We start from the raw sequence: 56,251 nt of genomic DNA, 5'->3' as shown, positions 1-56,251 counted from the left end.
CCGCATCCTCAACGCCGACGGCTCCCCGCGTACGGCCCAGCCGGCCGGTCCGGAGCGCAGCGGGATCGTCGACTGCGGGCTGTACGTCGACGGCGAGCGCCGCCCCGGGCACCCCCAGTACGCCGAGGCCCTGGCCGCCGCCCGGCAGGAGCAGGACGGCTTCGTCTGGCTCGGCCTGCACGAGCCGGATCTGGCCGAGATGACCGAGATCGCCGCCACGTTCGGCCTGCACGAGCTGGCCGTGGAGGACGCGGTCAAGGCCCAGCAGCGTCCGAAGCTGGAGCACTTCGGCGAGATCGTCTTCCTGGTGCTGCGCACCGCCCGCTACTGCGAGCACGCCGAGCTGACCGAGAACTCCGAGGTGGTGGAGACCGGCCAGGTGATGCTCTTCATCGGGCCGCACTTCGTGATCAGCGTCCGGCACGGTGACGCCTGCCGGCTGGCGCCGGTGCGCGCCGACCTGGAGGCGAAGCGGGACCTGCTGCGGCAGGGCCCCTGGGCGGTGGCGTACGCGATCACCGACCGCGTGGTGGACCTCTACCTGGAGGTGGCCGACCGGCTGGAGGACGACCTCGACGTGCTGGAGGCGGACGTCTTCGACCGGCAGAGCAGCGGCCGGATCCAGCGGATCTACCAGATGAAGCGGGAGCTGGTCGAGTTCAAGCGGGCGGTGGCGCCGTTGCAGCGCCCGCTGATGACGCTCACCTCGCAGGTCAACCGCGCGGTGCCGCAGGAGGTGCGGCGCTACTTCCGCGACGTGCAGGACCACCTCAGCCGCACGGTCGAGCAGGTGAACTCCTACGACGACCTGCTCAACTCGATCCTCCAGGCCCGGCTGGCCCAGGTCACCGTCGACCAGAACAACGACATGCGCAAGATCGCCGCCTGGGCCGCGATCGGTGCGGTGTGGACGGCGATCGCCGGCATCTACGGCATGAACTTCGACAACATGCCCGAGCTGAAGTGGACGTACGGCTATCCCGGCGTCTGGGCGCTGATGCTCGCGGCGTCCTTCACGCTCTACCGTCTGTTCCGCCGCAACGGCTGGCTGTAACCGCCGCGCCACTGCGGGCCGCCGCGGACCCGCCGCCCGGTACACGCGGAAGCGCCGGCCACGCGGGGTGTCCCGCGTGCCGGCGCTGATCCGACGGTACGAGGTCAGCGGCGACCGCTGGCCTTCGCGGCGTTCTTGCCGGCCTGCACAGCCTTGGTGATGTCGTCGGCCGGGCGGCCGGAGACGTCCCGGGCGCCCTCGGCGACGGAGGGGACCTGGTCGTTCGGGTGGATCACCGGCTGGCTGCCGGAGGTGGCGGTCGACGCGCTGCTGCCCTTGGCCACCGCCGAGGAACCGGCGCCGGTCGGACCGGCCTGCGTCACCTTCGCGCTCGCGTCCGGGGTCTCCACCACGATCGTGTCCACGTCCTCCCGCATCGGCTCCAGCTTGTCGCGACCGGTCGCGCCGAGCGTGCCCGTCGCGCCGAGCGTGCCCGTCGCGCCGAGCGTGCCGGTCGGGTCGTACTCGGCCCACTCCTGCTGCTCGCGGCGGCGGCGCATGGCCATCGCACCGGCCAGACCGGCGACGGTGCCGGCCACCAGCAGGCCCGCGGTCATGCCCCGCGACCTGCGCTGCTTCTTCTTTCCGGCCTTCATGTTCTTCGCCTTCTTCGTCATCGCGGACTGCTTCGCGGCCATCACCTTGCGGCCGCTCGACGCCTTGCCGGCGGCCTCGACCCGGGCGTTGCGCACGGCCAGCAGCACCGGCGCGACCGCCGCGGCGGTCGACGCGAACCCACTGGAGGCGCGGTCCCGGACCAGGACCGCGGTCGGCGCGACGGCGACCCGGGCTGCCTGGACCCGCGGGCCGACAGTGGCGCCGGCACCCTTCGCCGCGTGCGTGGCGGCCTGCCTCAGGTGACCGATGCCCTGGTTCAGCTCGACCTTGGCGAGCTGGCCCTGGGTCTTTCGCCGCCCGATTCCAAACACGGTCCCACCTCCTGGGAGTTGTTCCTTCGTCATCCTCCACCTTCGAATGCCTCCGCATGGCCAGATCGGGCACATGGGAGGATCCGCAAGGAACTGAACTACGAGTGAGGAGTACCCGTGGCCGAGGCTGTCTACGCCACCTTGCACACCAACGCCGGCCCGATCCGGCTGGAGCTCTTCCCGAACCACGCGCCGAAGACCGTCCGCAACTTCGTGGAGCTGGCCGAGGGCACCCGGGAGTACATCGATCCGCGTACCGGTCAGCCGGGCAGCGGGCCGTACTACGACGGCACCGTCTCGCACCGCGTGATCAGCGGTTTCATGATTCAGATGGGCGACCCGACCGGCACCGGCCGCGGTGGCCCGGGCTACAAGTTCGCCGACGAGTTCCACCCGGAGCTGCGCTTCGACCGGCCGTACCTGCTGGCGATGGCGAACGCCGGGCCGGGCACCAACGGTTCCCAGTTCTTCATCACGGTGTCGCCCACGCCACACCTGAACAACCGGCACACCATCTTCGGTCAGGTGGCCGACGAGCAGTCGGTGAAGGTGGTCGACTCGATCGCCAACACCCCGACCGGTCCGAGCGACCGGCCGATCCAGGACGTGGTGATCGAGCGGGTCGAGATCGAGCACAAGCAGTCCTGAGCGGTACGCGGGTACCTTTGCTCGCATGACTGAGCGCTCCGGCCAGCCAGGCGACGCCACCGGGGGTCCGGTGCCGACCACCCCGGTCTGCTACCGGCACCCCGGCCGGGAGACCTACATCCGGTGCAGTCGATGCGATCGGCCGATCTGCACCGAGTGCATGCGGGACGCCTCCGTCGGGCACCAGTGCCCGGAGTGCGTCGCCGAGGGCCGCCGCAGCGTGCGGCCGGCGCGTACCGCCTTCGGTGGCGGTGCCGCCGGCCGCCAGGGCAACGTCACCAAGGCGCTGATCGCGCTGAACGTGGTGATGATGCTGCTGTCCGTCCTCTCGGCGCGCAGCGGGACCGCCGTGGCCGGTGGCGGCCTGGGCGGCCTGATGGGCAGCGGGACGCCGCTCACCGAGTGGGGGGCGGTGCTCGGCCTGGCGCGCTTCCCCGACGGGCATGTCGGCGGGGTGGCCGACGGCGAGTGGTACCGGCTCGTCACCGCCATGTTCCTGCACTACGGCGTGCTGCACCTGCTGCTGAACATGTGGGCGCTCTGGGTGCTCGGCCGGACGCTGGAGGCGGTGCTCGGGCCGCTGCGCTTCCTGGCGCTCTACCTGCTCGCCGGGCTGGGCGGCAACGTGGCGGCCTACGTCTTCACCGAGCCGAACAGGTTCACGGCCGGCGCCTCCACCGCCGTCTTCGGCCTGTTCGCCGCCGTCTTCGTGATCATGCGGCGGCTCGGCCGGGACACGTCGGCGATCGTGCCGATCCTGGTGATCAACCTGATCTTCACGTTCACCGTGCCGAGCATCTCGGTGGCCGGTCACCTCGGCGGGCTGGTCGTGGGCGCCCTGGTGGCACTGGTCCTGGCGTACGCCCCACGGTCGCGGCGGACCGTGTTCCAGGTGGCGGGCTGCGCGATCGTGCTGGTCGCGTTGATCGGCCTGACGCTCGTCCGGACCGCCGCCCTGCTCGGCTGAGCCGAGCGGTCTCAGCGCGCGGGGCGGGCCTCGGTCAGCGCCGCGGCCACCTCGTCCAGCGGGGCGTCCAGGTCGCGGCGGCCGAACAGGTGCAGCGACTCCCCGGCGTCGATCTCCAGCGTCTCCGCGGTGATCCCGCGTCGGGCGCGCCGGTCCAGGCGGATCGCCTCCACCGCGTCCCACGGCAGGCGGCGCCGCCCGGCGAACCCCCGCAGCACGGTGAGCCCCTCCGGGTCGACGGCGAGGCGGACCGGTGCGACCACGTCGCGCAGCGCCCAGCCGAGCAGGCCGGCGGCGGCCAGCCCGGCGAGCGCCGGACGGACCGGGTCGCCGGCGGCGAAGACCAGCCCCAGGGCGACGAGCGCGAGCGCGCCGACCGCCTTGATCACCGGCACTTCGCGCGGCACCCGCCACTGCCGGACCGGCGGCGACTGTGGATCCATCCGCCCAGCATGCCAGCCGCACCTGCCGCACGCCGGGGGAGGACGACCGGTCCGGTCAGCACGTAGGATCGGGGCAAGCGAGGTTACCGGGGAGTAGACATGAGTGACGCGGTCATCGTCGGCGCGGTACGGACCCCGGTCGGGCGGCGCAAGGGCAGCCTCGCCGGAGTGCACCCGGTCGACCTCTCGGCGCACGTGCTGCGCGCGCTCGCCGAGCGCACCGGCATCGACCCGGGCCAGGTCGACGACGTGGTGTGGGGCTGCGTGTCGCAGGTCGGCGAGCAGTCCTGGAACGTGGCCCGCAACGCCGTGCTCGCCGCCGGCTGGCCGGAGTCGGTCCCGGGCACCACGCTCGACCGCCAGTGCGGGTCGAGCCAGCAGGCGCTGCACTTCGCCGCCGCGACGGTCCTCTCCGGCCAGGCCGACCTGGTCGTGGCCGGTGGCGTCGAGTCGATGACCCGGGTGCCGATGGGCTCCAGCGTCGCCGGCGGCATGCCGTTCAGCGCGGCGATCCTGGAGCGCTACCGCGGCGTCGAGGGCGTCGCTGCGGACTCGCCACTGCCGTTCAACCAGGGCGTCGGGGCCGAGCTGATCGCGCAGCGGTGGCGCTTCTCGCGTACCCAGCTCGACGAGTTCGCGCTGGCCAGCCACGAGAAGGCGGCCGCCGCGCAGGACGCGGGCGCGTTCGAGGCCGAGCTGGCGCCGGTGGCGCTCGCCGACGGCGGCAAGTTCTCCGCCGACGAGGGCATCCGCCGCGACACCTCGCTGGCCAAGCTCGGCGAGCTGGCCACCCCGTTCCGCGCCGACGGCGTGGTCACCGCCGGGTCCGCGTCGCAGATCTCCGACGGCGCCGCCGCGCTCGCGGTCACCACAGCCGAGTGGGCCAGCCGGCACGGCCTGCGCCCGCTGGCCCGGGTGCACACCGCAGTGGTCGCCGCCGACGACCCGGTCACCATGCTCACCGCGCCGATCCCGGCCACCGCGAAGGCGCTGCGCCGCGCGGGGCTGGGCATCGAGGAGATCGGGGTGTACGAGGTGAACGAGGCGTTCGCCCCGGTGCCGCTGGCGTGGCTGGCCGAGACCGAGGCGGACCCGGAGCGGCTCAACCCCCGGGGCGGGGCGATCGCGCTCGGTCACCCGCTCGGCGGGTCCGGCGCGCGGATCATGACCACGATGCTCCAGCACATGCGGGACAACGGCATCCGCTACGGCCTCCAGACCATGTGCGAGGGTGGTGGCATGGCCAACGCCACGATCGTCGAGCTGCTCTGATCCGACCGGCGGCCGGTGTCGCACCGCTGGTGCGACTTGCACGTGTGGAAGTTCCAGAAATCGGGCGTGACCCATATCACCCCTGGTCATCGGCTCGTTGGACCGGGCATGGACGTGTTCTCGCGAACGTTCCTTCCGGCCGCCGCCGAGACCGGCCTGGCGACCCAGACCGTCACCCGGCACATGCCGGTGTTCCGCCGGTGCGTCGGCTCCGGCGACGCGACCATCCTGCTCACCCGGTGCAGCCGCCCGGACGACCCGGTGGGCGGCGACTACCTGATGCTCCTCACCCACCGGCGGCTGGTGGTCACCCGGCAGACCCGGGTGCTGCACCGGCTGCGCCTGCACCTCAACACCGAACTGCGCGAGCTGAGCAACGTGACGTGGAGCCCCGATCCCCGCGCGCACCGCGTGGAGCTGGCGGCCACGGCGATCGACGGGGTACGCGAGCGGTTCGTCCTGCGTACCCACCACCCGAAGCAGGTGTGGCAGCTCGACGCGCTGCTCAACCACGCCTTCCGGACCCGCCTGCGTACGCCGGCCGAGCGGGTGGTGGCGACCATCGGCGAGTCGCCGGCGGCCGTCCGCCCGACGGTGCTGAGGCCCGCCCCGGCGCGCTGACGTCCTCTTACCTGATCCGAACATTTCCTGACCGGCTCGGCGGTCACCGGTCGGTCATCATGAGCCGGTGACCGCAGCCGCCCCGCCCGGGCTCGTCCTCGTGGTGGAGGACGAGCCGGCCATCGCCGACCTGGTCCGGCTCTACCTGACCCGGGACGGGTTCGGCGTACACCTGGAACGGGACGGCGAGGCCGGGCTGGCCGCCGCGCGGCGCCTGCGCCCGGTGGCCTGCGTGCTCGACATCGCGCTGCCCGGTCTGGCCGGCACCGAGATCTGCCGCCGGCTGCGCGCGGCCGGCGACTGGACTCCGGTCATCTTCCTCACCGCCCGCGACGACGAGGTGGACCGCGTCGTCGGCCTGGAACTGGGCGCTGACGACTACGTCACCAAGCCGTTCAGCCCGCGCGAGCTGCTCGCCCGGCTGCGGGCGGTGCTGCGCCGCACCGCAGGCACGCCCGCCGAGCAGCCCCGCACGCTCGGTGCCGTCACGCTCGACCCGGCCCGCCGGACGGTGACCGCCGGCGGCACGCCGGTGCAGCTCACCTCCACCGAGTTCGACCTGCTCGCCCATCTGATGGCCCGGCCCGGCCGGGTGTTCACCCGGGAGGAGCTGCTGGCGGGCGTGTGGGGGTACGCGGCGCACGCCGGCACCCGGACCGTCGACGTGCACGTGGCGCAGGTGCGGGCCAAACTCGGCCCGGACAGCGTGATCCGCACCCATCGGGGCGTCGGGTACGCCGCCGATGCCTGAGCAACCGACAGTGCCGATCCCGCGTACCGGTCCGGCTCGACCCGGCCGGCGGCCCGGGCGGACGCTCACCGCCCGCGCCGTGCTGGCCACCTGCGCGGTGGCGCTGGTGTCGGTGCTCGTCACCGCGCTGGTCGCGGTGCCTCTGGCGGTACGCGGCGCGGAGCGCCGGGACCAGGAGGCACTCGCCGCCCAGGCCCGGCTCGCCGCCGACGTGCTCCGGGTGCGGCCGGTACGCCAGCGTGACGGCGCCGGGGACCGGCTCATCCGGCAACTGCGCCAGCAGCGGATCGACGTGTACGTGATCCGGGACGGCCGGGCCGACCGGCCGGGTCTGCCCCGGCCGCTGGTGACGCGAGTGGCCGGCGGCGAGAACGTCTCCGGCCGGCGACTGGTCGAGGGGGAACGCCGGCTGGTCGAGGCGCGGTCGCTGCCCGGTGGCGACGGGGTGGTGCTGACCCGGGCCCGTAGCGCCGCGCCCTGGCGGCAGGTGCTGCGCGGACTGTGGCTGCCGCTGCTCGCCGGACTCGCCGCCGGGGCGGCCGCCGGACTGCTGCTCGCCCGCCGGCTGGCCCGGCCGATCCGTACCGCCGCCACCGCCGCCGCCCGGCTGCGTGCCGGGGACCGGGCGGTCCGGGTGCCGGTCGAGCCGCCCGACGAGGTGGCCGACCTGGCACACGCGCTCAACGGCCTGGCCGCCGCGCTCGCCACGAGCGAGGGACGGCAGCGCGAGTTCCTGCTCTCCGTCTCGCACGAGTTACGGACCCCGCTCACCGCGATCCGCGGCTACGCCGAGGCGCTCGCGGACGGTGTGATCGAGGCCGACGCGGTGCCGGCGACCGGCCGGACCGTGCTCGCCGAGGCCGAACACCTGGACCGGCTGGTCCGCGACCTGCTGGCACTGGCCCGGTTGGAGGCGGTCGACTTTCCCCTGGAACCGGTGCCGGTCGACCTGACCGGGCTGGCCGCCGACGCGGAGCGCAGCTGGTCCGGCCGGTGCGCGGCGCTCGGGGTGCCGTTCCGGCTGGAGACGCCGGGGGAGCCGGTGCCGGCGTACACCGATCCGGGCCGCATCCGGCAGGTTCTGGACGGGCTGCTGGAGAACGCGCTGCGGGTCGTACCGCCGGGGGCGCCGGTGGTGCTCGCGGTCCGGGCCGACGGCCCGGCGGGCGGCGGGGTGCTGGAGGTCCGGGACGGCGGACCCGGCTTCACCGACGACGACCTGCGGGTGGCGTTCGAGCGGGGCGCGCTGAACGAGCGGTACCGCGGGGTGCGCAAGGTGGGCAGCGGGCTGGGCCTGGCGCTCGCCGCCGGGCTGGTCCGCCGGCTCGGCGGGGACATCGCCGCCGGCCACGCGCCGGAGGGCGGAGCGGCCTTCACCGTCCGGGTGCCCCCGGATCCTTACGCGGCTCGAACATCGGCTTGACCGTCCCCTCGCGTCGGTGCGGAACGCTCGGATCGTCACCGCGAGGAGAGGACCACAGATGAGACGTCAGCGAATCGTCACCGGCGCCACCGCACTGCTCGCCGCCGCGGCGCTCGTGCTCGCCGGGTGCGGCGCGACCCGGTCCGGCGCGGCGCCGGACGACGGGGTCGAGGTGAGCGCCGCCCTGGGTGCGGACGGCCAGGCGCTCGCGGCGCTCGGCGTCGACGCCGGGGAACTGGACGTGGATCCGGTCGCCGCGCCGGCGCCCTCCGATACGCCGCAGGCCGGGCCGGACGGCAAGGGCGAGCGGGCGAAGGAGGGACACAAGCGGCACCGCGCCAGGGTGCTGCTGCGGCGCAACACGCTGCACGGCGAGGCAGTGGTGAAGACCAGGGACGGCGGTACGAAGACCGTCGCGGTCCAGCGCGGCGAGGTGACCGCGATCGACGAGAGGTCGATGACTGTGAAGTCCACCGACGGTTTCACGGTGACGTGGACGTTCGGTGAGAAACTGCGGGTGGTCGAGCGGCGGACCACGATCCGATCGACCGACATCAAGATCGGTACGACGGTCGGGGTGGCCGGCGCGAAGGACGGCGACCGCAGCGTGGCCCGGCTCGTGGTGGTACCACTTCGCCAGGAATAGGGTGCCTGGGCTGTCGTGACCTGAGCAATGTGCCAGGCTACGCTATGCCCCGACCTGCCATCGCCTCCGTGGAGATTCCGTGAAGCTCTCGATCCTCATGCCGGTCTACAACGAGGAAGAACGAATCGCGGATGCCCTCAAGCAGGCATTGGCGGTCGACTACCCGTGCGAGATCGAGCTCGTCGTCGTGGACGACGGCAGCCGGGACGGCACCGGCGAGATCCTCGGCCGCGTGGACGACGCCCGCCTGCGGGTGATCACCCACCAGCGCAACGCCGGTAAGGGCGCGGCCATCAAGACGGCTGTCGACAGCGCCGAGGGCGAGTACATGGTCATCCTCGACGCCGACCTGGAGTACGACCCGCAGGACATCCCGCGCCTGCTGGAGCCGGTGCTCGACGGCCGGGCGACTGTCGTCTACGGCAACCGGACCTTCGGCAGCCACAGCTCGTACAGCTTCTGGTACGTGATGGGCAACAAGGGCGTCACGCTCGCCGCGAACGTGCTCTACAACTCCTACATCGGCGACCTGGAGACCTGCTTCAAGCTGATGCCGCTGGAGCTGTACCGCTCGCTCGAGGTCCGCTCCCGTGGCTTCGGCATGGAGGCCGAGGTCACCGGCAAGCTGCTGCGCCGCCGCATCCGCCCCTACGAGGTGCCGATCAGCTACCGCGCGCGGGGCCGCGAGGAGGGCAAGAAGATCACCTGGAAGGACGGCGTCGAGGCGATCTGGATCCTGGCCCGCGAGCGCGCCCGCCGCCGCCCGGCCAATCCCGCCGCCGCGCACTGAGCCCGTACCGACGGAACCCCGCGATCCCGGCACCAGCCGAGGTCCCGGGGTTCCGTCGTGTCCGGGACGCTCAGGTGAGGAACGCGTCGACCGAGCGGCGCAGCCCGGTGGCGTCCAGGCCGTGCCAGCGTTCGTGGTCCTCGGCGCTGCCGTAGCGGCGCAGGTCCCTGCGGCCCACCCCGAGCGCCAGCAGCCGGTGCGGCCGGTCGGCCAGCGCCTCCGACACCACCCGCGCCGAGGTGCCCGCCAGGTACGGCTCGACCAGGATCACCTCGGTCGTGGCGAGCGCCCGCAGCCCGGCCGTGTCGAACGGTCGCGGCCGGTGGGTGTAGGCCACTGTGACCGGCCGGTCGGCCGTCGCCGCCACCGCCGCGTCCAGCACCGGGCCGACCGCGACCAGCAGCGGCGCGCCCGGCCCGGCGTCCCGGACCACATGCAGGTCACCTGCCCGCGGGTACGCGGCGGTGTTGCTCCGGATCGACAACCGCAGGTACGCCGAGTCCTGCCCGCACACGACGTCGCGCAGCAGCGGCCGGACCTCGTCCGGGTGCCCCGGCACGTGCACGGTCCAGCCGTCCAGTGTGTCCAGCAGCGCCACGTCCGCCGGCCCGAGGTGGGTGCGTCCCGCCGACGCGCGGTCGTACGAGCCGCCGATGCCGACGAGCACCGCGCCGACGTCCTGGTGGTCGAGGTCCAGCTTGATCTGCTCGTACGCCCGCTCGACCAGGAACGGGGCGTAGCTGTGCACGATCGGCCGCTGCCCGGTCAGCGCCAGCCCTCCGGCCACCCCGATCATCAACTGTTCCCGGATGCCCACGTTGATCACCCGGTCCGGGTACCGGGCGGCGGCCGGCTCGAACGCGGCGGCGGAGATGTCGGCGAGCACGACTGTCGTACGCGGATCGGCGAGCACCTCCTCGGTGCTTGTCACGAACGCGTCCCGCATGGTGCTGGTCATGCTCACTCCCCGTCCGTGACGACCGCGACGACGACGTGCGGCCGGTGATCGTCGTGCCCGGTGAGGGCGCCGTGCAGGGCGTCGTGGTCGCGCCCGTCGACCGTGGCGGCGCTCCACCCGTTCACCGTGAACCGGCTCGCCGCACCACCCGGCCAGCCGTACGTGGCCGAGCGGTTGTCCAGCACGATCGCTGTCAGGTTGCCCAGCCCGGTCGCGCCCGCGTACGCGATCGCCTCGTGGTTGGAGCCCTCGTCCAGTTCGGCGTCGCCGAGCAGCACGTACACCCGGGGTCCGGTGCGGCCCTGGGCCCGCAGCCCGAGCGCGGTGCCCACGCCCAGCCCGAGCCCGTGGCCCAGCGAACCGGAACCGATCTCGACCCCCGGCACCAGCGTCCGGTCCGGGTGGTCGCCGAGCCGGCTCGCCGGGCCGCCCTGGTCGTCCAGCCACTCGGCGGGCAGGAAGCCGCGGGCGGCGAGCAGCGCGTAGTACCCGGCGACCGCGTGGCCCTTGGAGAGCAGGAAGCGGTCCCGGTCCGGGTCGGCCACGGTGGCCGGGGTGATCCGGAGCACCCGGTCGTAGAGCACCTGGAGCACGTCGAGCGTCGAGTACACGTTGGCGCCGAACTCGCGGCCGGCGCGCACCCGGTCCAGAAGCGCGCCCAAGTCGGTGGCGGTGGTCGTCGTCATACCGCTAGCCTCCGACTTGAAGCGAACTTCAACTCAAGGCCGTGTGATGCACGAAGCAACACTGACCATCGGGCAACTCGCCGACCGCAGTGGCGTCGCGCCCTCGGCGCTGCGGTACTACGAGCGGCTCGGCCTGATCCACGCCGTCCGCACCGGCGGTAACCAGCGCCGCTACGCGCGCACCGAGCTGCGCCGGGTGGCCTTCATCCGGATCTCCCAGCAGGTGGGTGTCTCGTTGGAGGAGATCCGGGCGGCGCTCGACTCGCTGCCGTCGGGGCGTACCCCCACGCCCGACGACTGGGCCGCGCTGTCCCGCGCTTGGCGGGACCGGTTGGACGAACGCATCCGGCTGCTCGGCAAGCTCCGCGACGACCTGGACGGCTGCATCGGCTGCGGCTGCCTGTCGTTGCAGCGCTGCACGCTCTACAACCCCGGCGACTCGCTCGCCGCCGAGGGGCCCGGCCCGCGCCTCATGCTCCCGCGCCCCGGCCAGGGCTGACCCTCACCGAACCAGCAGCACCTTGCCCAGGTGGTCGTTCGTCTCCACCAGGCGGTGCGCGGCGGCGGCGTCGGCCATGTCCACCCGGGCGTGCACCACCGGCCGAATCCGGCCCGCCTCCACCAGGGGCCACACCTGCTCGCGTACGCCCCGGACGATCGCCGCCTTCTCCTCGACCGGGCGGGACCGCAGCGCTGTCGCGTGCACCGCCGCGCGCTTCGTCAGCAGCATCCCCAGGTCGAGTTCGCCCTTGCGCCCGCCCTGCATGCCGATCACCACGAGCCGCCCGCCGGTCGCCAGGGCGGCCACGTTCCGGGGCAGGTAGGACGCGCCCATGATGTCGAGGATCACGTCCGCGCCCCGGCCGTCGGTGACCCGGCGTACCTCGTCGACGAAGTCCTGCTCGCGGTAGTCGACCGTGTGCGCGGCGCCCAGCTCCCGCAGCCGCTCGTGCTTGGCCGACCGCGCCGTCACCACCACTGTCGCGCCGAGCGCCACGCCGAGCTGGATCGCGAACGTGCCGATCCCGCTGCCGCCGCCGTGCACCAGCAGCGTGTCCCCCTCGACCAGCCGGGCCAGGTCCACCACGTTCGACCAGACCGTGCTGGCCACCTCTGGCAGCGCCGCCGCGTCGACCAGGTCCACCCCGGCCGGCACCGGCAGCAACTGCCCGGCCGGAACGGCGACCTGCTCGGCGTAGCCGCCGCCGGCCAGCAGCGCGCAGACCTCCTGGCCCACCGACCAGCCGGTCACGCCGGGACCGAGCGCACGCACCGTCCCCGAACACTCCAGACCGGGGTACGCGGACGCGCCCGGCGGCGGCGGGTAGTGCCCCTGCCGCTGCAACAGGTCGGCCCGGTTCACCGCGCTCGCGCGCACCTCGACGATCACCTCACCGGGGCCGGGCTCCGGGTCCGGCACGTGGGTCCAGACGAGCGCCTCGGGTCCGCCGGGTTCCGTGATCGTGATCGCGCGCATGACTCAGTCTTACCCGATCTGCCCGTCGGTCCACGCGCGGGCGAGGATCTCCGTCACCGTCTCCTCCGGCGTCTGGTCGGAGGTGTCCAGCCAGAGCCCGATCCGGGGCGTGTCGGCCCGGAACCCGGCGTCCAGGTCCGCGACCGGCCAGTCGCCGTACCCGTTCTTCGACCGGTCCCGTTCGCGGACGGCGACCACCTCCGGTCGGGGCGCGAGCACCACCACGGCGAACGGCCGGTGCCGGATGCGGCCGATCATGGCCGGCAGGTCCGCGCCGAGCACCACGTCCTGGAGTACGACCGTGAAGCCCGCGGACGCGTACCGGTCGGCGGTCGAGGCGGCCAGGTCGTAGCGGAGCCGGAGCTGCCGCAGTGCCTCGTCGGTCGGCTCGGCCGTCATGTCGGCCCGACCGTTCACGATCACGCGGCGGAACACGTCGCCGCGCAGGTGCACCGACCGGGGCAGCCGCCGGGCCAGCCCTTCGGCCACTGTGGACTTGCCGGCGGCCATGATTCCGCTGATCAGCACCACTGCCGGGCTCTCCCACACGCACACATTCTCGCAGGGGAGGTGGGACGGCGGCTTGCCCGGTACGGGGTTCGTGGCAGACTGGTCCCCGGTCGCGCACCCCTCGGGGGCGTGCCGGGAGGGTTCGCCTAGTGGCCGATGGCGCTGGTCTTGAAAACCGGTAAGGCAGCGATGTCTTCGTGGGTTCGAATCCCACACCCTCCGCCACTCTCACTCACCCCCGCCCGGTCGTAGGCTGCGTGACGCCGCGACGACGGGAGGCCGGGGTGGCAGAGACGACGACGGCGGCCGCGGCGATGGCCGAGCTGGCCGCGCTCGACGATCCGAAGATCCGCGCGGTCAACGAACGGCACGGCGACGACCACGGGGTCAACCTGGGCAAGCTGCGGGCGATCGCGAAGCGCCTGAAGACGCAGCAGGACCTCGCGCGCGAGCTGTGGGCGACCGGCGACAGCGCGGCCCGGCTGCTGGCGCTGCTGATCTGCCGGCCGAAGGCGTACGGGCGGGACGAGCTGGACGCGATGCTGCGCGAGGCGCGTACGCCGAAGGTGCACGACTGGCTCGTCAACTACGTGGTGAAGAAGAGCCCGCACGCCGAGTCGCTGCGCCTGGCCTGGTCGGCCGATCCCGATCCGGTGGTGGCGAGCGCCGGCTGGGCGCTCACCACCGAGCGGGTGGCGCGGAACCCGGACGGGCTGGACCTGGCCGGCCTGCTCGACGTGGTCGAGGCGGAGATGGCGGACGCGCCGGAGCGCCTCCAGTGGGCGATGAACCACTGCCTGGCGCAGATCGGGATCGAGCACGCCGCGTACCGGGAGCGTGCGATCGGGATCGGCGAGCGGCTCGGGGTGCTCAAGGACTATCCGACGCCGCCGGGCTGCACGTCCCCGTACGCGCCGGTCTGGATCAACGAGATGGTGCGCCGGCAGCACGGTGGCGCGGACAACGGGGTATGAAGGGGCGCAGGACATTCGCGTACCCGGAAGGACCGTTTCGATGACCCTGGAACGACCGATCGCGCCGGACCCGTACGAGCTGCTGCCGACGGTGCCGTCGTTCGACCTGACCAGCGACGACGTGCACAACGGCGAGCCGATGGACGCGCGGTACGCGCACGGCAGCACCGGCGGGGAGAACGTCTCCCCGCAGCTGTCCTGGTCGGGCTTCCCGGCCGAGACCAAGAGCTTCGTGGTCACCTGCTTCGACCCGGACGCCCCGACCGGCAGCGGCTTCTGGCACTGGGTGCTGGTGAACCTGCCCGCGTCCGTCACCGAGCTGCCCACCGGCGTGCGTGAGGCCGACCTGGACGGCGCGTTCAGCGTCCGCAACGACTACGGCGACACCGGCTACGGGGGCGCGGCGCCGCCGGCCGGGGACCGCCCGCACCGGTACGTGTTCGCGGTGCACGCGGTGGACGTGGACCGCCTCGACATTCCCGCCGGGGCCAGCCCGGCCTTCGTCGGCTTCAACCTGGCGTTCCACACGCTGGCGCGGGCGGTCATCCGCCCGACGTACCAGATCAAGGAGTGACCGGCGGCCGGGGGCCGTCGCGGCCCCCGGCCCTCAGGCCGGTACGCGGGCGACGGCGAAGACGGACTGGCCGAACGGCGGCCGGACGCGCTGCTCGGCGGCCTTGGTGACGGGCAGGACGAGGGTGTCGTACACCTTCACCATCGGGCCCTCCTTCGGCATCAGCCGGAAGACCTTGGTGGCCATGAAGTAGCCGATCAGGCCGAGCGCGTTGGCGTAGTGGATCCGCTCGACCGTGAGGCCCGCCTCGGTCATCGCCGCGGCGAGCGTCTTCTTCGTGTAGCGGCGGACGTGACCGGTGGCGATGTCGGCAGGGCTCATGGCGAACTGGAACGCCGGCACGATGATGACCACGGCGCCGCCGGGGCGGACCAGGTCCCGCATGCTGCGCAGCGCGCCCACGTGGTCGTCGATGTGCTCCAGCACGTTGTAGGAGACGGCGGCGCTGTAGTCGCCGCGCTCGTGGTGCGGGAGGAGCATCTGCCGGACCTCGACGCCCGGGTGGTCGGACAGCCGCTCCTTGAGCTGGACCAGCCGGTCCGGGTCGGCCTCGGTGGCGGTGATCCGGGGTACGTGCGCGGCCCAGGCCGAGGCGTAGTCGCCCAGGCCACTGCCGATCTCGATCGGGTTGTCACCGAGGTAGGGCACCGCCAGCTCGACGAACCACTGCCGGTGGTTGACAGCCGTCGCCAGGCCTTCGAGCACCTCGGACTGGACGCGCTGATCCCCAGTGATTTCTGCCATGCGTCGATTCCTCACGATATGACTGACCCGCGCCTGGACCGTCAGAGTCAACCATCTGGATGGCTGATGGGGAAATCAGGGGACGGAGAGGGGCCGAATTGTGATCCGGAGGGGTGCCTGTTCGGCGGTCGGCGAACTCGGCACATAGTACGTGATTCCCCGGAACATTGCACGTGCCCGTCATACCCTGACTACGCTCTGAAATGTCATGACTACTCCGGAAAGCAGCGCGAGTACGACGAAATCGGGGCAGGGTAGGCGGATCGACGCGCTCGCCGTGCTCAGCTTCGTGCTGCTCGCGTTCTGGGTGACCGTCCGGTTGTGGGTCGATCCACGCAATGGTGTCCGCGACAATCGTACCGATCAGGCGCAGTTCGAATGGATGATGGCGCACGGTGCGCGAGTCGTCACCGATTTCGCCTATCCGTTCACCTCGGACCGGATGAATGTGCCGGACGTCGTCAATTTGATGGCGAATACGTCCGTATTATCCGTATCCATACCCCTGGCCCCGATAACGCTCTGGGCTGGTCCCCGCTGGTCATTCCTGATTTTCCTCACGCTCGGGCTCGCTGCGACCGGAGTGTCCTGGTATTTCCTGCTCTCCCGGGTGGCCGTCGGAGCCCGTGGCCCGGCGTGGCTCGGCGCGGCCTTCTGCGCGTTCGCGCCGGCGATGATCTCGCACGCCAACTCGCACCCCAACATCGTCAGCCAGTACGTGGTGCCGCTGATCATCTGGCGGACGCTGCGCCTGGCCGAACCCGGCCGGTGGCTGCGCAACGGCGTCCTGCTCGGCCTCGTGATCGTCTGGCAGGCGTTCCTCAACCTGGAGATCCTGCTGATGACCGCCATCGGGCTCGGCGTGGTGGTGCTCGCGCTGGCGTTGGGGCGGCCCGCCCTGCGGTCGGCGGCACGCCCGTTCGCCGCCGGGCTCGGGGTGGCCGCGGTGGTAGCCGGGGTGCTGCTCGCGTACCCGCTCTGGGTCCAGTTCTTCGGCCCGGGCGCGTACAGCGGGCTCTCCACGCTGATCCGGGGCTACTCCACCGACCTCGCCGCGTACGTGGCCTGGTCGCGGGAGTCGGTCGCGGGCGACGCCCGGGGCAGCGAACCGCTCGTCAAGAACGCCACCGAGGAGAACGCGTTCTTCGGCTGGCCGCTGGTGATCCTGGTGGTCGCCCTGGTCTGGTGGCTGCGCCGCAACGCCGTGGTGCTCGGGCTCGCAGCGGTCGGGCTCGTGTTCGCCCTCTTCTCGCTCGGCCGGGAGATCCGCTACGACGGGCGGGACACCGGCATTCCCGGCCCCTGGGCCGCGCTGGAGAACCTGCCGGTCCTGCACTCGGTGGTGCCCACCCGCTGGTCGCTCGCGCTCACCCCGATCATCGGCGTGCTGCTCGCGCTCGGCGCCGACCGGGCCCGGCGGCTCGCCGTACGGCATCCGGACGCGCGCGACCAGATCAGGTTCGCCACGGTCACCGTGCTCGCGATGGCGCTGCTGCCGATCCTGCCCACTCCGCTGCCCGCGAAGCGCCTCGAACCGACCCCGGTGTTCGTCACCTCCGGCGCCTGGCGTCCCTACGTCGCCGACGGGCGGAGCATCGTCACGCTGCCGCTGCCCGACACCACGTACGCGGTCCCGCTGCGCTGGTCCGCCGAGACCCGGCTGGACATGCCGCTGGCCCGCGGCTACTTCCTCTATCCGGACACCCGCCCCGGCGGGGACCGGATCGCGCTGTTCACCGCGCCGCCGCGTCCCACGAGCACGTTCTTCGAGACGGTACGGCGCACCGACGCGGTGCCGCCGATCACGCCGCAGGACCGGGTGGCCGCCGTGGACGACCTGCGCTACTGGCGGGCCGGGGCGGTGATCCTCGACCCCCGGCTGCCGCAGGCCGAGGCGCTGCGCCGGGCGATGACGGAGCTGAGCGGGATCACGCCGAGGCGTACCGGCGGGGTGTGGTTGTGGGACGTCCGGCCGCTGGCCGGCTGAGCGGTCAGCCCTGGCGGACGCAGCAGCCCTGGCACACCTTGGGCCGGGGCAGCGTGAACGCCAGACAGCAGGTACGCCGCTGCACGGTCGGCTCGCCGGCCGGGCCGGGCACCAGCTCGACCAGGTCGCTCAGGTCCAGCGCGTCGAGCACCGTGCCGACGGCCGCCGTGGCCGAGCCGGGCAGCGCGTCCGAGGCGCGCAGGATGCCGTGCGCGATGCCGGAGGCAACCGAGCCGAGCAGCGTACGGGTGCCGATCCGGACCTCGCCCTGGATGGCGCCGATCAGCGGCGCGAAGTGGGCGTCGAGCAGGGAGGCGCGCAGAGCGCCGAGCAGCGCCGCCTCGTCCGGCACCACCGCCACTCCCGGAGCGCCGGCGAGTGCCAGCGGGTCGCCGGGCAGCACGGCCACCGGGGTCGAGGCGCGCAGTCCCAGCGTGAGTAGCTGGTGGTGGTCCTCGAAGTGCACGAGGACGTGGGCCGGGTCGAGCAGCGGCACCCGGCGGGCGGACGCCCAGCCGAGCACCGCGGGCAGCGCAGTCCAGTAGCTGTAGGACTTCCAGGCCAGCGCGGCGCAGGCGTGCGGGGTGCCGCCCCAGCGGCGGCCCGCGGCGGTCAGGAACTCGGCCAGCAGCGTGCCGTCGATCAGCCGGGTGGCAGGGGACCAGCGGTCCAGTTCGTCGTGGACCAGCAGGCCGGGTGCGAGCCCGGGCAGGTCGTCGGTGCCGAACATGGCGCGCAGGGTCGCGGTCACCGGGGCGAGCGGGGTGGCGGCGTCGCGCCCCGGCATCACCGCAGTCACCTGGCCGTCCCCTGTCCTGTCGCCCTGCGGTCGGCGCCTGCCGTCGACCCAAGCTAAGGCTAGCCTAACCACTCTCCCGGCGGGAGGGGAAGAGGTGCCGCGGCATTGCGGGGAGGCCCCCGTCACTGGCGCGTCGTCGCGTACTACCCGGCCCTGGAGACGGAAAACGCCGCCGGAGAACCGGCGGCGGACGGCGTAAGGATCGACGTACGCCGCTGAAAAGTCAAGGTGAGTGTCGAATACGAGGCAGTTTCCGTACACGTTCGGCCACCCAACGTGAAAATGGTCTTCCCGCGTACGAGGAAGCTGATGACGACCTCACCGATCGAGCGTGCCGCGGACTCGTTCGCGGCGGAACTCGCACGGCACCGGACCGGCCGAGGGCTGTCCAAGAAGCAGCTGGCGACACTGATGGGCTTCGACCCGTCCTACGTCAGCCACGTCGAAGGGCGCCGGCACCGGCCCACCGAGGACTTCGCCCGCCGGGCCGAGGCCGTCCTGGAGGCCAGCGGCGCGATCTGGCAGCGCTTCCGGGAGTACGACGAACTGCGGCACGGCCGGACCGGCACCGCCCACCGCGACCCGCCCGTACCCGGTCAGTGGCTTCCTCCCGGCACCGGCCTCGTGGTGGAACGGGAGGTGGCCACGCTCACCCACACCGGTGACGGCTACCACTGCGCGATCCGGCGGGAGCTGTACAACGCGGGCACCGAACCGGTCACCCGCTACCTGGTCCGGGTCGCCGTCGACCGCTTCCCCAACGACCCGGGCCGCTCCAACCGGCACCACCGGGAACACCCGCTCACCTTCGCCGAGCTGCAACTCACCGCGTACCGGGACGACGGCAACGGACACGAGCCGATGCACTGGCGGGCCAAGCACGACCGGGACGCGTTCAAGGAGATCTGGCTGCTGTTCGAGAACGACGAGGGACGCTTCCCGCTCTACCCCGGCGACCGGGTCATCATCGAGTACGCGTACCGCGTCGGCCGGGACAAGTGGGGCCCCTGGTTCCAGCGGGCCGTACGCCTGCCCACCCGGCACCTGGCGGTGCGGCTCGACCTGCCCGCGGACCTCGACCCCAAGGTGTGGGGCGCGGAGACCTCGCTGTCGGCGGAGGAGGGGCCGCTGCGTACCCCGATCCAGCGTTCGGTGGACGGCGGCCGGGTGGTCTTCGACTGGGGGACCGACGACCCGCCGCTGAACGCCCGATACCGAATGCAGTGGCGGTTCCGCAGCCCCGAGCCGGACGCCGAACCGGACAGCGCGCCCAACGGCGACGCCCGGGTGCGGGCCGGCGACCGGATGCGGGCCGTGGGAATCGTGCAGCGCGGCGACGACCTGCTGCGGCAGCGGGCCCGCCAGTTCGACCTGCCGGCCGACGAACAGCACGCCCGGCAGGTGATCGACCGGCTCGCCGGGATGCTGGTCCGCCTGGACGAGCTGCACCCGTTCAGCAAGGGCGTCGGCCTCGCCGCGCCCCAGCTCGGCATCGGCTGGTCCGCCGCGCTGGTGCGCCCGGCCGACCGGGCCGCCGACCCGGTGGTGCTGCTCAACCCCCGGGTGGTGGACGCCGCCGCCGAGACCGACGAGCAGTACGAGGGGTGCCTCTCCTTCTTCGACCACCGCGGCCTGGTGCCCCGGCCGCTGCGCATCGACGTGGAACACGCCCTCTGGGACGGCAGCCGGGTGATCACGTCCTACGAGTACGCGATGGCGCGGCTGGTCGCGCACGAGATCGACCACCTGGAGGGGCGGCTCTACGTCGACCGGATGGCACCCGGCGTGCCGCTGGTGCCAGTGGAGGAGTACCGCGAGACCGGCACCCCGTGGCGTTACTGAGAAACGGGGGGCCGGGTCGCGTGCCCCAGGGGGCGGGGGCACGCGACCCGGCTCGGGGGGAGCAAGGTCAGAGGTTGCCGAACGTGTCGTACCGGATGTGGTCCGGCGGGACGTCGTCGGCGGCGAGCGCCCGCAGGGTGGCCCGGACCATCGCGGCCGAGCCGGAGACGTAGCAGTCGTGCGTGGTCCACGGGCCGTACCGGGTGACCACCTCGGAGACGTCACCGAGTTCGCCGCCGAAGTCCGGGTCCTCGCTGCACGCCGGCGTCACCGACAACCACGGGTGGGAGGCCACCAGCTCCTCCAGGCCGGGCAGCCCGTACAGCTCGTCCGGGCGGCGCGCGCCGTAGAAGACGTGCACCCAGCGGGTCCGGTTGACCCGGGTCAGCTCCTCCACCAGCGCCTTGATCGGCGCCAGGCCGACCCCGCCGGCCACGCAGAGGACGTCCCGGGTGGACTCCGGGTCCAACGTCATCGACCCCATCGGCGCGGCCACCCGCAGCAGGTCACCCGGCTTGGTACGGCGCACCAGCGCGCCGGACACCCAGCCCGCCGCGCCGGGCGGCGTGCGGACGTGGAACTCCAGCACGTTCTCCTCGTTCGGCGCGTTCGCCACCGAGTACGTCCGCCACACCCGCGGGTGGTAGCGCGGCACCTCCACGCTCACGTACTGCCCGGCCCGCCAGGGCAGCGGATCCTGGAGCGCACGTACGGTCAGCACCGCCGTGTCCGGGCCGTGCCGCTCGTGCGTCAGCACCTCGGCGTGCCAGAACGGGGGGTTCTCGTCCGCCTCCGCGCCGGCCAGCATCCGCTCGCTGATGCCGGCGTACGCCTCCCGCCACGCCTGGTCGTACTCCAGGTTCCAGCCGTCCCCGGCGGTGCTGCGCAGCGCGTCGAGCAGCGCGACGCCCATCGTCGCGTAGTGCTCGGCCGCCACGTGGTACTTGCGGTGGTCCCGGCCCAGCGCCCGCAGGTACTCGTCGAAGCTCTCCGGGTCGCCCACCGTCTGGGTGGCGGTGACGATCGCCTCCAGGATGCGGTCACCCTGGCCGTTCATCTGCACCGGGAAGAGCTTGCGCAGCTCCGGGTCGAGGAGGAACAGCCGGGCGTAGAAGTGACCGCTGAGCCGCTCCCGGTTCTCCTCGACCAGGGCCCAGCTCTCCTTCAGCAGCCGCGCGAAGTTCTCCACAGGGGCACGCTCCTTCTCCGTACGGGCGGATCGGCCCCCATAGAATGTCCACGGAGCGTGTACGCCGGTCGCACAGACTGTGCGACCGTCCGGCCCGGTCGCCGAAGTGCTTTCATGGTCCGGTGACGGTTGACGAGCTGGCCCGCCCGGTCTCCCGCCGGATGCTGGGCACCGAGACGCTGCTCGTGCTCGGTCTGTCCCTCGGCCAGTCGGCCGTGTACGCACTCGTCTCGCTGATCGCCAAGCTGACCGCGACCGGTGGACTGTCCAAGCAGACCGCCGCCCTGAACACCTCCGCGTCGGCCCGGCCGTACCTCGACCTCACGTACCAGCTGCTCGGGATCGTCTTCGCGCTGCTGCCGGTGCTGCTCGCCGTACACCTGCTGGCGCGCGACCCCGGCGACCCGGCACGGACGCTCGGCGTCGACTTCCGCCGGCCCGCCTCCGACCTGGCCCGGGGCGCGGGCCTGACCGCGCTCATCGGCCTGCCCGGGCTGGCGCTGTTCTGGGCGGCGGCGCAGCTCGGCATCAACGCCACGCTGGTCCCGGCCGCGCTGCCGGACCTCTGGTGGACGGTGCCGGTGCTGATCCTCGCCGCCGTGCAGAACGCCGTGCTGGAGGAGGTGATCGTGGTCGGCTACCTGATCACCCGGCTCCGGCAGCTCAACTGGCGGATCGGCGCGGTGCTCGCCACGAGCGCGCTGCTGCGCGGCTCCTACCACCTCTACCAGGGCTTCGGCGCGTTCGTCGGCAACGCCGTCATGGGCGTCATCTTCGGGCTGTTCTACCTGCGTACCCGCCGGGTCGCCCCGCTGATCGTCGCGCACACGCTGCTCGACATCTTCGCGTTCGTCGGCTACGCGATGCTGCCGAAGTCCTGGTTCGACTGGCTCTAGGTCGTCGCCACCTCACCGTCCTGCCGCCGGTCAGGCGCGGCGTGGCCGGTATCGGGCGACCGCCCGCGCGGCCACCCGCTCCGCAGTCGCCGTACCGCCGGTCGCGGCCGCCAGCGCCGCCGCCCCCGGCAGCAACCGCGCCGCCAACCGCAGCCCGAGCCAGCCGCCCGCCTGCGCGGCCACCGGCGTGGCCAGCCGCCAGGCCGCCTCCGCCACCCGACCCCACGGACCCTCCGCCGGAGCATCAGCCGCCCGAGCCGCCGCCAGCGCCGCCCGCGCGGTGCCGTCGTCCGGGTGCACCAACGTGAGCACCAGCAGCTCGGCCGCCCGATCCGGGTGCGCCGGATCCCGCCCGTACGCCGCCGCCAGATGCAGCACCAGGTTCGCCTGCGTCCAGAGCACCGCCGCCAGCTCCGCGACGGGCGCGAACAGCCCGGCACCCGCCGCCAGCGCCCCACCCGTACCGGCCATCCGGACGAACCGCCGCGTCGCCAGCCGGGCCACCCCGTCGGCGTCCGCCTCCGGGTAGGCCCGCCGGACCTGCTCCACCCAGTCCCGGGCGCGCGGCCCGAGCACGTCGACCGCCGCCAGGGCCAGCAGCTCCGGCGCGAACCCGGGGTGGTCGCGCAGCTGCGGCCCCACCGCCCGCCAGCCCTTTTCCGGGGTACGCGCCACGTGCTGGACGTCGACGGTGGCTGGCGGGGTCTCGGTCTCGTCGTGCGGCTGCTCTTCTTCCGGCCGGTCCAGGGCGGGCGGTTCGATCTTCCGGCTCTCGTCGGCTGCGGATTGGTCGACGGACAGGGCTTGACCGCCGGCTGCGGGTTCGGCGGCTGACGCCGCTGGCTGCGGTGCCGGAGTGGCTATGGTGGCCGTGGCCGCCGCGGAGGACTCCGTAGTCGTGGGCGTCTTGGCGCTCTTGGTGGTCCGGGCTCCTCTCGCTGGCGTGGGGCCGGGCTTCTCCGCGGTGACCGCGTCGGTCCCGCCGGGCTCCTGCCCGGACGCGGCGGCTTCCGGCTCGGCCGGTGCCTCGGGTGCCACCTGCTTCGGAAGGGTCGCCTTCCGGGCGGCCTTCCTGACTGCGGGAGAGGCCTTCTTCGGGGCGACCTTCTTCGCGGCGGGTGCACGGCGGGTCCGCTTCGGCGTCTCGTCCCCGCCCGGAGGTTCGGCGGGCACCGACTCCTCGGCCGGACGGCGTGATTGCGCGGCCGGCTTGTCCGGAGGCGTACTCGTGCCGGCCTCGGCGGGCACGGGGTCGGGCTGTGCAGCGGGAGGCGTACCCGGATCGTTTGTCGGAGGCTCGGCGGCCGGACGGGGACGCGGCGTCGGCGCTGCGGCGTCGGTCGGTGTCGGCGGCTGGAAGACGACTGTGGGCGGCGACCGGCGCGGACGCCGGGATGCCGGCGTGTCGCTCGTCGCGTTCTCCGCGGCGGGATCCGGTGTCGGTGGGTTGAACGTCGGTCGTGGGGAGCGGCTCCGCCGGGCCTTGGCTGCGGGCTCGCGACGGGGCGGATCGCTCGGCGGCTGCTCCTGCATATCGATGGAGCGTAGCCGTGGACGTGATCTGGCACACGACGGAAACGCGGTCACGGGGGCCGGTCCCGGTATCCGCTTTGCCCCGGGCGGGTGCGGGCCTGTATCCTCGGGCGCGGTGACCTCGGGGTCACCAGGGAGACTTCGCCTAGTCTGGTCTATGGCGCCGCACTGCTAATGCGGTTGGGGTCTTAAAGCCCCTCCCGGGTTCGAATCCCGGAGTCTCCGCGCGAAAGCCGGTTGTGTAGACTGGCCGAGCACCAGGCGCCCGTAGCTCAACGGATAGAGCATCTGACTACGGATCAGAAGGTTAGGGGTTCGAGTCCCTTCGGGCGCACCAAAGATCAAGGCCGTGACCTGCGGAAACAAGGGTCACGGCCTTTTTCTTTCCCATTTTCGACTCCGAGTCGTCGTCCATCCCGATCTGGATGCCGCTCGCGACGATCCTGCCGTGCGGCGGCCGGCGGCGGCCTCAGGTGAGCAGGCGACGACGGTAACCCTCGGCAACCGCCGACGCTCGATCACGTACCCCGAGTTTGTCGTAGATGTGCTGGAGATGGGTCTTGATGCTTGCTTCGCCGATGAACAACGCCTTGGCGGCGTCGCGATTCGAGTTGCCGTTCGCGACCAGTTGCAGCACCTGCTTCTCCCGATCGGTCAGTGTGCCGGCGCTGGGCCGCCGTATCTGCCCCATGAGGTGCTGCGTCACCGACGGCGCGAGCACCGACTCGCCGCGCGCGGCCGCCCGGACCGCCCGCATCAGCTCGTCCGGCAGAGCGTCCTTCAGGAGGTAGCCGATCGCGCCCGCCTCGATCGCCGGCAGGACGTCGCTTTCGCTGTCGAAAGTCGTCAGGACCAACACCCGGACGTCCGGGGTCCGCTCACGGAGGGTAGCGGTCGCGGCGACACCGTCCAGCACGGGCATCCGCAGGTCCATGAGCACGACATCGGGCACCAGCGCCGTCGCCCGCTCGATGCCCTCGGCACCGTCGCCGGCCTCGCCGACCACGACGATGTCCTCGGCGTACGCGAAGGTGTCACGCAGGCCACCCCGCACGATCGGATGGTCGTCGACGATCAACAGCCGGATCATCGGTCGGTCTCCTCCTTCGTTGCGGCACCCGCGGGGGTGATCGCCGGAACGCGCGCACTGACGGACGTCCCTTCACCCGGTGCGCTCTGCACCTCCACGTGGCCGCCGACGCCCCTGATGCGCTGCCGCATGCTGGTCAGGCCGAATCCGGTGCCGGTCGCTGTCGTGAACCCGCGTCCGTCGTCACGCACGTCGAGCAGCACCTCGGTGCCCGTGTAGGACAACGTGACACCGACGCGGGAGGCCGCGGCGTGCTTCGCCACGTTGGTCAGGGATTCCTGCGCGACGCGGAAGAGTGACACCTCGATGGCAGGGCTCAGCGGCTCGATGTCGCCGGTGACCTCCAGATGTGCTCGCGTCCCCTCGTCCCGTGACCAGCGCTCGGTGAGTGTGCGGAGCGCGTCGGGCAGGTGAGCCCGGGCGAGATCCTGTGGAGCGAGCGCCCGCACGGAACGCCGGGCCTCGGTGAGGCTGCTGCGCGCGAGCTGGAGCGCGCGGGTGACGTGCTCCTGCGTCTCGCCCCGCACACTTGCGGACCGCTGGGCGGCCTGCAGTTGAGTGATGATGCCGGTGAGGCCCTGCGCCAGGGTGTCGTGGATCTCACCGGCCAGTCGCTGCCGTTCGTCCTGGGCGCCGGACTCCCGGGCCTGGACGACCAGTTGGGCGTGGAGCCCGGCGTTCTCGTGCAGCGCCGCCTCGAGTCGCTCGACGAGTCTCTCCCGCTTGCGTTCCTCCGGCTCGCTGCGCGCGGTGAGCAGGATGCCCGCCCCGATCGCCGCGGTCTGCACGGCGACGATCAGGATGAACTGCGCGAGAGCCTCCGGGGCGGGGTCCGCCCACACTCCCATCGCCGACCCGTTGAGGGCAACGGAGGTGGCCAGGACTCCGAGCACCCCCACCGGCCATGGCTTGAGCAGGTAGGCGTGGAAGAAGCCCGCGATGGTGAAGACGAGGAAGATGTCGGAGTACGTCATGAGGGTGACGCACAGAGCGAGCAGTCCGACGACGTAGACGGCCATCGGCATCCGCCGCAGCCTTCTCCTCCTGATGGGCCGTGTGTGCCCGAACAGCACCCACAGCACCGCGACCATGACCAGCGCGAGCACGGATGCCCCCTCCGGCCAGAAACGTTCACCGGAGGTCGGCAGCACCCACGCGAAGTAGATCGCCGTCGAGATCGTCAACAGCAGCCACGGTGTGAACAGATGCAGCAGGTCCCAGACCCGCAGCTGCTCCTCTTTCCAGGCCAGCCGGGAGCGATTGGCGATCTCTGCCTCTTCCGCGACGGCGGAGGGATGCGTAGGGGAGCCGGCCCCGGCAACTCGGGTCATCGTCACCTATTCCCAGCGGAAGAGCTTCGCGGCGACCGAGCTCAGGATCACTGCGATGCCCGCCATTATGGCAATCTGCAGCCAGAAGGGCTGCCCACCCGCGGTGGCGGTGATCTCGCCCGCTTCGGCGGACCATGCCGCGGTGAGAGCCTGCAGACCGGGCGGGACGAACTGGCCGGCCTCGCGCAGCAGGTCGGGCATGAGGGTCCGGGGCAGGAAGGCCCCGCCGAAGAACATCAGCGCCACGAACAGCAGGGTGCCGATCTGGTTCGCGGCACTGCTCGTGCGGACCACCGCCGCGGAGATCATGCCGAGCCCGAGCAGAGCCGCATACCCGACGAGGAAGGCGACCGCGAGCTCCACGGGCCGCGCGGGCGGCGCGATGTCCAGCACCGCCCACCCGGCGAAGATCATGAGTGCCGCGGAGACGACCACCGAGGCGAACGCGACGATCATCTGCGCGAGCAGGATGGTGCGTGGATGCGCGGGCGTGGTCGACACCCTGCGCAGGATGCCGCGCTCCCGATACGTCGTGATCACCGCCGGGACGTGCTGCACGGCGATCATCACCATCGCGAACACCAGTGCGGTCGGCGCCCAGATGTCGATGGGCCGGAGCCCGCCGGTCTCCGGCGACGACTCCCGCAGCGCCGGGACGGCACCCAGCCCGAGCAGCAACCCGGTCGGGAACAGCACCCCGAAGAGGACGGTGGCGGAGTCACGCAGCAGGAGTTTCGCTTCAATTTTGATCATGTTCGTGAGAGCAGGCACGAGTCAGCCCTCCTTCCGGAACGGTCCTGGAGATTGCGGGGCGCGACCGGTGAAGGCCACGAACGCGTCGTCGAGGTTGCGCCGGTCGAGGCGCAGATCCTCCGCCACGACCTGCGCCCGGGCCAGAGCCCCTGCGACGCTGCTCAGCAGCTGCCCACTGCCGGTGACCAGCCAACGGTCATCGGTGATCGCGACATCGGTCACGTCGCGAAGCTCGGTCAGGACCCTCTTGTCGAGCGGCTGCCGCACCCGGAACCGCACCTGCTGCACCGTGCTCGCCTGCGCTATCAGTCCGGCCGGCGTGTCCACTGCGGCAACCCGGCCACCATGAATCACGGCGACCCGGTCGCTGAGGCGCTCCGCCTCGTCCATGAAGTGCGTGACGAGAAGGATCGTGACGCCCGTGTCCCGAACCCGCTCGATGAGGCTCCAGGTGTCGCGCCTGGCCTGCGGGTCCAGTCCCGTCGTGAGCTCGTCGAGAATCGCGACCTTCGGGTTGCCGACCAGCGCCAGCGCGATCGAAAGCCGCTGCTTCTGCCCGCCCGAGAGCGCCTTGTACCGCGTGTGGCGCTTCTCGGTGAGACCCAGGAGCTCCATGAGCTCGCGCCAATCGGCGGGTTTGCGGTAGAAGGAGCTGTAGAGCTCGAGCGCTTCGGCGACCTTGATCGCGTCGGGGAAGCTGCTCTCCTGCAGCTGCACGCCGAGTCGTTCACGTACCTGCGCCCGGTCCTTGATCGGGTCGAGACCCAGCACGGAGATCGTTCCCGAGTCAGGTGTTCGCAAACCGGCGATGCACTCGACGGTTGTCGTCTTGCCGGCGCCGTTGGATCCGATGATGCCGAAGATCTCCCCCTCTTCAACGGTGAAGGAGACGTCGTTGACGGCAACCTGCTGGCCGTAGCGCTTGTGCAGATGTCGTACCTCTAGCGCGGTCATGCCGCGAAGTTACGGCCGCACCGCACCCCGCCACGTCGACCGTCGCGTCGAAGCTCGGGTTGATTCCCGCCTCCACCGATTGGTGGATCTACGGACCTTCGTCGGGTGATCCCACCGCGGTGTGAGGGTCCGGGTGCGTGTCCTGCTACCGGCTCGGCGCCCGGGCTTCGGTGGGTGTCGGTGCGTCGAGTGGCAGGTCGCGCAGCCGGCGGATCGGTGTCGAGAGATAGATGATCGGGGACAGCACGGTAAGCGCACCGAAGATCAACAAGGTGGTGCGGGCCCCGAGCGGTCCGGCTAGCACGCCGGCGAGAAGGCTGCCGAGCGGGATGGCACCCCAGGAGACGAACTTGACCGTGGCGATCACGCGGGACAGGAGTTCCGGCGGGCTGGCGAGCATCCGGTAGGTGCGGGTGGTCACGCTGAGCACCACCGAGGAGACGGCGAGAATGATGGTGCCGGCGGCGAAGGCGAGGTAGCCGGCGGCGCCGGTGCCGAGCGGAATGATGAGCGCGCCGGGCACGCTGGCGAATGCCGCGATGATCAGACCCCGGGCGGTGCCGAACCGGTCGGTGAACCGGGTGGTCAGCGCGGCGCCGAGGAGAGCGCCGAGGCCGTCGGCGGCGAGCAGCAGGCCGACCATGACCGGCGGCGCGCCCAGCTCGCGGACCAGGTAGTAGGGGAAGAGGGCCAGCATCGCCCCGCTGACGAAGTTCGTGGCGGTGGCGTCCCACATGGCCGGGCCGATGATCGGGTGCCGGAGCACGAAGTGCCAGCCCTCGCGGATCATCCGGACCATCGGTGGCCGGTCGGCCGGGCGCTGCACCCGCCGGGCGGGAAGGGTGCGCAGCAGCACCGCGGACATCAGGTAGCTGAGGGCGTCCACGAACAGCGTCGGCACCGCGCCCAGCACCTGGACCGCGAGCCCGCCCAGGGACGGCCCGCCGAGCTGGGTGGCGGCATGCGTGCCGGAGTTGAGGCTGTTGCGCGCCTGCAACTGCGCGGCCGGCACGATCTCCGGCAGGAAGGTCTGGTTCGCCACGTCGAACAGCACGTTTGCGAAGCTCACGGCCAGGGCGACCGCGACCAGTTGGGCCACCGTCAGGACGTCGAACCACCAGGCCAGAGGGATGGAGACGACCGCGAGGGCGCGGACCAGGTCCAGGGTGACCTGCATGCCGCGCAGCGGCGTCCGCTGCACCACCACGCCCGCCGGGAGGCTGATCAACAGGTACGCGAGGTAGCTGGCCGCCGTGATCAGGCCCATCTCGAAGGCCGAGGCGTCCAGCACGGTCAGCGCGGTCAGGGGCAGGGCCACCCCGCCGACGGCCGAGCCGAGGTGACTGGTCGTGCCGGCGAGCCACCAGCGCCAGAACGTAGTCAGTTCCATAGTGGAACGCACTATACTGATGATCATGAAAAGAGTCGACCTCGCCGACGCCGATTGCGGCATCGCACAATCCCTCGGCGTGCTGACCGACTGGTGGACCTTTCTGCTCGTCCGCGACATCGCCGGCGGGGTGACCCGCTTCGATCGCCTGCAACAAGGGCTCGGGATGAGCCGCCGCGCACTGACCGAGCGCCTCGCCGCCCTCGTCGAGCACGGCGTGCTGCGCCGGCAGCGCTACACCGACCGCCCGCCGCGCTACGACTACCTGCTCACCGCAAAGGGCGAGGGCCTGCTGCCGGTGCTGATCGCGCTCCAGGAGTGGGGCGACCGGTACCTGCTCGGCGACGGTTCGCTCACCGCCACCGCGACGGCCGCGTCGGCGGAGGCGCGCCGGGTCCACGCCCTCGTCGGGCGCCGGCTGCCCGAACTGACTCTGGTACGCCACGATGGCGTTCCCGTGCCACCGACCACACCCGACGCCTGGACGGTGCTCTACTGCTTCCCAGGCGCGTTCGCGCCCGGCACCCCCGACCCGCCGCCGCACTGGGCGGACATCCCGGGCGCTCTCGGCTGCACCCTCGAATCCACCACCTACGCCGCTCGGGCTACCGACTTTGCCGCCGCAGGCGCCCGCATCCGCGGGGTCAGCACCCAGCCACCGGATCAACTCGCCGCCTTCGCCGCGTACGCCGGGCTGCCGTTTCCGCTGCTGTCCGACGCCGACGGGCGGCTCGCCGCGGCGCTGCTGCTGCCCACCTTCCGCGCCGCGGGCACCGACCGGCTCAAGCGCACCACCCTGCTGCTCGACCCGACCAGCACGGTACGCGCCGTCCAGTTTCCGGTGACCGATCCCGTCGGCTCGGTCGGCGAGATGCTGCACCTGATCCGGGAGCGCTGATCGAGAGGTCCCAGCGGGCAATCGTCTACACCGACTTCACCGACGAGCTGGGCGTGCCCGCGGTCGTCGCGCTGGACGACATCAAGATCGGCACGGACTTCGAGTGGTTCCGCGCCAAGGTCGCGAGCGACCAGCCGATCCTTTCCGGAAAATTTCCGGAAAATCGTTGACGTGTTCGAAACGCCGCTGCAATACTCCGAACGCGTCGACATCAACTCTGGTCGATTGAATCCATGCGTCGTCAGGTGTCACCAGTCCCAAGGAGGACCTGCGCATGTATGCCAGCATCGGCGGCTCCCGCCGCCCGTCCGCCCCCCGAACATCGCGTCTCACCCGGTTGGCCGTGCTTGCCTCCACCGTGGCGCTCAGTGCCGCCGGTCTCGCGGTCGCCGCCACTCCGTCCAGCGCCGCCACCTGCAACGGGTACGTCGGCCTCACCTTCGACGACGGGCCGACCGGCAGCACCAGCGCACTGCTGTCCGTGCTGCGCGCGAACGGCGTACGGGCGACCATGTTCAACGTCGGGCAGAACGTGCAGAGCAACCAGTCCGCCGCGCGGGCCCAGGTCGACGCGGGCATGTGGGTGGCCAACCACAGTTGGAACCACGCGCACATGACCTCGATGAACCAGAGCCAGATGCAGTCGGACCTCTCCCAGACCAACTCGGCGATCCAGTCGGCGACCGGCGTCCGGCCGCAGTTGTTCCGCCCGCCCTACGGGGAGACCAACTCGACCCTCCAGTCGGTCGCGTCGTCGCTCGGCCTGCGCCAGGTGATCTGGGACGTCGACTCCCAGGACTGGAACGGCGCCAGCGTCAGCCAGATCGTCTCCAATGCCGGCCGTCTCCAGGACGGCCAGGTGATCCTGATGCACGACGGCATCCAGAACACCCGGGACGCGATTCCGCAGATCATGGCCAACCTGAGCAGCCGCAACCTCTGTCCGGGCATGATCTCACCGAGCACCGGCCGAGCGGTGGCCCCGGACGGCACTGCGCCGCCGACCACTCCGCCGCCGACCGGCACGCCGACCACTCCGCCGCCGACCACTCCGCCTCCCACCGGCGGGTGCACGGCGACGGCGACGATCCCCAACGTCTGGGGTGACCGGTACAACACCTCGGTGACGGTTCAGGGAGCCAGCAACTGGACCGTGGTCGTGGCTCTGACCCCGCCGCAGCGGGTCTCCACCACCTGGAACGGCTCCCCCAGTTGGGACAGCACCGGTTACGTGATGACGATGCGGTCCAACGGCAGCGGCAACACCTTCGGCTTCACCACGATGATGAACGGCAACAGCAGCGCCAGACCTCAGATCCGTTCCTGCACCACGGGCTGATCCCGGTGGCCCACCCAGGCCACCGAAAACGGCTCAGGTGGGTGTGGTCGACCAGGTGTCCCTACGGTTCAGCTCAACTGACCCTGGACCGTAGGGGCACCCCGGCCGAGGCTGATCGACTGCCTCTCTGCTCGACCGGGTTTCCGGAGCAAGAAGGTGCTCACTGCGCGATCGCGGTCGCCTCCAGTTCCACCAGCACATCGGGCTCGAACAGGTGGTCGACCCCGATCAGCGACGCCGGCGGAAGCGGCCACGGCAGGCCGAGTTCCTCGGCGACCGACTCGATGCCGGTCATGAACGGCCCGATCTTCTCGGGCGCCCAGTCGGTGACGTAGAAGGTCAACCGGACCACGTCCTCGAACGAGGCGTCGGCGCCGGCGAGCGCCCGGCCGGTGTTGCGCAGTACCTGCGCGACCTGCCCGGCCAGGTCCCCGGGCGCGACAGGCGAGCCGTCGCCCAACCGCGCGACCTGGCCACTGATGTGGATGTGGCGCGATCCGGTGGCGACTGCCACGTGGTGGTACGGCGTGTTCGGCTGAAGACCGTCAGGGCTGAAGCGGGTGACAGACATCGTTTCTCCTCCGCAGGACAACTTAGGTTTACTATTGATACCTAGTTGACGAAGGACACTTCAAGGAGACCTGGTTTCATGAGCGATACCGCGAGCCCCGGTGCCGTCGAGCTGCGCATCGACGCGCCGCATCGAGAGCTGCTCGATCAGGTGCTGGACAAGTGGTCGCTGAGCGTCCTGAACGAGCTGTGCGAGCGCCCGTGCCGCTTCAACGAGCTGCGCCGCGCGATCCCGGCGGTCACGCAGAAGTCGCTCACGGCGACCCTGCGACGGCTCGAACGCAACGGCATCGTCGAACGCCACGTCGTGGCGACCCGCCCGGTTGCGGTGGAGTATCGGATCACCCCGCTGGGCAAGACCCTGCGTGCTCCGGTCGACGTCCTGCTCGAATGGGCCGAGGCGCACATGGGGCAGATCGAGCGCGCCCGCAGGGCGTTCGACGACGAGCTGGAGTGACAACCGGGGCGGCACCACGGTCCGCCCCGGAGTCGCGTGTCACTCGCAGACCGTGCCGTCGTTGTCCCGGTCGATGTACCAGTAGTACTCCGGATCCTTGCCCTGCCGGTACGGGCCGTACCCGTTGGCGTTCGCCTCCTTGCAGGTGCCGAAGCGCGGGTCGTTGCCGCCGCCCGAACTGCCGCCACCGCCTGTGCTGCCGCCTCCGGTGCTCCCGCCGCCGGAGCTGCCGTTGCCGCCACCCGGCTCACATGCCTCGCCGTCGAGGTCACGATCCAGCCCGGTCCGGTACCCCGGCTCGCCGCGCCGCAGCGGCGCCTTGCCGGCTGCGCGTACGGCATCGCAGTTCTTGTAGTAGACGGCGGGCGCCGTGGTCTTGCGCGGCTTCGGCTTCGACGCGGGCTTCGCGGTGGTCGGCGCGGCCGTGGTCGGTGAGGGCGACGGCTCGGGCGACACGGTGCTGACCTCGGGCGAGGGGGCCGCGGTGGTGGGCGCCGCCACGGTCGGCACCTCCTGGGCCACCGCCTTCTCCGGTGATCCGCTCGGCTCGGAAGTGGAGCATCCGGTCATGGCGATGCCCAGCAGCGCGCCGCTGCAGGCAAGGCCGAGGAAAGCCCTGATCGCAGCCGACCGGCGGCTCCACCACGACGGCCGTGGCGGTGCCGCGAGCGGGATACCGGGCTTGTCGGACAGCGGCGCCAGTACGCGCCGCGGACTCTGGGGAGGGAGTTCGGTCACAGCGGGCAGTGTGGAGCGACGCGTCCGGCCCACAGTGTCGCTGAGCCGACAGACCGGCCCTTACCGGCGTGACAAGCGACGAAACGGCTGGCAGCGGCCGGAGCATCGGCATCGATGGCGCGGATGATCGGACTCGGCCCCTCGCCGAACGGCCGACGGCGAGAGGCGCAGTGGATCAGGCGTACGGCCGGGCTGTGAGCCGTCCCGCCGCCGCGAGCCGCTCGACGGCGGCCCGGTGGGGAACCGCGTGACTGGTACGACCGCCCACGCCGGTCGTGGTGACGGCGGTGAACAGCGAATTGAGCAGCGCCTCCTCCACGGCGTCCAGCACGCCGGCGAACACCGGATCGATCGCGGCGTCCGGAATCGGCGGCTGATCCGACGTGGTGAACGCGATCGCGTAGTCCCCACTGGTGTTGCTGAAGGACGCACCCACCCGGGCCATGGCGAACACCGCCCGGCGGGCGAGCCGCCGGAGCTGTCGCGCGTCCAGCGGTACGTCGGTCGCCACCACGATCATGCACGAGTTGCCGGGCGGTTCGGCCCGGTCGGCGGCCGGGACCAGCTCGTCCACCGGTAGCGGTACGCCGAGCGCGGTGAGGACGCCGCCGAAGTTGGACTGGACCAGCGCGCCGACCGTCTGCGTGCGGCCGACGGCTCGGACCGTGCGGGACGAGGTGCCGATGCCCGCCTTGTAGCCCAGGGCTGTGGTGCCGGCGCCGGCCCCGACGCAGCCCTCGGCGGGGAGTCCGCCGGTCGCTCCCGCGAGGGCGGCCAGCACATGAGTCTCGGTGATCGGGCGGCGGCGGATGTCCGACAGGTGCCCGTCGTTGGTCTCACCGACCAGGGGGTTGAACGACAGCCCGTCCGGCCGGCGCTCCATCAGGTGCCCGAGCAGCGCGTCCGCCGCCCGGAACACCGACAGCGTGGCGGTCAGCACGACCGGGGATTCGAGTACGCCGAGCTCGTCCACCTGGGTCGACCCGACGAGCTTCCCGTGGCCGTTGCCGGCGTACACCGCGGCGGGCAGCGTCCCCCGCCCGGTGCCGAGCTGTTCCGGCACGATCGCGGTGACGCCGGTGTGCAGGTCGGCGCCGTCGTCGACGGTGGTGTGGCCCACCAGGACGCCGGGGACGTCGGTCATCGCGTTGTGCCGGCCGGTGGGCAGTGACCCGACGACGATCCCCAGGTCGCGGGCGCGCCGGCCGGGCTGGTTCAGGACGTCGCCGCCCGGATCGCCTGCACGATGCCGGTCGGGGAGTAGTCGTCAGGCACGCCCTCGACCAGGATGATGTCGCCCTCGATGTGCCGTGAGCGCAGCGGCGCGATCTCCTGGTAGGCGGGCGAGTCCCACCAGGCCCGCGCTTCGTCGATGCCCGGGAAGCCGAGCATCACGACGGCCCCGGGCCAGGTGCCCTCCTTCACCTCGTGCGGCGTCGCGTGCACGAGGAAGCGGCCGCCGTGCGGCGCGAGGGTGGCCGGGAGGCGTTCGATGTACTCGGCGATGTCCGGGTGCGGGGCGGCGTCCTGGAGATGGGCGATGGCGTACGCGGTCATGGTGTCCTTCCGGCCGGTCGGGCTCCGAGCGCCGATCTTGTCACGGCCGTCGGCATTCCTGCTGGCCCGGACGTCCGGCCGGTTGATCGCCGGCCGCGACGGCCACGAGCGCGGCGTGCGAACGGTGGGTGGCGTCGTCGAGGCGCGTCAGGCGCTCGACCTCGGCGAACCCGGCCTGCCGCAGCCGCGCGGAGAACTCGTCCACCGGCCAGCGGTACGCGGTGGCGACCTTGTGGTCGAAGGCGCCGATCTCGTCGCCGACGAAGATGCCGACCACGAGCGGTCCACCGGCGACGATCGCGCGCCGGAAGCCCGCGAGCACACGGTCGAGGTCCGGTGGTGGCAGATGGATCAGCGAGTACCAGGCGAGGATGCCGGCGACGGAGTCGTCGGCGACGGCGAGGTCGTCCAGCGACCCGAGCAGGTACCGGCCGCCCGGATAGGTAGCCCGCGCGTGCGCCACGAACTCGGGCACCATGTCGATGCCCGTGGCGTCGACGCCGAGCGAACGCAGGTGATCGGTGAGATGACCCGGCCCGCATCCCAGGTCGAGCACCGGGCCGGGCCGACCGGCCAGGTGACGGCCGATGAGAGCGAGGTCGTCGTCGTGCACCTGCCCGGTGGTGCCGAAGAGCCCGATGTAGAGCTCCGCGACCGACCCGTACGCCTGCCGAACCTGTCTGCTGCCCACCCACCGACCATACGCGTGCGAACGCCTATGGCCGGTGTACAGGTCGGCGCCGCGCGATGCGGGCCAGGCCGGGGACAGCGACGTCAGGCGTGCTTGCCGCGACCGCGACGGCGCGTCAGGAACAGTGTCACCAGGCCGGCCAGCACCAACGCCACCGCACCGGCGGCGGCGCCGAGCAGCCCCGTCCGGGAGGTGCCGGTGGTGGTGGCGGCGAGGTCCGCCGTCGCGGACCCGTCGGGGGCCGGTCCGGTGTCACCGGCAGCGACCTGCCCGGCGGTCGGGGACGCGCTCGCGCCCGGGGTGGGGGACACGCTCGCCGTGGGCGTCGCGGACGGGCTCGCCTTGGGGGCTCCGACGGCGGCGAGGGAGTCGCCGTTGAGCGCGACCTTGATCTTCGCCGTGCCGTTGCCGGAGGAGACGACCGCCACCGAGACCCGGTTCGCTCGGTCCGTCAGCTTCTTGACGGCGTCCACGTTGGCCGGCGCGTCGTTGGCGGCCGTCTTGTTCGCCGTCGTGGTGTCGATGAGCGAGGCGCCGCTGTACGTGCCGGCCGGCACCCGGTAGGCGTGCACACCCTCGATCGTCGCGTCGAAGCTGCCCGCCGCGTGGCGGTACTCGAGGACGAGCCGGTCCTTGCCCAGCGCGATGTCGAGTGCCCGCGTTCCGCTGCCCGTGCCGTGCAGGGGACGCAGCGTGTAGGTCCCCGACTTGGTGACCTTGGTGGTGCTGTCGGAGAGCCATCCGGCGTGGATCATCTCGGGTGCCGTGAAGCCCGACCGGTAGCCGCCGCCGCCCATGATGCTCTTGTAGCTGGAACCCTCGGACCTGCACGCGGTCAGGTCGCCGCCGGTGCACAGGAAGCGGCCCTGGTGCCTGAAGCCCAGGTTGTGTCCCAGTTCGTGCCCGACGACGTCGATCCCGCTGGCCGTGCCGTACAGGTTGATCCAGGTGGTGGGGCCGGGCTGGGTGGCGAGCCCGGCCCAGGGGCAGTTCGTCTTCTGGGCCGGGAAGACCATGGAGAGGCTGTCGTAGTCCTCGCCGGCGACCAGGCCGCGCTTGGCGAGTTCCGCCCGCGTCATGGTGTTGATCTGGCCGTGCGGGCAACCGGCGGCGCTCAGGTCGAGTGTGATCGGACCGAGGAACTGTCCGGTGACGGCGGGCACCACCGTGTACCTGCCGCGGGACACCTCCGAGAGGAACGAGGCGGCGGAGTCCTTCTTCGACCCGAAGTAGGTGTCCGGCGTGGACGCCTTCACCTTGTCCGGGAACTGGAACGAGGCGTCGCTGAACTCCACCAGGACGGGAAGGATCTTCCGCTTCACCGAAGGGGCGGCGGCCTGCGCCGAGTCGGGCAGGACGCCGACGGTCAGCACTGTGACACTCGTGGCCAGGGCGATGCGGCCGAGGGCCGACAGCTTCATGTGGTTTGTCCTTCGAGGGGGAGACGTCGGACGGGGGCGTGTGAGGCGTGCCCAGGAGTGATGCTGCGCGCAAAGACGTCTTACGTCTGACGTCATGCAAAGCTAAAGGGTGTAAATGTCCCCGTCAAGCGGGGGCGGCGAGCGGTGGACCGCCCCGGAGGCCTGGACGGGATCGACATCGAAAAGTGAGGGATAGATAGCTTTCCGTCACTGGAGTTTCTATCCTTGTAAGAGATCCGGCCGTCAGCGGCGAAAGGGGCGGCATGCCGCGCCGTTCGAGCCTCAGCTATCGAGATGCGTTACGACTGCTGGCCCCGGGCAGCACGCGCATCACCCAGACCGACAAGGTCGTCAGCGCGGGAATCCTCGGTGCCGGGGCGCTCACCCAGGGTGCGGCGCTCGCTCTGCTCGGCCCGAAGAACGCGCTCATGCAGCTCGTCCGGGACGCCACCGGAAACCAGGCCGGCCGCATCCGGACAACCGGCGGGAAGTCGTATTACGAACTGCTGGAGGCCAGCCATACCGTGCTGGCGCTCTCGGCGTTCTTCGACGGTTTCCGCGACGAGGTCGGGCCGGGTTTCGACAGGCTGGAACTGACCGACGAGGAGAAGGCCGGCATGGTGCCGGCCGAGCGGCGGCACCACACGCTCCCGCAGGAGATCGACGGAGGCTACTTCCCGCTGCCCTCCTCGGTGCACGGCATGGACGACACCCGGCGGGACGTCGAGGCCGCCTACGTCAAGCTCTACGACGCCACCATCGCGTTCTGCGAGGGTCTCGCCGCCTGGCCGTCGGTGCGGCGCGGACTCGACCTGACGTCGATGCGCTCCCGCGTGGTGGGCCGGGCCATGTGGCACTACGAGGACCGCTTCGACCGGCTCGCCGCGGACCTCCCCGAGTTCGGGTTCCGGATGATCCGGCAGGCGATCGAGCACAACCTGATCGACAACCGGAAACTCACCACCGAGGTCTCGGCCCGGCTGGACGCGCTGGCGCAGCTCTACCGCAACCTCGCCGAGCTGTCCGGCCCGGTGGCCGCCGACCGGCCCGACCTGCTCCGCGAATCACTCGACCGGCTCACCGGCTCGCTCGCGGCGGTGTTCCGGCAGCCGCTGCTGCGGATCAAGGACGTCGACTTCCACCTGCGGCTGCCGAACGTGGACAGCGGCTTCATCAGCCCCGACTTCCGGGCCGCCGAGTACGGCAAGCACACATCACCGGAGCGGGAGCGCTGGTGGGAGGACCAGCCGCGCCGGGGCGACCTCGTCGGGTTCCTCTCCGAGTACCTGACCGACCCGGCGAGCCTGCACCGTCCGCTGCTGCTCCTCGGCCAGCCGGGCGCCGGCAAGACGTTGCTGACCCGGGTGATCGCGGCCCGGCTGCCGGCGAGCCGGTTCACCGCGATAGTGGTGCCGCTGCGGCGAATGTCCGGTGACTCGTCGCCGACCGAGCAGATCGAGGCGGCGATCGAGCAGATGATGGACGAGCGCATCCGCTGGGCGGACCTGCGCCGGGCCACCCAGCACACCACGGTCGTGGTGATCTTCGACGGGTTCGACGAACTCGTGCAGGTGACCGGCACGGCCCACTCGCAGTACATCGACCGGGTGGCCGAGTTCCAGGAGGCCCAGTGGGACCTGGGCTACTCGGTCATCCCGATCATCACGTCCCGGATCCTGGTGATGGACCGCGCCAGCGTGCCGCAGGGCACTGTGCTGGTCCGGCTGGAGGACCTGACCGACGCCCAGGTGACGGCGTGGCTGGCCGCCGTCAACGCGGCGAACGAGGACCGGCCCGGCTACCGCCGGCTGTCCGCGAGGGAACTGTTGTCGCACGGCGAGCTGGCCCGCCAGCCGCTGCTGCTCACGCTGCTGGCGATCTACTACAACGAGCACTGGGCCGACCGCCGTCCCGGCGTCACCATCTCCCGGTCCGACCTCTTCACCGGCCTGCTCACCGCGTTCATCAGGCGACAGGTGAGCGAGAAGGCGCCGACCGCCCTTCCGCCCCACGAGCGGGAGGCCCGCGAGCACCAGCTCCGGCGCGACCTGGCGATCACCGCGTTCGCCATGTTCAACCGCAACCGGGAGCTGGTGAACCGGGCCGCGCTCCGCCTCGACCTGGGCTGCTTCGGCTCCGGGTCCGGAGACGGCTCCCGCTTCGAACTCGGCGACGTGCTTGGCCCGGAACAACTGGTCACCGCCGCGTTCTTCGTGGTGTATGGCCCGGACGACGTGCAGGGCGAGGACGCCCGGCGCACGTACGAGTTCCTGCACACCACGATCGGCGACTTCCTGATCGCCGAGTACGTCATCGGGGCGCTGCGGAGCCTGGCCGAGCTGCGCCGGCACACCCGCAGCCCGGCCGGCTTCGGCTATCAGCTGGACACCGGCCAGTTCCGCGCGCTGCTCTCCCACCAGCCGCTGGTGAAGCGGGAGGCGGTGGTCGGCTTCGCCCGTGAGCTCAGTTCCCGCCACCCGGACGAGCGGAACGGGATCGTGGAGACCATCGCCGGCCTGCTGGCCGAGGCCCGGCAGCGGACCAACCTGGCCGGCGTGGACGGCTACCGGCCCGCGCCGTACGACCCGGTGCGGCTGCTGGCGGCGTACACCGCGAACCTGGTCGCGCTCGCCGCGCTGGTGTCACCGGACGGCGTACGCCACACCGACCTGATGGACGAGGCGACCTGGGTGTCGACGGTCCGGCTGTGGCGGGCGGGGCTGGACGAGAAGGGCCAGCTCGCGATGATCAGTTGGCTCGGCCGGGACGCCGACGGCCGGATCATCGCCGAGCGGTGGCGCGAACGCCGGGGGGAGACGGTGAACGTGGCCGCCGAGGAGGCGCGGCTGCTCGGTGACATCACCACCTACGGCCAGTTGCAGGCGGGTGCGCGGACGTGGCGCGGCCAGCAGCCGGACAGCTTCGAGGCCGGCCGGTTCCACGCCGACCTGGTGTCGCTCGCCACCCGCCGCTGGCCGGTGCCGTCCCTGCACCAGCTCATCCTGTACGACGAGCGCAGCTACCGGCGGCTGTGGGCGCGCGCCGTCGAGTCACCGGAGGCGGTGTCCAGCACGAGCGCCACGGTCCTGCTGGAATGCCTCGCCGAGGACGGCGCGCAGTTGCCCCGCGAGGTGGTGTGCGGGCTGACCCGGGTGGCGCTGAGCCGGCTGCCCGACTCGCCGACCGCGCCGCCCGAGCTGATCATCTCGTGCCCGTACCTGATCGACGAGTTCCCGGAACTCGTCGACTCGCTCGGCACGACCGACGACCACGCGGTGCTGCACGCGCTGATCCTGCGGCACGGACTCCACCGGCTGCCCCAGCGCTACGTGCCCCGGGTCCGCCGGGTGCTCGCCGACATCGAGGACCGGCTCGCGGAGCTGCCGCTGGAGGACGGCGTGGTGTCGGCCGAGATGGCCGAGCAGTTCGCCGCCGCCCGGGTCGACAACCGCACCGCGCTGTGGCTGCTGATGGCGTTGAGCGAGTACGCCGAACTGGCCTGGCCGAAGATCCCGCCGAGGACGATGAACGCCCTGCTCGCGCACCGGCTGCCGGACGAGTTCCTCGACGAGGCGAGTCTGTGCCGGCTGCTCCTGGACTACCTGCGGGCCTACGACCGGGTGCCGGCCGAGGTCTCGCTGGCGTCCGCGCTCGACACGCTGCGCGTCCTCGCAGCGTCCGGCCCGTCCGACCAGATCCCGGCCGCCGAGGCGGTCTGACCACGCCACCCGTTACCGCCACCACCCGTTCGGAGGCCCCGATTGGCACACACGCCCCGGCACCGAGAGCACATCGTCCGAACGGGAAGGAGGAACCTGGCGGTCGACATCGCCGGGGCGGAACGCGGCTGGCCGGTCTTCCTGATGCACGGCACACCCGGCAGCCGCAACGGTCCACGACCACGGTCCATCGTGCTGCACCGGCTGGGCGTACGGCTGATCTCGTACGACCGGCCGGGTTACGGCGGCTCCAGCCGGCTGCCCGGCCGCCGGGTCGCCGATGCCGCCGCGGACGTCGCAGCCATCGCTGACGACCTGGGCCTGGACGGGTTCTCGGTGGTGGGGCGCTCCGGCGGCGGCCCGCACGCCCTGGCCTGCGCCGCGCTGCTGCCCGATCGGGTACGGCGGACCGCCGTCCTGGTCGGTCTCGCCCCGGCCGGCGCGGCCGGGCTGGACTGGTTCGGCGGCATGACCGACGCCAACGTGCGTGACTACGGCGCGGCCGAGCGCGACGTGCCGGTGCTCGCAGAGCAGCTGCGGCTGCGGGCCGAGCGGACGATGGACGACCCGGGCTCGCTGCTCGCGCTGCTGGTCGAGCAGATGACCGAGGCCGACCGCCGGGTGGTGGCCGGCGTGCCGATCCGCAGGCAGTTGACCGACGCCTACGCCGAGGCGCTGCGCCAGGGGCCGCACGGCTGGATCGACGACGTCCTCGCGCTGCGCGCCGACTGGGGCATCACGCTCACGGACATCCGGATGCCGGTCCGGCTGTGGCACGGCGCCGACGACAACTTCGCCCCGGCCAGCCACACCCGCTGGCTGGCCGAGCAGATCCCCGGCGCGCAGCTGCAGGTGCAGCCGCACAGCGCGCACTTCGGCGCGGTGGAGGTGCTGCCGGAGATCCTCGCCTGGCTGGCCGGCCCGGTGGAGCGCGCCGCTGTCAGATCGGATGCGGGTCGATGATGCGCCGCTGCAACCGGCTCTCCCGGACGGCCTCGACGGCCGGGTGGTTCTCGCCCAGCCGGTAGGTCAGCTCGCGGGTGACCGCCTCCAGCTCCGCCCGCCGGCCGCTCTCCACCCGCTCCTGCATCACCACCAGGTTCGCCCGGCAGCGCAGCGTGTTGGTGTGGTCGCGGCCGAGGATCCGGACCAGCCCGTCGTGGGCGCGCCGCAGCAGGTTCAGCGCCTCCAGGTCCGCGGCCTCCCGGCCCTCCGGCGGGTCGGGCTGTTCGGCGATGCAGATGCCCTGGTTCATCCAGCCGGAGAGCGGGTACGGGTGCCCGCTGCCCAGCACTTCGGCGAGCGCGTCGGCGGACCGGCCGGCGAGCTGCCGGGCCTCGGCGAAGTCTCCGGCGCGGCGGGCCACCATGGCGAGGTTGACCATGCAGACCAGGGTCAGCGGGTGCATCGGGCCGAGGTTGCGCTGGTAGACGCGGTGCACTTCGGTGAGTTCCCGGCTGGCGCGCTGGAACAGGTCGACGGTGAGCAGGTTGATCGACAGGCTCAGCCGGCAGGTCAGCGTCTCCGGGTTGTCCGGCCCGAACCGCTCGTTCAGCAGCTCGTAGGCGGCTTCGAGGAGCTTGCCCGCCTCGACCGCGTGCCCGGCCGCGCGCAGCGACACCGCCAGGTTCGTCTGCGTCCGCAGGGTGATGAGGTGTTCCGGCCCGGCCGTGTGCAGCAGGTCCCGGTGGACGCTGCGCAGGCGGGTGACCGACTGCTCGAAGTCGCCCGCGTCGCGCATGTCGATGCCGACGTACGTGGAGGAGGCGAGCGTGTCCGGGTGGTTCTCCCCGAGGATCGCGCGGCGCCCGGCCAGCACCATCTCGTCGTTCTTGCGGGCCTCCCGGAAGTCGCCCATCAGGCGCTGGGTGCTGGCGAGGTTGTTGAGCGCGGCGAGGGTACGCGGGTGTTCCTCGGTGAAGTTCCGCTTCCACGCGTTGAACGTGATCTCGTCCAGGCGCAGCGCCTCGTTGTACATGCCCATGCCGCGCAGGTCGCGGGCGAGCCCTCCGGCGGTCATCAACGTGTGCGGGTGGTCCTCGCCGAGCAGTTCCCGCTGGGCCCCCAGCACCTCCTCGTCCAGCGCCCGGGACTCGGTGAACTGCCCGAGGAAGGCGAGGATGTTGGCGAGGTTGAACTGGAGGTGCAGCAACTGCCGGCGCAGGTCGTCGCGCGCCCGCGGGTCGGTCTCCTCCGCGAGCATCTGCTCCCAGGTCTGCGCGACCTCCTGCCCGAGCCGCCGGCCGGTCTCCAGGTCGCCGCGCAACTGGAGGTAGCGGACCCGGTCGATCATCAGCGCCCGCACCTCCACCCTGCGGCTCAGCGGCGCCTTCGACGCCTCCAGGTGTGGCCAGATGACCCGGAACCGGGGCCACCCGTCGGGGTCGTCGACCTCGCCCTCGGGCCGGGCGGCGGCGAGCACCAGGTGGACCTGCTGGCGGGCCTCGTCGAGTTCCACCTCCGTCATCCGGGACCGGACGGCGTGCTGGAGCAGCCGGTGCATGAGCACCAGGCCGCCCCGGCCCCGTTCGCTGCCGGACGGGTTCTCGGCCCGCAGGTCGACGCGGACCAGGGCGAGCCGGTTGGCCTGCTGCACCAGCTGCTGGCGGACCAGCCGTTCCTTCGCCTGCGGGTGGAACGGCACCAGCGCCTCGGCGAACTCGTCGCTGTAGACCAGGTCGGCGGAGATCTCCGGCGCGAACACCGAGCAGAGTTGCAGCACCCGGTAGGCGGCCGGGTTGCGGGTCCGCAGGTGGTTGAGGGACAGCTCCCAGGTGGCCTCCACGGAGACGTTGCTGTTCGGCTCCATCACCGCGCCCGGACCGAACTTCGCGATCTCGTTGAGGTAGCTGTCGACCGAGTGGCCGGTGTCGGCGAGCCATGCCGCGGCTGCGGTCACCGCGATCGGCAGGTCGCCGAGCAGGGCGGCGATCCGGTCGGCCTGGTCGACGCGCATGGTCGGCACCCGCTCGGTGAGGTGCTGGATGCTCTCCGCGCGCTTGAACACGTCCACCTGGACGGTGGTGGCCCGCTCGACCCACTGGAGGTTCCGGGACGTGATCAGGACGTGGCCCTTGCCGTCCGGCACGTACGGCAGGACGCCCTCGATCTCGTCCGCGTTGTCCATGATCAGTAACCAGCGGAGGTCGGTGCGGCGCAGCGCCTGGAGCACCAGCCGGGCGTTCTCCCGGTTCGATTCCGACGACGGTACGCCCAGGTAGGGCGCGAGGTCACCGATCGCCGACTCGATGAACGGCACCTGGTCGGCGTCGATCCACCACACCATGTCGTACGCGGCGCGGTAGCGGTGGGCGTACTCCAGCGCGAGCTGGCTCTTGCCGATGCCGCCCATGCCCTGCAGCGCCACCGGACCGGTGCCGGAGAGCACCACCTTCGGGCTGCTGCGCAGCAGCGTCCGCAGCTCGCGCAGGTCGGCCTCCCGGCCGGTGAAGCGCTTGTTGCGGCCCGGCACCTCGAACACCGTGTTGTCGCGGCCGGGGAAGCGGGGCCCGGTCGGCAGTTCCAGGTCGGCCGGCACCCCCTCGCGGCCGACCAGGCGCAGGATCCGCGCGGCGGCGGTCCGGGCCTCCAGGCCGGCCACCGAGACGGTGTGCGCGGCGGGCACGTTCGCCAGGCGCCGCACGTCCGCGACGTAGACCACGAGCGGCACCTGGTCGGGGGAGCGGTCCGGCGCGGCGAGCACCGCCTCCTCGGTGGCGTTGGACTCGGAGACGATGATCAGCTCCCGGGCCGTCCGGGGCGTCTCGTCCTCGGCGAACCACGGGTCGGTCACCCGGACGTCGGCCGAGACCAGCAGGTGCCCGATCCACTCCGCCCACACCCGGTCGTACGGGGCGTGCCGGAGCAGGATCTCGTTCTCCACCGAGTTGGAGGTACGGGTGAACCGGGCGTTGACCCGCTCGCGTACCGCGCTGCTCATCGGCGGCAGCGACTCCACCTCGCCCCGGGTGATCTCCCGGGCCAGCACCTCGTACGCGGACAGCAGCGACCCGTTGACGCCGGGCTGGTCGGCGAACGTGGCGAGCAGTTCCTCGTACGCGTAGAACGCCTGGTAGGGCACCTGCATCCGGGCCCAGTACCGGTCCCGGTCGGCCTCGCTCATCCCGCTCGGCAGACCGCTGAAGCGCTGCCGCGCCACGGCCCGCCCGGTGTCCGCCTTGACCTTCTCCGCCGGGTCGATCCGCATCGGCACGGGCAGCACCCGGATCCGCCGCGACCCGTAGCGGTGCTCGACCAGCCGGGCCACCTTGGCCGCGCCGGTGATGCCCTGTTCGCTGAGGGTGAAGCAGGTGACCAGCACGTCCGGCAGTTGGATGGTGCAGATGTCGGCGACGTCGGAGAACCCGGTACGGCTGTCGATCAGCACGTAGTCGTAGTTGCGCTTCATGTCGGCGCGCAGCGCGTCGAAGAAGTAGCCGCCACCCTGCCGCTCGTAGAACTCGTCCCAGTTCATCCCGGCGAGAGCGCCGGCGTAGTCGTTGTTCTGCTGGCCGGCGCCGAGGAAGTCGAGCGTCCCGTCACCGGGGAAGTTGGACCAGTTCAGCGAGAACGAGTACTTGTGCACGCGGGCGTACTGCTCGTGCCAGCGGTCGTCGCCCTTGTCCTGCTTGGTGGTGGTCGCCCACTCGTACTCCCGGATCAGGTCGATCACCCCGCCGGTGCTCTCCAGCGCGTCCCGGTCGATGAACGGCGCGAAGAAGCGCGACAGGCCGGGGGACTCCAGGTCCCAGTCGACGGCGAGCACCCGCTTGCCGTTGGCGGCGAGGATCCAGGCGACGTTCGCCAGCGCCATCGTCCGGCCGGTGCCGCCCTTGTAGGAGTAGAAGGTGACGACCTGTCCCTCGCGTCGGGTCATGTGTCCACTCCCTCGTCGGGCGGCGGGTTCTCCCAGAGCCGGGGTTTGCTGATCGGCCGTCCCGGCGGCGGGTAGGCCGGTCTCGCCTCCAGGTAGCGGCGGCGCATCCGGTCGACCAGGCCGTGGATCCCGGCCCGCCAGTCGTCGTACGTGGTGATCGCCAGCGGGCGTGCCGCGGCCGGGAAGATCGCGATGGCCTGGTCGAGCAGCACCGCCGCGTGGGAGCGGCGGCCGGGTGCCGAGTCCTCGATGATCACCACGACGCCCACCCAGCGGTGCAGCGAGGCGACGGCCGCGCGGACGGCCTCCGCACCGTCCGGCGTCTCGACCACCCGAGGATCGATCATGAGTACGCCCGGGCAGCCCCGGAACAGCCCGGCGTCCGGTACGAAGTCGCGGACGTCGATCGGCATCCGCAACCGCTGCACCGCGTCGGTCACGTCGTCGACCACCGGCGGCCGGTCGCGGAACGGGCGCCACCGGCCGGCGTGCGTGTCGGACCGCCCGTTGAGCCGGCCCGCCTCCGCCGGTTCCTCGGGCGCGATCACCACCGCCCGGAACGGCACCTCGCTGGTCGGGGACGACGGCAGGTCGGTCGGGCCGGTCGGCGGCTCGGCCGGTTGCAGCGGGGTCTGCTCGGCGGTGTCGACGATGTGCTGGGCGAGCCGGCCCAGCACCTCCTTGTAGGCGTGCTGGAACTTCTGGAGCCGGCAGAGCGCGCTCATGCCGTTCGCGGCGTACGCGTCCACGTCGGCGGCCATCGCCACCGCCCGGGCCTGGTCCGCCGCGTGCACGGCGGCGGGTGACGGGATCCACAGGACCGGCAGGATGTTGTCGCCGTCGGGCGGGCGGCCGGCCCGGAGCAGCCGTTGCCGGAACCACTCCCGCTCCCGGCGCGAGTCGTCCCGGTTGAGGTAGTCCGGTGAGTACAGCGGCACGAACACCTCGGCCTCGGCCAGTGCGGTGCGTTTTCGTTCCGTCCGGTCGTCCGGCGGCCGCACCATGAAGTCGGCGAAACCCTGCCGGCGTAACCGGTCGCCGGGCCGGCCGTCGATCGCCAGGTTGAGATCGTGGTAGAAGCGGCGGACCCAGTGGTCGCCCGGGGTGCGGTCGTTGTGCGTCGGCGGGGGGACGTAGCTGAGGAAGAAATAGGGCGGGCCCGGCAGCGCGGGCCGCTCAGAGGTCACGGCGACACGACCGTTCCACGGGAAGTGCGCCTGACCCCCAACCGTCAATGATCACGCGCTGCTCCCCGGTCGACACGATACGGCGTCTATCGATCAGGGTAGAGAGGTTGCGCTCGGGTTACCAGGCCTTCACCGTCCGATGTGGGCGTCCATCCAGGCGACGGCGGTGCGTACCGCGCCGGATATCGGCAGCAGCCGGGCCGGGGCGTCGCCGACCGTCCCGTGCCGGGTGAACGCCGCCCGGTCCAGTTCCGCGCCGATCTCGCTGAACAGGGCAGCGTCGAGGTGCGGCGCCTCGAAGTCGAGCCGTTCCCGGCGGCCGTCGCGCACCACGTAGCAGCGGTACGGACGCCGCTGCGGCGGGCGGCGCAGCCGGTACTCGGCGAGGTGCAGCGCGGTGCATGTCGCATAACCGACACCGAGCAGCAGCGTCCACGCGCCGGCCGCCTCCAGGGCGGCCAGCGGGGACCGCTCCCCGAGGTGGGAGTCCAGGTCGTGGACGCGCATCAGTTCCTCCGCCCGGGGGCCCCACGCGCTGAACGACGTCTGCGGGTGCCGGCTGCGGACCGCGCCGGGCAGCCGGCGTACGTACTCGGCGAACGCGCCGACCCCGAACGACGGTGTGACGGCCGGGTCGAAGCCGGGCATCCGTTCCTCGTACGCCAGGCGTTCCTCGTCGGTCAGCCCGGCGGTCGCGGCGCGGTACGCGGCGCTGCTCACCGAGTTGTCCGGGGTCTGCGCCGGGACCACGACGGTGCCGGACGGACCGACGGCGGCCCGCAACGCCGCGGCCAGGGCGCCCGGCCCACCGTCGACCGACCCGAGCGCGCGCAGGGAACAGTGCACGAGCACCACGTCGCCGGGGCCGAGCCCGAGCGCGCGCAGGTCGGCGGCGAGCGTGCCGGTCCGGTACACGGTCCGGGCGACGGTCACGACGGCCACCCGGACATCGAACGGGAGACCTGCCGGACCAGCCGCGAGCCCGCCGGGGTGAGCGCGTCCGCCCGTTGCAGCGCGCCGATCGCCTCGGCGGTCCAGTCGCGGTACCGCCGGTAGACCGCCTGCGCGCCGTCGACCTGGCGGTCGGCCCGGATCCGCCAGATGTCGGCCACCGCCGCGTGCGCGTAGATGCCGTGCAGGACGGCCTCCGCGGGCCGGGGATCGGGCCGCCAGCCCACCGTGATGTCGATCGGCCGGGTGCCGTCGACCAGGTCACAGATGTCCAGCAGGGCGTTCATCTTGCTGTGCTGGAACTCGTGCACGAGCAGCACCGCCAGCGAACCGGCGTCGGTCTCCGTGGCCGCGACACCGCCGAACGCCTGCCGCGCGGTCGACGCCTCGCTGACACCGGCGCCGCTGCGTCGCAGCGGCACCACGGCCCGCAGCCCGGCGCGCAGCTCCTCGGCGTGGCCCGGCACCTCGTCCCGGATCACCTGCCACGCCGACGCGAACGTCTCGGCCCAGCGCGCGGCGCCGGTGTCGTCGAGCCGGTCACCGGCGGGCAGCCGGTGGCAGTCGCGGTGCGGGTCGCCGTCCTCCAGCAGGACGCTCACGTCCGGCGCGGCGAGCATGCGGGTGGGCCACCATCGGGGCGCGTCCCCGGGCTCTCCGGTGTGGATCGCCACTGTCACGTCCCCGGCGGTCAGCCGCAGCGAACCTGGGCCGGTCTCGACCCGTGCGGCACCGTCGCCCACCTCGGGCAGCAGGACGGTGCCCACTGTCGGCAGGTGCAGGCGGCCGGATCGCACCGGCACGTCGAGGCGTACCGGGGTGCCGGCGTGGAGCGCGGCGGCGGCGGCGATCGCGCTCAGGTAGTCCGGCCCCTGCCGGGCGCCGGTGCCGGTGCCGGCGAGGCAGTCGACAGCCCACGCCCGCACGTACGGATGGGCCGCGATCCGGGCCACGGATTCCGGCGCGCTCCGGTCCAGGGCGGTCAGCGCGGCCCATCCGTCGGCTCCGGCCCCGCCGGCCGGCAGGCGGTCGGCCACCTCGGCGAGCAGCGCGCGGACGATGGCGATTTGCGCCTCCACGAGCCGGCCGATGGCGACCCGGTCGCCGGTCGGCGCCGCGAGGCGGTCGATGAAGTCGTCGGGCAGGCCGGCGTCGAGCCGGACGGGTGCTGGTGGGTTCTCGTTCACGTGCACGATCAGCTCTTTCAGATCGGCGCAGTAGACACTCGGATGGTCGAAGTGCCCGGCGCCGTACCGGTGGGCGAAGAGTCCGCCGCCGCACTGGTCGACCACCGGGCACCGCCGGCACTCGTCGATGAGCCCGGCCCGGCCGGAGCGGCGGCGGGCCAGGAGCGGGTCGGCCGCCACGTCGTCGGCCGGGTGCGAGAAGACGGTCATGCCGGTGGCCGGCGCGCCGTCGTACGCGGTCTTGAGCGAGTCCGCCTGTTCCCACTCGCCGTCCGTCTCGATCACCGCCAGGTCGACCGGGTCGAGGCCGAGCCACTCGGTGCCGCTGGGCCCGCCCGCGGCGGTGGACAGCAGCGAGTCGAAGAGGCGGACGGAGACCGGCCGGCCGTCGGCCCGCCAGCGGTCGTAGACGGCACGCAGCCAGTCCGCGTACGCGGTGCCGTCGCTCGCCGGCCGCCACGGCGGGTCGTCCCAGGTGGCGTGCGGCAGCAGGAAGTCGATCCGCGGAGGTTCCTGGGCGAGCAGCGACTCGTACACCGCGATCGGGTCGTTGCGTACGTCCACAGTGCACAGCAGGCCGGAGTAGATCCGCCGGTACGCCGGGCGGCGCAGCAGGGCGAGCGCGCGCAGCACCTGGTCGTAGCTGCCGGCCCCGGACCGGAAGCGCCGGTGCCTGTCGTTGGCGGCGCGGTCGCCGTCGAGCGATACGCCGACCGCGACGCCGTGTTCGGCGAGCAGGTCGCAGAGCCGCTCGGAGAGCAGTACGCCGTTGGTCTGCATGCCGAGCCGGAGCCGGGTGACCGGGTCGATGACACGCCGGAGGTCCGCGAGCACCTCGCCCAGCCGCTCGGCACCGAGCAGCAGCGGTTCCCCGCCGTGCAGGATGACAGTGACGTCCGGCAGGTCGTGGGCCGCGGCGTGTTCGGCGATCCGCCCGGCCGCTGCCCGGAGCACCTCCGGCGTCATCCGTACCGGGCGGCGGCGCCAGCTCTGGTCGGCGTGTTCGTAGACGTAGCAGTGGTCGCACGCCAGGTCACACCTGGCGTGCACCTTGAGGACGAACTCGGTGAGCGCCGCGCGGGCGGGCCCCGGGGCCATCGCGGATCAGATGAACGACGAGAACTTCGCCGCCGGGATCCGGGTCTGATCGAGGTGAGCCGCCATCACCCGGCGCACGATGGGGGAGATGTCCGCGGCGGAGAGCCGGTCGAGCGGCTCCGCGCGGACCCTGCCCAGCGAGACCGGGGGCTCATCCTGGCGCAAGGGTGCGGTTGTCATGAGTCTTCCTTAGGTTCGTGTACGCCGGCCGAGCACAGCGGCGACGGCCAACCTAGTGCCTCTGGGGGATCCAGCACCATCGACCCACCGGTGGGGAGACGGTTCTTTTTGGACGGTTCGCCGGCCGGCGTCGTCGTCGCTCGGGGAGCGACCGTAAGGGATCAATTATGCGCCTTTTTGACCATCTAGGCCACGAATCGAAAGTTCAGACTCTGCCAGAAATCGTCCACCCCGATCCCCTGGTCAGACGAGGGATCGGGGTGGACGAGCGGCTCAGACGACCGGGCCGCTCCCGGAGGCCGTGCCGAGGTGGATGCCGACGTCGGCCGGCTCGGTCATCTGGTCGTACGCCCTGGTCCGGAGCCGGTTGGTCTGCACCTCGCCGTCGAGCAGCGCCGCCCGCAACGCCTCCGCGTCGCTGATCTCCTTGGCGGTCACCGCGTCGGCCGCTGTCGTGGCCCCCTGCACCACCTCCAGGTGGGTGCCGTCGGTGGGCATCAACTCGGTCCACTTCGCCAGGCAGTACACCCGCTCCGGCACGTCCTGGCACTCGGTGGTCAGCTCGGGCATCTCGTCGCCGGTGCCGAGGTGGCCGGTCCGGTACGTCGTCAGCTCGTCCACGAACGCCGCCAGCTCGTGCTCCACCTGCGGCGCCAGGCTGGTCGCCACCACCTTGCCGAAGATCCACCGCAGCGCGATCAGCTCCATGCCGGCCCGCACGGGCAGGTAGAGCTTCGCCCAACTCGCGTTGACGAAGTCGCCGGGGTCGCGCTCCGGGGCGCGGGCGTCGCCGCCGGACCACCAGCCCGGGTACGCCACGAACGACGCGCGCTCCCAGTCGAAGACGCGGTGCCAGAAGTCGATCTCCCACGCCTCGTCCCGCACGCTGGCCGGGAAGTGTGCCTCCACGATCTGCGAGACCATCTCGTTCACCGGCGAGAAGCCGGCCCGCAACCGCGCCTCGAACTCGTCCCCGGCCGTCTCCGCCGCCGCCAGTGCCTCGTCGCGCCGGTCCTGCCACTCCTGGAGATCGGTCAGGTAGCCCGCGACGAGCGCGTTGTACGCCGCGTCGTCGGCGGTCTGGTCCACCACCGTCGGGGTACGCCGGAACCCGGCGGCGAGCTGTACGTCGGCGCCCGGACCGGCCAGCCAGCTCCTGGCGCCGACGTGCACGCGTACGCGCAGCACCGGCCGGCCGTCCGCCTCGGTGACCACCGGCACGCCCACCACCCGGGCGGCGATCGCCTCGGGCGGGCGGCGGGTGATCAGCGTGAGGTTCTGCCGGATCGTGTCGATGTCGCCGTCCCACTCCCAGCCGGCGTCGAACGCGACGTCGACGTCGTAGTCGGCGCTCATGTCACCGGTGAGTCCCCACTTGTCGAGCGTGACCACGGGGGAGTACACGACGCGCGTCTCCACCGCTGCGGGCTCGCCACGCGGCGGGCGCTCGGGCTTCACCGGCATCGGGGGCAGCGCGGCGCTCGCGTTGTCGCGGATCCGCTTCCGCCCGTCGATGATCTTCTGGGCGAAGGCGAACGCCGGATCCTTGATCGTGGGGGCCCAGCAGACCCGTGCCCCGTACCGCTCGTGGGCCAGCTCCAGCCGTTGCAGCACCTTGAAGTAGTGCAGCGTGATCGGCGTGGCCCGGTTCGGGTTGCGGACGGTGCGCTTCGAGGAGGACTCCGTACCGGTCTCGCTGACCAGCTTGAAGTCGGTCCTGTGCTGGGTGCGGTAGCGCGCCGCGACCTTCGAGGTGGCGGTCCGGCTGTCCTTGACCGCGCGGCGGCTCGTCTCCTGGCTCGCCGAGGTGACACTGGTGGCGAAGCCGATCGTGTGGCTGGCGTTGAAGGTGCCCCAGATGCCGGTCGGGCTGGTGTACTGGCCGGTGTGGCTCGCGTTGAGCCCCCAGGTGTCGGTGAGCGACTTCTGCCGCTCGAAGCCCTCCTGGAGTTCGGTGGTGAGCGCGCTGGTCAGCTCGACGTCGGTCTGCTGTTCCGACTCGTTCTGCTCCTCCAGGGTCAGCTCGCGCTTGGTGTAGGTGCGCTGCTCCAGCACCGCCTCCTCACCGGGGGCGAGCGCCAGCGCGTACACGTGCTCGCCGAGCGCGAAACCCACCGGCCGGATCCGGGTGCGGTCGAGGAACGCGATGCCCACGTCGGACTGGAGCAGGCCGGCGAGGAACTCCGCCTGCTGGTCGCCGAGCAGCGTCTGGCGCCGCGCCGGCGGCTCCCGGTACGACATGCCCGAGTCCGCGCCGGGCAGCGCCTCGGTGGCGGCGTCCATGTCGTTGGCCTTCCACAGGTCGTAGAGGCCGAGTTCCTTGAGCAGGTGCGGCAGCCGGTCGCCGTCGAGCCCGCCGTAGCGGATCGCCTCGATCAGCGCCTGCTTGACGTAGAACGGCAGGATGGGCGTCTCGCCACCGCCGAAGGTGAGCCGGACCGGTACGAAGTAGTTGGAGTAGACGTACCGGTCGGAATGCGCGGTGCTGAAACCAAGCGTCGCCGGATCGGCGTCGGCGACGACGACTCTGCCCATCGGTGCTCCTCTACAGCGGCAGGTTGAACAGGGTTTGCAGGCCCCGGTACGTCATCTCGTGCGAGGTGACGAAGAACCCGGGGAACAACTGGCTGAGGGCGGCCTGGCGGACGACCGTCTCGCGTACGGCGTGCGCGGTCAGCTCGTCGAGCCCGGCGACGACCTCGGCCGGCACACCGCCCTTCGCGGCGCGCTGGTACGCCTCCGCGATCGCCTCCCAGCGCCCGTCGAACGTCTCCCCGAGGTCGTCGGCGACGGTTCCCCAGGTCTTCTCGAAGCGCTCCAGCTTCGTCGAGGACGTCCAGTCGACGTTCGTGACGCGGGCCGCCTCGGGGTCGACGAGCAGCAGGTCGGAGCGGAGGTCGCCGACCGTGGTGGACGCCTTCCACCGGAACCGTTCGGCCAGGTGGGTGGCGAGCGCCTTCTCCGCGCCGGTCGCGGCCGGGTTGCCGGTGAACCCGACGAGGCGCAGCAGCAGGTCCCGGTCCGGGTGACCGAGCAGCATCTGGGCGACCGTCTGCCGCAGCACCGTCTCGGAGCCGCGCAGCGCGGGCGCCAGCTCCGGGTGGGCCGCGCGGACCCCCTCGACCACCGTCGCCAGCGACTTCTCCGCGAACGGCTCCAGGCCGGGTGACCGGCCGACGAGCTGCGCGACCTCGGCGGCCATCCGCCGGTGCACCTGCTGACCGAGCCGCCACGGCTGCGCCTGCCCGGCCTTGCGCAGCGCACGGAACTCCTCGTACGCGACGGTCTGGAGCGCCCTGTTGAACGCGGTGGTCAGCCGCTGCTCCAGTTGCCGGGCGATGGCGGCGCGTACGACGGCGGCCCGGATGTCCCGGGGTGTCTTCGGTGGTTTCAGCTCGCGCAGATCCTCGACCCGCTTGATGATCTCGTCGAGCGCCTCGTTCAGTTCGGCGCGGGTCGCGGCACGGCCGGCCGACGACACGGTCTCCGACATGCTCGCCATCAGCACGGGCCGGCCGTCGAGGCTCACCAGCGCGCCCAGCCGGGTGCCCGCCCCGGCGCCGGCGAACGCCTCGGCGTGCGCCGCCTGGTTGAACAGGGTCAGTGTGAGTTCCGCGTCGGCGAGCAGCACCCGGCCCTGCCGGAACAGCGCGTCGAGCACCTTCGGGGGGAAGAGCGTCCGCAGCATCGCGAGGCCGACCTGGGGCGCGGCGAGGATCGCCGCCCGGCCGATCGCCACCAGCAGCGCGGCCGTCTGGGCGGTCAGCAAACGCGCCTCCCGGGCACCCGCGAGCAGCAGCGGCACGTACCGGACGGCGGCGCGGACCGCGACGCCGCCGAGCAGCCGGGCGAGATGCACCAGACCGGTGAGCACCTGACAGAGGTCGCCGGCGACGCGGCCGAGCAGGCGGCCGGCGGCGAACGGGTCGAGGTCGTCCAGGTGCCGGGCGAACTGGGCGGCCCAGCCGCGCCACAGCGCCAGCAGTCGTTCCGGAACCGTCGTCGGGTCCAGCGCGGCGACGATGCCGGCCAGCGCCTGGCGTACGACTGTGGCCTGGTCGGCGAGGCGCTGGACACCGGCGCGGGGGTCGACTGTGAGCACGATGAGCGTGGTGAACTGCTCCTGCTGGAGACGTCCGATCAGCTGCACGAGCTTGCCGAGGTCGACCACCACTGTCGCGACGGACTCCCCGACGCCGACGGCGAAGCCGTCCAGGAACAGCTTCGGGTTGATCCCGTTCCAGGCCGCGTAGTGCCGCATCGCGTCGAGCAGCGCGGGATCGAGGCCGAGCAGGTAGCGGCGGAACGCGCCGTCGGAGTCGACGTCGGAGGCGGCCAGGTCGAAGAACGCCTCGGCCAGCCGCAGTCGCGCGAGCATCGAGACCAGGTCCCAGACGTTGTCCGGGGTGATGCGGCCGGTCATCGCGGCCAGCACCCGATCGCGGGTCATCGAGCGCGTGGCGTGCGCGTCCGTCCAGTACCGGATCGTCAGCGCGACGAACTCCACCCGTGGATCCTGGGTGCGTACGCCGAAGACCGCGGCCCGGTCCTCGGCGGACACCCGCGGCACGCTGAACCAGTCCCGGATCATGACGGATTCGTCCGTCGGCTGCCCCAACTCGCCCACCACCCCTCCAGCCGTGTGCACTGTCGGGCCGCGCCGAGGGCGGCGATAGTGCTGGGTCGAGAAGCTGACATGGCCCCACTGCGTCACGCGCCCGTCATCCATCGACTGTTACGACTTGACGAACGGCGTGTTATCGCTCACAGTCGATGGCATAGGGCGGCGGCTCGGGCGAGTCACCGGGCGGGCGCGGCTGGCTGCGTGGCAGGCCGGGTGTGGGATCAGTGCGCTTCGACGGATTGTTAGCGCTCACAACATGTCTGATCTGAGGGAGGAACATGTTTGCTTTCGGTAGGTCCCCATCGACGGTGTCGCCGCCACGACGGCGCGGATGGCTGCCACGCGTCGTCGCGACAGGCGCGGCAGCGCTACTCGTGGGCGCCGGCGCCGTGGCGGTCGTGTCCGCGCCCGCCGCCGCCGCGAGCGTCGACACGAGCGCCTGGTACGTCCTGGTCAACCGCAACAGCGGCAAGGCGCTCGACGTCTACAACCTGGCCACCAACGACGGCGCGCGGATCACCCAGTGGACGCGCAACAACGGCAACCAGCAGCAGTGGCAGTTCGTCGACTCCGGCGGCGGCTACTACCGGCTGAAGTCACGGCTGTCCGGCAAGGTGCTCGACGTCTACAACTGGTCGACCGCCAACGGCGGAAGCATCGTGCAGTGGTCCGACACCAACGGGACCAACCAGCAGTTCCGGCTGGCCGACTCCGACAGCGGCTACGTTCGCCTGATCAACCGCAACAGCAACAAGGTGGTGGAGGTGCAGGGCGCCTCGACCGCCGACGGCGGAAACATCGTCCAGTACGACGACTGGAACGGCGCCAACCAGCAGTGGCAGCTCGTCCGGGTGGACGGTGGCGGCGGCAACCCCACCACGCCGGCGCCGACCACGCCGCCTCCGGGTGGCACGTGCAATCTGCCGTCGTCGTACCGGTGGTCGTCGACGGGTGCGTTGGCGCAGCCGCGGTCGGGTTGGGTGTCGTTGAAGGACTTCACCGTGGTGCCCTACAACGGGCAGCACCTGGTCTACGCCACCACCCATGACACCGGTTCGTCGTGGGGGTCGATGAACTTCGGCCTGTTCTCGAACTGGTCGCAGATGGCCTCCGCGTCGCAGAACGCGATGTCGTCGGGCACCGTCGCGCCGACGTTGTTCTACTTCGCGCCGCGCAACATCTGGGTCCTGGCCTACCAGTGGGGCCCGACCGCGTTCTCCTACCGCACCTCGACCAACCCGACGAACCCGAACGGGTGGTCCTCGGCGCAGCCGCTGTTCACCGGCAGCATCTCCGGTTCCGGCACCGGCCCGATCGACCAGACGCTGATCGCCGACGACCAGAACATGTACCTGTTCTTCGCCGGTGACAACGGCAAGATCTACCGCTCCAGCATGCCGATCGGGAACTTCCCCGGCAGCTTCGGGTCGAACTACACCACCATCATGTCGGACTCCACGAACAACCTGTTCGAAGCCGTGCAGGTCTACAAGCTGCAGGGCCAGACCCGCTACCTGATGATCGTCG

At 71.9% G+C, this 56,251-nt stretch carries 50 protein-coding genes and 3 tRNA genes (1 of these 53 cut by a window edge); 25 read left to right on the top strand and 28 right to left on the bottom strand.

Annotated elements, in window-relative coordinates; genetic code table 11:
- A protein-coding gene (corA, locus tag GA0070562_RS00255) for a magnesium/cobalt transporter CorA (RefSeq protein ID WP_091413300.1) crosses the window boundary here: on the top strand, positions 1-1,054 show its 3' portion. The gene continues 95 nt to the left of window position 1, outside the view; 1,054 of the gene's 1,149 nt are visible here — the last part of the coding sequence; its start codon lies beyond the left edge, outside the window; it ends in the stop codon at positions 1,052-1,054.
- A gap of 104 nt (positions 1,055-1,158) precedes the next feature.
- On the opposite strand, the gene GA0070562_RS00250 is transcribed toward corA, so the two are convergent.
- Positions 1,159-2,016 (bottom strand): hypothetical protein, encoded by an 858-nt coding sequence (locus tag GA0070562_RS00250; RefSeq protein ID WP_091413298.1) that lies wholly within the window; start codon positions 2,014-2,016, stop codon positions 1,159-1,161.
- Between the two features lie 84 nt (positions 2,017-2,100).
- On the opposite strand from GA0070562_RS00250, the gene GA0070562_RS00245 reads away from it, so the two are divergent.
- Together GA0070562_RS00245 and GA0070562_RS00240 are read left to right on the top strand one after the other, a co-directional pair.
- Complete coding sequence (locus GA0070562_RS00245) at positions 2,101-2,631, top strand: peptidylprolyl isomerase (protein ID WP_091413296.1); 531 nt, start codon at positions 2,101-2,103, stop codon at positions 2,629-2,631.
- 25 nt (positions 2,632-2,656) lie between these two features.
- The gene (locus GA0070562_RS00240) at positions 2,657-3,598 is read left to right on the top strand and encodes a rhomboid family intramembrane serine protease (protein ID WP_175438577.1); all 942 of its coding nucleotides are present in this window, start codon (positions 2,657-2,659) and stop codon (positions 3,596-3,598) included.
- 11 nt (positions 3,599-3,609) lie between these two features.
- Here GA0070562_RS00240 and GA0070562_RS00235 read toward each other — a convergent pair whose 3' ends face one another.
- Positions 3,610-4,041, bottom strand: coding sequence for a PH domain-containing protein (locus tag GA0070562_RS00235; protein ID WP_175438576.1), 432 nt, complete (start codon positions 4,039-4,041; stop codon positions 3,610-3,612).
- A gap of 99 nt (positions 4,042-4,140) precedes the next feature.
- Between GA0070562_RS00235 and GA0070562_RS00230 the strand changes: the two genes are divergently transcribed.
- The 6 genes from GA0070562_RS00230 to GA0070562_RS00205 all read left to right on the top strand — a co-directional run bounded on the left by GA0070562_RS00230 (position 4,141) and on the right by GA0070562_RS00205 (position 9,544).
- Positions 4,141-5,313, top strand: coding sequence for a thiolase family protein (locus GA0070562_RS00230; RefSeq protein WP_091413294.1), 1,173 nt, complete (start codon positions 4,141-4,143; stop codon positions 5,311-5,313).
- Between the two features lie 108 nt (positions 5,314-5,421).
- Positions 5,422-5,934 carry a hypothetical protein gene (locus GA0070562_RS00225; protein ID WP_091413291.1) on the top strand — a complete coding sequence of 171 codons (513 nt, stop codon included), beginning with the start codon at positions 5,422-5,424 and terminating at the stop codon, positions 5,932-5,934.
- 67 nt (positions 5,935-6,001) lie between these two features.
- A complete protein-coding gene (locus tag GA0070562_RS00220; protein ID WP_091413289.1) occupies positions 6,002-6,685 on the top strand; it encodes a response regulator transcription factor in 684 nt (227 codons plus the stop codon).
- The gene (locus tag GA0070562_RS00215) at positions 6,678-8,108 is read left to right on the top strand and encodes a sensor histidine kinase (RefSeq protein ID WP_091413287.1); all 1,431 of its coding nucleotides are present in this window, start codon (positions 6,678-6,680) and stop codon (positions 8,106-8,108) included. The genes GA0070562_RS00220 and GA0070562_RS00215 overlap by 8 nt, the downstream gene beginning before the upstream one ends.
- A 58-nt stretch (positions 8,109-8,166) precedes the next feature.
- The gene (locus GA0070562_RS00210) at positions 8,167-8,754 is read left to right on the top strand and encodes a hypothetical protein (protein ID WP_091413285.1); all 588 of its coding nucleotides are present in this window, start codon (positions 8,167-8,169) and stop codon (positions 8,752-8,754) included.
- Positions 8,755-8,833: 79 nt separating this feature from the next.
- Positions 8,834-9,544, top strand: a complete 711-nt coding sequence (locus tag GA0070562_RS00205; protein ID WP_091413283.1) for a glycosyltransferase family 2 protein — start codon at positions 8,834-8,836, stop codon at positions 9,542-9,544.
- 70 nt (positions 9,545-9,614) lie between these two features.
- Here GA0070562_RS00205 and GA0070562_RS00200 read toward each other — a convergent pair whose 3' ends face one another.
- Both GA0070562_RS00200 and GA0070562_RS00195 read right to left on the bottom strand, forming a co-directional pair.
- Entirely contained in the window at positions 9,615-10,490 is an 876-nt protein-coding gene (locus tag GA0070562_RS00200; protein ID WP_175438620.1) for a transketolase family protein, read from the bottom strand.
- Between the two features lie 14 nt (positions 10,491-10,504).
- Positions 10,505-11,188, bottom strand: coding sequence for a transketolase (locus GA0070562_RS00195; protein WP_091413279.1), 684 nt, complete (start codon positions 11,186-11,188; stop codon positions 10,505-10,507).
- A gap of 46 nt (positions 11,189-11,234) precedes the next feature.
- On the opposite strand from GA0070562_RS00195, the gene soxR reads away from it, so the two are divergent.
- Entirely contained in the window at positions 11,235-11,687 is a 453-nt protein-coding gene (gene soxR, locus GA0070562_RS00190) for a redox-sensitive transcriptional activator SoxR (protein ID WP_091413277.1), read from the top strand.
- Positions 11,688-11,690: 3 nt separating this feature from the next.
- Here the strand turns inward: soxR and GA0070562_RS00185 are convergent, their stop codons facing one another.
- On the bottom strand, positions 11,691-12,665 hold the full coding sequence (locus GA0070562_RS00185) for an NAD(P)H-quinone oxidoreductase (RefSeq protein ID WP_091413275.1): 975 nt from the start codon (positions 12,663-12,665) through the stop codon (positions 11,691-11,693).
- Between the two features lie 9 nt (positions 12,666-12,674).
- Complete coding sequence (locus GA0070562_RS00180; RefSeq protein WP_254663697.1) at positions 12,675-13,214, bottom strand: AAA family ATPase; 540 nt, start codon at positions 13,212-13,214, stop codon at positions 12,675-12,677.
- A gap of 96 nt (positions 13,215-13,310) precedes the next feature.
- Here GA0070562_RS00180 and GA0070562_RS00175 point away from each other — a divergent pair.
- The 3 genes from GA0070562_RS00175 (at position 13,311) to GA0070562_RS00165 (ending at position 14,723) form a co-directional block, all read left to right on the top strand.
- Positions 13,311-13,400: transfer RNA gene (locus tag GA0070562_RS00175), tRNA-Ser, on the top strand.
- Positions 13,401-13,459: 59 nt separating this feature from the next.
- Positions 13,460-14,149 (top strand): DNA alkylation repair protein, encoded by a 690-nt coding sequence (locus GA0070562_RS00170; protein ID WP_091413273.1) that lies wholly within the window; start codon positions 13,460-13,462, stop codon positions 14,147-14,149.
- 40 nt (positions 14,150-14,189) lie between these two features.
- Complete coding sequence (locus GA0070562_RS00165) at positions 14,190-14,723, top strand: YbhB/YbcL family Raf kinase inhibitor-like protein (RefSeq protein WP_091413270.1); 534 nt, start codon at positions 14,190-14,192, stop codon at positions 14,721-14,723.
- A gap of 33 nt (positions 14,724-14,756) precedes the next feature.
- Here GA0070562_RS00165 and GA0070562_RS00160 read toward each other — a convergent pair whose 3' ends face one another.
- The gene (locus GA0070562_RS00160) at positions 14,757-15,467 is read right to left on the bottom strand and encodes a class I SAM-dependent methyltransferase (protein ID WP_091413268.1); all 711 of its coding nucleotides are present in this window, start codon (positions 15,465-15,467) and stop codon (positions 14,757-14,759) included.
- Positions 15,468-15,675: 208 nt separating this feature from the next.
- On the opposite strand from GA0070562_RS00160, the gene GA0070562_RS00155 reads away from it, so the two are divergent.
- Positions 15,676-17,454, top strand: coding sequence for a DUF6311 domain-containing protein (locus GA0070562_RS00155; RefSeq protein WP_091413266.1), 1,779 nt, complete (start codon positions 15,676-15,678; stop codon positions 17,452-17,454).
- Between the two features lie 4 nt (positions 17,455-17,458).
- Here the strand turns inward: GA0070562_RS00155 and GA0070562_RS00150 are convergent, their stop codons facing one another.
- Positions 17,459-18,241: a hypothetical protein gene (locus GA0070562_RS00150; protein ID WP_091413264.1), complete on the bottom strand. Its 783-nt coding sequence runs from the start codon at positions 18,239-18,241 to the stop codon at positions 17,459-17,461.
- 321 nt (positions 18,242-18,562) lie between these two features.
- Here GA0070562_RS00150 and GA0070562_RS00145 point away from each other — a divergent pair, with 321 nt between their 5' ends.
- A complete protein-coding gene (locus GA0070562_RS00145) occupies positions 18,563-20,095 on the top strand; it encodes a peptide deformylase (protein ID WP_091413261.1) in 1,533 nt (510 codons plus the stop codon).
- A 67-nt stretch (positions 20,096-20,162) separates the two neighbouring features.
- Here GA0070562_RS00145 and GA0070562_RS00140 read toward each other — a convergent pair whose 3' ends face one another.
- Positions 20,163-21,284, bottom strand: coding sequence for a globin domain-containing protein (locus tag GA0070562_RS00140; RefSeq protein ID WP_091413260.1), 1,122 nt, complete (start codon positions 21,282-21,284; stop codon positions 20,163-20,165).
- A 122-nt stretch (positions 21,285-21,406) separates the two neighbouring features.
- On the opposite strand from GA0070562_RS00140, the gene GA0070562_RS00135 reads away from it, so the two are divergent.
- The gene (locus GA0070562_RS00135) at positions 21,407-22,180 is read left to right on the top strand and encodes a CPBP family intramembrane glutamic endopeptidase (RefSeq protein WP_091413258.1); all 774 of its coding nucleotides are present in this window, start codon (positions 21,407-21,409) and stop codon (positions 22,178-22,180) included.
- Between the two features lie 30 nt (positions 22,181-22,210).
- On the opposite strand, the gene GA0070562_RS30495 is transcribed toward GA0070562_RS00135, so the two are convergent.
- The gene (locus GA0070562_RS30495) at positions 22,211-22,855 is read right to left on the bottom strand and encodes an EcsC family protein (protein ID WP_225853090.1); all 645 of its coding nucleotides are present in this window, start codon (positions 22,853-22,855) and stop codon (positions 22,211-22,213) included.
- Between GA0070562_RS30495 and GA0070562_RS30490 the strand changes: the two genes are divergently transcribed.
- The 3 genes from GA0070562_RS30490 to GA0070562_RS00120 all read left to right on the top strand — a co-directional run bounded on the left by GA0070562_RS30490 (position 22,856) and on the right by GA0070562_RS00120 (position 24,050).
- The gene (locus tag GA0070562_RS30490; protein WP_225853091.1) at positions 22,856-23,014 is read left to right on the top strand and encodes a hypothetical protein; all 159 of its coding nucleotides are present in this window, start codon (positions 22,856-22,858) and stop codon (positions 23,012-23,014) included.
- Between the two features lie 833 nt (positions 23,015-23,847).
- A tRNA-Ser gene (locus tag GA0070562_RS00125) sits at positions 23,848-23,938 on the top strand.
- 36 nt (positions 23,939-23,974) lie between these two features.
- Positions 23,975-24,050 (top strand) — tRNA-Arg (locus GA0070562_RS00120).
- A 132-nt stretch (positions 24,051-24,182) separates the two neighbouring features.
- Here the strand turns inward: GA0070562_RS00120 and GA0070562_RS00115 are convergent.
- From GA0070562_RS00115 to GA0070562_RS00095, 5 genes are all read right to left on the bottom strand, one after another.
- Positions 24,183-24,803, bottom strand: coding sequence for a response regulator (locus tag GA0070562_RS00115; protein ID WP_091413256.1), 621 nt, complete (start codon positions 24,801-24,803; stop codon positions 24,183-24,185).
- On the bottom strand, positions 24,800-26,134 hold the full coding sequence (locus tag GA0070562_RS00110) for a sensor histidine kinase (protein WP_225853096.1): 1,335 nt from the start codon (positions 26,132-26,134) through the stop codon (positions 24,800-24,802). The genes GA0070562_RS00115 and GA0070562_RS00110 overlap by 4 nt, the downstream gene beginning before the upstream one ends.
- Before the next feature lie 6 nt (positions 26,135-26,140).
- Positions 26,141-26,905: an ABC transporter permease gene (locus tag GA0070562_RS00105; RefSeq protein ID WP_208576547.1), complete on the bottom strand. Its 765-nt coding sequence runs from the start codon at positions 26,903-26,905 to the stop codon at positions 26,141-26,143.
- A gap of 3 nt (positions 26,906-26,908) precedes the next feature.
- The gene (locus GA0070562_RS00100) at positions 26,909-27,841 is read right to left on the bottom strand and encodes an ABC transporter ATP-binding protein (protein ID WP_091413251.1); all 933 of its coding nucleotides are present in this window, start codon (positions 27,839-27,841) and stop codon (positions 26,909-26,911) included.
- A gap of 145 nt (positions 27,842-27,986) precedes the next feature.
- On the bottom strand, positions 27,987-29,231 hold the full coding sequence (locus GA0070562_RS00095; RefSeq protein ID WP_091413243.1) for an MFS transporter: 1,245 nt from the start codon (positions 29,229-29,231) through the stop codon (positions 27,987-27,989).
- Between the two features lie 25 nt (positions 29,232-29,256).
- On the opposite strand from GA0070562_RS00095, the gene GA0070562_RS00090 reads away from it, so the two are divergent.
- Together GA0070562_RS00090 and GA0070562_RS00085 are read left to right on the top strand one after the other, a co-directional pair.
- Positions 29,257-30,129 (top strand): winged helix-turn-helix transcriptional regulator, encoded by an 873-nt coding sequence (locus tag GA0070562_RS00090; protein WP_091415913.1) that lies wholly within the window; start codon positions 29,257-29,259, stop codon positions 30,127-30,129.
- Between the two features lie 274 nt (positions 30,130-30,403).
- Entirely contained in the window at positions 30,404-31,468 is a 1,065-nt protein-coding gene (locus GA0070562_RS00085; protein ID WP_091413241.1) for a polysaccharide deacetylase family protein, read from the top strand.
- Positions 31,469-31,628: 160 nt separating this feature from the next.
- Here GA0070562_RS00085 and GA0070562_RS00080 read toward each other — a convergent pair whose 3' ends face one another.
- On the bottom strand, positions 31,629-32,039 hold the full coding sequence (locus GA0070562_RS00080) for a RidA family protein (RefSeq protein WP_091413239.1): 411 nt from the start codon (positions 32,037-32,039) through the stop codon (positions 31,629-31,631).
- Positions 32,040-32,117: 78 nt separating this feature from the next.
- On the opposite strand from GA0070562_RS00080, the gene GA0070562_RS00075 reads away from it, so the two are divergent.
- Complete coding sequence (locus tag GA0070562_RS00075; RefSeq protein WP_091413237.1) at positions 32,118-32,495, top strand: winged helix-turn-helix transcriptional regulator; 378 nt, start codon at positions 32,118-32,120, stop codon at positions 32,493-32,495.
- Between the two features lie 39 nt (positions 32,496-32,534).
- Here the strand turns inward: GA0070562_RS00075 and GA0070562_RS00070 are convergent, their stop codons facing one another.
- The 5 genes from GA0070562_RS00070 to GA0070562_RS00050 all read right to left on the bottom strand — a co-directional run bounded on the left by GA0070562_RS00070 (position 32,535) and on the right by GA0070562_RS00050 (position 36,902).
- Positions 32,535-33,233 (bottom strand): excalibur calcium-binding domain-containing protein, encoded by a 699-nt coding sequence (locus GA0070562_RS00070; protein WP_225853092.1) that lies wholly within the window; start codon positions 33,231-33,233, stop codon positions 32,535-32,537.
- A 175-nt stretch (positions 33,234-33,408) separates the two neighbouring features.
- Positions 33,409-34,377, bottom strand: a complete 969-nt coding sequence (locus tag GA0070562_RS00065; RefSeq protein ID WP_091413235.1) for a P1 family peptidase — start codon at positions 34,375-34,377, stop codon at positions 33,409-33,411.
- Between the two features lie 71 nt (positions 34,378-34,448).
- A complete protein-coding gene (locus GA0070562_RS00060; protein WP_091413232.1) occupies positions 34,449-34,790 on the bottom strand; it encodes a DUF1330 domain-containing protein in 342 nt (113 codons plus the stop codon).
- Between the two features lie 40 nt (positions 34,791-34,830).
- The gene (locus tag GA0070562_RS00055; RefSeq protein ID WP_091413228.1) at positions 34,831-35,481 is read right to left on the bottom strand and encodes a class I SAM-dependent methyltransferase; all 651 of its coding nucleotides are present in this window, start codon (positions 35,479-35,481) and stop codon (positions 34,831-34,833) included.
- Between the two features lie 83 nt (positions 35,482-35,564).
- Complete coding sequence (locus GA0070562_RS00050) at positions 35,565-36,902, bottom strand: metallopeptidase domain-containing protein (protein WP_175438575.1); 1,338 nt, start codon at positions 36,900-36,902, stop codon at positions 35,565-35,567.
- A 263-nt stretch (positions 36,903-37,165) separates the two neighbouring features.
- Here GA0070562_RS00050 and GA0070562_RS00045 point away from each other — a divergent pair, with 263 nt between their 5' ends.
- Both GA0070562_RS00045 and GA0070562_RS00040 read left to right on the top strand, forming a co-directional pair.
- Positions 37,166-40,621 carry an NACHT domain-containing protein gene (locus tag GA0070562_RS00045; protein ID WP_091413225.1) on the top strand — a complete coding sequence of 1,152 codons (3,456 nt, stop codon included), beginning with the start codon at positions 37,166-37,168 and terminating at the stop codon, positions 40,619-40,621.
- A gap of 42 nt (positions 40,622-40,663) precedes the next feature.
- Positions 40,664-41,584, top strand: coding sequence for an alpha/beta fold hydrolase (locus GA0070562_RS00040; RefSeq protein ID WP_091413224.1), 921 nt, complete (start codon positions 40,664-40,666; stop codon positions 41,582-41,584).
- Here the strand turns inward: GA0070562_RS00040 and fxsT are convergent.
- The 7 genes from fxsT to GA0070562_RS00010 all read right to left on the bottom strand — a co-directional run bounded on the left by fxsT (position 41,562) and on the right by GA0070562_RS00010 (position 54,691).
- A complete protein-coding gene (fxsT, locus tag GA0070562_RS00035) occupies positions 41,562-45,497 on the bottom strand; it encodes an FxSxx-COOH system tetratricopeptide repeat protein (RefSeq protein ID WP_091413223.1) in 3,936 nt (1,311 codons plus the stop codon). The genes GA0070562_RS00040 and fxsT overlap by 23 nt on opposite strands.
- Entirely contained in the window at positions 45,494-46,684 is a 1,191-nt protein-coding gene (locus tag GA0070562_RS00030; RefSeq protein WP_091413221.1) for a TIR-like protein FxsC, read from the bottom strand. Before GA0070562_RS00030 ends, fxsT begins: the two co-directional genes overlap by 4 nt.
- A 129-nt stretch (positions 46,685-46,813) precedes the next feature.
- A complete protein-coding gene (locus GA0070562_RS00025) occupies positions 46,814-47,626 on the bottom strand; it encodes an AAC(3) family N-acetyltransferase (RefSeq protein ID WP_225853094.1) in 813 nt (270 codons plus the stop codon).
- Positions 47,614-49,920 carry an FxsB family cyclophane-forming radical SAM/SPASM peptide maturase gene (locus GA0070562_RS00020; RefSeq protein ID WP_091413220.1) on the bottom strand — a complete coding sequence of 769 codons (2,307 nt, stop codon included), beginning with the start codon at positions 49,918-49,920 and terminating at the stop codon, positions 47,614-47,616. Before GA0070562_RS00020 ends, GA0070562_RS00025 begins: the two co-directional genes overlap by 13 nt.
- Before the next feature lie 6 nt (positions 49,921-49,926).
- The gene (locus GA0070562_RS30125) at positions 49,927-50,100 is read right to left on the bottom strand and encodes a hypothetical protein (RefSeq protein WP_013289092.1); all 174 of its coding nucleotides are present in this window, start codon (positions 50,098-50,100) and stop codon (positions 49,927-49,929) included.
- A gap of 273 nt (positions 50,101-50,373) precedes the next feature.
- Positions 50,374-52,635 (bottom strand): hypothetical protein, encoded by a 2,262-nt coding sequence (locus GA0070562_RS00015; RefSeq protein WP_091413219.1) that lies wholly within the window; start codon positions 52,633-52,635, stop codon positions 50,374-50,376.
- A 10-nt stretch (positions 52,636-52,645) separates the two neighbouring features.
- Positions 52,646-54,691 (bottom strand): hypothetical protein, encoded by a 2,046-nt coding sequence (locus GA0070562_RS00010; RefSeq protein ID WP_254663696.1) that lies wholly within the window; start codon positions 54,689-54,691, stop codon positions 52,646-52,648.
- Positions 54,692-55,002: 311 nt separating this feature from the next.
- Between GA0070562_RS00010 and GA0070562_RS00005 the strand changes: the two genes are divergently transcribed.
- Positions 55,003-56,251 (top strand): non-reducing end alpha-L-arabinofuranosidase family hydrolase (locus GA0070562_RS00005; protein WP_091415900.1); only part of this gene is annotated, 1,249 nt, incomplete at its 3' end.

Source organism: Micromonospora tulbaghiae (assembly GCF_900091605.1).
Classification (GTDB): Bacteria; Actinomycetota; Actinomycetes; order Mycobacteriales; family Micromonosporaceae; genus Micromonospora; species Micromonospora tulbaghiae.
The sequence above is the reverse complement of the archived record's forward strand: the minus strand, read 5'-3'. Positions and strand labels throughout refer to the sequence as shown.

Excerpts from the sequence above, each read along its gene's own strand:
- GA0070562_RS00195 (WP_091413279.1), bottom strand. The coding sequence starts at position 11,188 with ATGACGACGACCACCGCCACCGACTTGGGCGCGCTTCTGGACCGGGTG.
- GA0070562_RS00240 (WP_175438577.1), top strand. The coding sequence starts at position 2,657 with ATGACTGAGCGCTCCGGCCAGCCAGGCGACGCCACCGGGGGTCCGGTG.
- GA0070562_RS00150 (WP_091413264.1), bottom strand. The coding sequence starts at position 18,241 with ATGCCGGGGCGCGACGCCGCCACCCCGCTCGCCCCGGTGACCGCGACC.
- GA0070562_RS00210 (WP_091413285.1), top strand. The coding sequence starts at position 8,167 with ATGAGACGTCAGCGAATCGTCACCGGCGCCACCGCACTGCTCGCCGCC.
- GA0070562_RS00090 (WP_091415913.1), top strand. The coding sequence starts at position 29,257 with ATGAAAAGAGTCGACCTCGCCGACGCCGATTGCGGCATCGCACAATCC.
- GA0070562_RS00165 (WP_091413270.1), top strand. The coding sequence starts at position 14,190 with ATGACCCTGGAACGACCGATCGCGCCGGACCCGTACGAGCTGCTGCCG.
- GA0070562_RS00075 (WP_091413237.1), top strand. The coding sequence starts at position 32,118 with ATGAGCGATACCGCGAGCCCCGGTGCCGTCGAGCTGCGCATCGACGCG.
- GA0070562_RS00250 (WP_091413298.1), bottom strand. The coding sequence starts at position 2,016 with ATGACGAAGGAACAACTCCCAGGAGGTGGGACCGTGTTTGGAATCGGG.
- GA0070562_RS00110 (WP_225853096.1), bottom strand. The coding sequence starts at position 26,134 with ATGACCCGAGTTGCCGGGGCCGGCTCCCCTACGCATCCCTCCGCCGTC.
- GA0070562_RS00225 (WP_091413291.1), top strand. The coding sequence starts at position 5,422 with ATGGACGTGTTCTCGCGAACGTTCCTTCCGGCCGCCGCCGAGACCGGC.
- GA0070562_RS00200 (WP_175438620.1), bottom strand. The coding sequence starts at position 10,490 with ATGCGGGACGCGTTCGTGACAAGCACCGAGGAGGTGCTCGCCGATCCG.
- GA0070562_RS00160 (WP_091413268.1), bottom strand. The coding sequence starts at position 15,467 with ATGGCAGAAATCACTGGGGATCAGCGCGTCCAGTCCGAGGTGCTCGAA.
- GA0070562_RS00155 (WP_091413266.1), top strand. The coding sequence starts at position 15,676 with ATGACTACTCCGGAAAGCAGCGCGAGTACGACGAAATCGGGGCAGGGT.
- GA0070562_RS30125 (WP_013289092.1), bottom strand. The coding sequence starts at position 50,100 with ATGACAACCGCACCCTTGCGCCAGGATGAGCCCCCGGTCTCGCTGGGC.
- GA0070562_RS00045 (WP_091413225.1), top strand. The coding sequence starts at position 37,166 with ATGCCGCGCCGTTCGAGCCTCAGCTATCGAGATGCGTTACGACTGCTG.
- GA0070562_RS00145 (WP_091413261.1), top strand. The coding sequence starts at position 18,563 with ATGACGACCTCACCGATCGAGCGTGCCGCGGACTCGTTCGCGGCGGAA.
- fxsT (WP_091413223.1), bottom strand. The coding sequence starts at position 45,497 with ATGACCCGACGCGAGGGACAGGTCGTCACCTTCTACTCCTACAAGGGC.
- GA0070562_RS00095 (WP_091413243.1), bottom strand. The coding sequence starts at position 29,231 with ATGGAACTGACTACGTTCTGGCGCTGGTGGCTCGCCGGCACGACCAGT.
- GA0070562_RS00015 (WP_091413219.1), bottom strand. The coding sequence starts at position 52,635 with ATGGGCAGAGTCGTCGTCGCCGACGCCGATCCGGCGACGCTTGGTTTC.
- GA0070562_RS00215 (WP_091413287.1), top strand. The coding sequence starts at position 6,678 with ATGCCTGAGCAACCGACAGTGCCGATCCCGCGTACCGGTCCGGCTCGA.
- GA0070562_RS00185 (WP_091413275.1), bottom strand. The coding sequence starts at position 12,665 with ATGCGCGCGATCACGATCACGGAACCCGGCGGACCCGAGGCGCTCGTC.
- GA0070562_RS00065 (WP_091413235.1), bottom strand. The coding sequence starts at position 34,377 with ATGACCGACGTCCCCGGCGTCCTGGTGGGCCACACCACCGTCGACGAC.
- GA0070562_RS00050 (WP_175438575.1), bottom strand. The coding sequence starts at position 36,902 with ATGAAGCTGTCGGCCCTCGGCCGCATCGCCCTGGCCACGAGTGTCACA.
- GA0070562_RS00010 (WP_254663696.1), bottom strand. The coding sequence starts at position 54,691 with ATGATCCGGGACTGGTTCAGCGTGCCGCGGGTGTCCGCCGAGGACCGG.
- GA0070562_RS00080 (WP_091413239.1), bottom strand. The coding sequence starts at position 32,039 with ATGTCTGTCACCCGCTTCAGCCCTGACGGTCTTCAGCCGAACACGCCG.
- GA0070562_RS00115 (WP_091413256.1), bottom strand. The coding sequence starts at position 24,803 with ATGATCCGGCTGTTGATCGTCGACGACCATCCGATCGTGCGGGGTGGC.
- GA0070562_RS00060 (WP_091413232.1), bottom strand. The coding sequence starts at position 34,790 with ATGACCGCGTACGCCATCGCCCATCTCCAGGACGCCGCCCCGCACCCG.
- GA0070562_RS00020 (WP_091413220.1), bottom strand. The coding sequence starts at position 49,920 with ATGGCCCCGGGGCCCGCCCGCGCGGCGCTCACCGAGTTCGTCCTCAAG.
- GA0070562_RS00230 (WP_091413294.1), top strand. The coding sequence starts at position 4,141 with ATGAGTGACGCGGTCATCGTCGGCGCGGTACGGACCCCGGTCGGGCGG.
- GA0070562_RS00085 (WP_091413241.1), top strand. The coding sequence starts at position 30,404 with ATGTATGCCAGCATCGGCGGCTCCCGCCGCCCGTCCGCCCCCCGAACA.
- GA0070562_RS00235 (WP_175438576.1), bottom strand. The coding sequence starts at position 4,041 with ATGGATCCACAGTCGCCGCCGGTCCGGCAGTGGCGGGTGCCGCGCGAA.
- soxR (WP_091413277.1), top strand. The coding sequence starts at position 11,235 with ATGCACGAAGCAACACTGACCATCGGGCAACTCGCCGACCGCAGTGGC.
- GA0070562_RS00100 (WP_091413251.1), bottom strand. The coding sequence starts at position 27,841 with ATGACCGCGCTAGAGGTACGACATCTGCACAAGCGCTACGGCCAGCAG.